We start from the raw sequence: 57,671 nt of genomic DNA on the forward strand, positions 1-57,671 counted from the left end.
TGCTGGTTTCTTCGTTATAGGCCGCAATCACCACCGTCAGGCGGTCTGCTGCCACCGGCAATTGTGCGGGCCCGGACGTCTGCACGCTCACGGCGCCTGCAGATACGCAGGGCCACCCAGCTGGCGCGCCTGCCGCTGGATCCATGCCGTCCGCCGTTGCACATAGGCGCCGGGACGACGCGCGTCATAACGGCGTGGCGAGGGCAGCACCGCCGCCAGGCGCGCCGACTCGGTCGGTGACAACCCAGCCGCATCCTTGTTCCAGAATTGCCGGGCAGCGGCCTGCGCGCCATACACCCCGTCACCGAACTCGGCCACGTTGAGATACATCTCCAGAATGCGCTGCTTCGGCCACAGCAACTCGATCAGCACCGTGTACCAGGCCTCCAGGCCCTTGCGTACCCAACTGCGGCCCTGCCACAGGAACATGTTCTTGGCGACCTGCTGACTGATCGTGCTGGCCCCGCGCACGCGTCCACCGCGCGCATTGTGATCGCGCGCCTTTTCGATCGCCTGCAGGTCGAAGCCGTGATGCACCGGAAACTGCTGATCCTCCGCAGCCACCACCGAAATCGGCAGGCTGGCGGCGATCCTGTCGTAGTCGCGCCATTGCTGGTGCAGCGAAAAATCCCAGTCGCCTTCGCCCCAGGCTTCCAGATAGCGCCCCACCATCATGCTGCTGATCGGCGTATCGATCACCCGCAGCACCAGCACCTGCAGCACGCTCGCGGCGGCAAACAGCAGTGGTGCTGCCAACAGCCAACGTAGCCAGCGCCGCGCGCGCCGCGGTGGCGCCACCTGCTTGCCATCCAATGCATCCGTCCCCATTGTTCGCTACGACCTTTCATCCCGATGCTCGTTGCATTATCCGGCAACCGGCGTCCCTTACGTCCGATGTTCCCATGACCGATCACGATCAGCTTTCCCGTTTCCTGCTGCCTGCTGCCGGCGTGCGCGGCGTCCATGTCCGCCTGACCCAGGCCTGGCACGACATCCAGGGAGCCGCCGACTACCCGCCCGCCGCGCGCCAGTTGCTTGGCGAGGCGGCCGTGGCCGCCGCCCTGTTCACCGGCCACACCAAGGTCGATGGGCGCCTGTCGGTGCAACTGCGCGGCAACCAGACGCTGCGCACCCTGTTTGCCGAATGCACCGCGGCCGGCACCTTGCGCGGCATCGTGCAACTGGCCGACGGTGCCGATGCGCCCACCGACCTGCGCGAACTGGGCGAGGCCGCGCTGCTGGCGATCACCATCGAGAACCCCGGCCTGGACCCGCGCGAACCGCAGCGCTACCAGAGCCTGGTCGGCATGCAGGCGCCGGATCTGGCCGAGGCCTTCGAGACCTATTTCCACCAGTCCGAGCAGCTGCCGACCCGCCTGCTGCTGGCCGCGGGTCCGGACCAGGCCGCCGGCCTGTTGCTGCAAAAGCTGCCCGGCGACGAGGGCGACACCGATGGCTGGACCCGCATCGGCGCGTTGTTCGACACCCTGGGCGCACCGGAATTGCTCTCGGTCGCCAGCGAGGACCTGCTGCACCGGTTGTTCCACGAGGAAGACACCCAATTGCTGGGCAGCAAGCCGCTCAGCTTCGGCTGCTCCTGCTCACGCGAGCGGGTCGCCTCGATGCTGCAGTCCCTGGGCGAAGACGAAGCCCGCGCCGCTGCCGAGGCGACCGGCGAGGTCGAGGTCCGCTGCGAGTTCTGCGGGCGCGAGTATCACTTTCCGTTGACCGCGCTGGACGTACTTTTCAGCGAGGCGCAGCCGTCGCTGGACGCGCCGGAAAGGTTGCAATAGATAGCGTTGACGCCGCGTTCTGGGGAACTCGGCCACTTGTTAAATAATCATAAACGCCCTAGCATTCTCATTGCCCGCTCTCGGGAACTTAACAACTGCCCCTGGGTCTGAACTCTGGTATGCGCCACCTTCTTCGCCTTCCGCTCGCTTTGCTGGTTGCCCTCGCGGCAGCCACGGGTGTGCATGCGCAGTCGGCGTCCCAGCAGTTGCGTGAGAGCACCATCCTGCCGGTGTGGAACAAGGGCAGCGGCAAGGTCGAAGCCTTTCTGTACCTGGAGCCCACTGGTGAGCAGAAGGCCGGCGCACGCTGGCACTTCGGTCGCAACTCGCTGGACGCAGCCTTCGGCCTGACGTCCGGCGATTCGCTGGGCCTGATCTGCAACAGCAGCCGCGGCACCAACATCAACGGGCTCGCCAGCCACTGCCTGCTCGCAGGCATCGGCGATGACGAAGAAGACAGCGCCGCTGCGTCGCGCCGCGTCTCGGCGACCCTGGGTTTCAACCGCGCTGGCACCCGCGCCGGCGTCACTGCCGGCACCGGCCGCGACACCCTGCCGGCCTGGTTGATCGGCGCCGGCAAGGCACCGCTGACCCGCGTCGAACAGAACGACCTGACCGTGTTCGGGCAGAAGAACATCGGCCGCGAAGGCTTCGTCTCGATCGGTGGCACCTATGCGCGCGCCCGCCTGGTGCCGCTTGCCGACGTTTCGCCAGCGATCGCCGACCAGTGGGACAGCAAGACCTTGAGCGTCGGCGGCGGCTATGGCGCCTTCAGCGCCAACGTCATCGGCCGCGTCGTCGATGTCCCCGGCCAGCCGGAAAAGTGGGAAGGCCTGGGCCTGGGCCTGACCTGGCGCACCCCCTGGAGCGGCCAGCTGACGGTCGGCGCAGAGAACGTCATCTCCCGCGGCAAGAACCCGTTTGCGCCAAGCAACGAGAGCAACAGCGACGGTACGATTCCCTACGTCCGGTACGAGCAAGACCTCTAAGTCGTTGATTCAAAAATAATTTGATAGGACGCCACCGGTTTGCAGCCGGTGGCGTTTTTCGTTTTGGGCCCGCGCCCGAGGCTGCCTTTCACGTCTTTCTTCTTTTTCGTTAACGGGACTTTAATTTCTCGCATAACGCATATACCATCGGTTCACCCTGACGTTTTGGATCCGCTTCTTTCGGACCCCCCGACAGGCAAACAACCCTTGGCAGTACCCAAGATCACTTGGAGAGAGAGCTAATGAATTGCAAGTCCAACAAGCTGCGCGATGCAGTTGTCCTCGCGCTTGTCGTGGGCGTGGCCGGTACCGGTACCGCCGTCGCGCAGGAAGCCGGCACCACCAACCTCGACAAGATCGAAGTGACCGGCTCGCGCATCAAGCGCGCCGACGTTGAAACGTCGCAGCCAGTCTTCACCATGAGCCGCCAGCAGATCGAATCGCAGGGTCTGACCTCGATCGGCGACGTGATCCAGAACATCAGCTCGGGTGGTTCGGCGCTTAACAGCAACGTCAACAATGGCGGCAACGGCGAAACCCGCGTCAACCTCCGTAACCTCGGTTCCAACCGCACCCTGGTGCTGGTTAACGGTCGTCGTTGGGTCGGCGGTACCGGCCTGGGCGGCGCAGTCGACCTCAACACGATTCCGACTGCTGCCGTTGAGCGCATCGAAGTCCTGAAGGATGGCGCCTCCACGATTTACGGCTCCGACGCCATCTCTGGCGTGGTCAACATTATTCTGCGTCAGAACTTCGATGGCGCCGAAGCGAACGCGTACTTCGGTCAGTACGACAAGGGCGACGGCAGCCGTGAGTCCTACGACTTCACGATCGGCTCCACTGGCGATCGTTGGCACGCCACGTTGGGCGTTGGCTACGTCAAAGAAGAGCCAGTCTGGGCAGGTGATCGCGAAATTTCGTCGGTCCCGGTGTTCGGCGCCGTTGCCGGCACCGGCAACAGCACCACGATTCCTGGCGGTCGCTTCGGCATCTTCGGGCCGACCGGCACCAGCGCCACCGGCACACCCACCTTTGGCGCAACGCGCTTCAACGGAACGCCTGGGTTCTCCATCACCAATAACGGTGGTACGACCTCGCGCAACTACACTGCAGCCGACAGCTACAACTTTGCGCCGGCTAACTATCTGGTGACCCCGCAGGAGCGCAAGTCGGTATTCGCCGACGCTGGCCTGTCGATCACGGACAATGTGCGCTTCAAGACCACGGTGACCTACAACGAGCGCGAGTCGAGCCAGATCCTGGCACCGATGCCGGTCGTTCTTGGCCGCTCCGCGCCCGGCACCAACGGCGCAGATATCGTTATTTCGGCAAACAACATTTACAACAACACCGGCCGCGATATCGACTACATTCAGTACCGCGCCGAAGAGACCGGCGGTCGCATCTTCACCCAGAACGTCAAGACGTTCGGGTTTAGCGGCGCATTCGAGGGTGATTTCGAAGTTGGCCAGCGTTTCTTCAGCTGGGAAGCCGGGATGTTCTACGGCAAGAATGACCAGACCGATCGCACCACCGGCCTGTTCAATATTTCTGCACTGCGTAACGCGCTTGGCCCGTCGTTTGTCGACGCTGGCGGCGTAGCACGCTGCGGTACCGCTGCCAGCACGATCGACGGCTGCGTGCCGATGAACATGTTGAGCGGCCCGGGCTCGTTGACCCCGGAAATGCTGGGTTACGCTGGCTTCAATGCACATGACCTCTATGGGTACGAGCAGAAGACCTATTTCGGCAACATCGGCGGCGAGCTGTTCGACCTGCAGGGAGGTGCATTTGCATTCTCCTTTGGCGCTGAACACCGTGAAGAGTCGGGCTTTGACGATCCGGACGCGCTGATCAACTCCGGTGACACCACCGGCAACGCACGTACCGCGACCAATGGCGGCTACAAGCTGGACGAAGCCTACCTCGAACTCGCCGTGCCGCTGCTGGCTGACCTGCCGGGCGCACAGTTGCTGGACTTCAGTCTGGCCACGCGTTATTCGGACTACAGCAACTTCGGCGACACCACCAACAGCAAGTTTGGTTTCCGCTGGAAGCCGATCACCGACTTGATGATCCGTGGTAACTGGTCGCAAGGCTTCCGCGCACCATCGATCAACGAGCTGTTCCAGGGCGTAAGCGATACCTTCGAAGACGTGCGTGATCCTTGCGCAGGCTCCTTCAGCGATGGCTCCGTCAACGGAACGCGTCCGGGTTCGTGCGGCGCAGTCCCAGCCTATGCACAGGCCAACCCGCAGGTACGTACCGCCACTGGCGGCAACCCCAACCTGCAGCCGGAAACGTCGACGTCCAAGACTTTGGGCTTTGTATTTAGCCCGAGCTGGGTCACCGGCCTGGATATCTCGCTGGACTGGTGGAACATCGAGATCGAAGATGCAATCGACACGCAGACCGTGCAGGAAACCCTGGACAGCTGCTATTTGGCAGGCATCGCCAATGCTTGCTCGCTGATTCAGCGCGAACCTACTGGCGAAGTGTCGAATCTGCTGGCAGTGCCGAACAACATTGCGAAGATCGAGGCTGAAGGTTACGACTTGACCGTAGGCTATCGTTTGCCGGACACCGCATGGGGCAGCTTCAGCCTGGTGTGGGACTCGACCTATATGAGCAAGTTCGTGGTCGAGAAGCCGCTGCAGGATCCCGAAAACCGCGTTGGTTTGTATCGTGGCGGCTCGGCACAGGACAACAACTGGCGCATCCGCTCCAACCTGATGCTCAATTGGGAATTGGGCGATGTCGGCGGCTCGGCATCCATGCGCTACTACAGCTCGCAGGTCGAAAACTGCACCGGCGCCAACGTGGCGACTCCGGCGAACGTGGCGCTGCTGTGCTCGGATCCGGATCGTGTGACCGCTGCAGGTGCAGCGCCGCGTAATCATGTTCCCAGCGTGACTTACACCGATCTGGCCGCGTACTGGAAGGCACCTTGGAACGCGCGCGTTACTGTTGGCGTGAATAATGCCTTTGACCGCGATCCGCCGCAGGCTGCTACTGCGTTTGCCAATAGCTTTGACCCGCAGTACGAAATCCCAGGTCGCTTCTACTACATGCGTTACACCCAGAAGTTCTGATATTCGTCTGCTTAAGTAATACGTAAATTAAAAACCGCGACTCGGAAGAGTCGCGGTTTTTTTTGCTCAACGATCGAACATCAGCTTATGCCGGACGACTGAAGCCTATCCCGGAATCAACGTCTGGATCACATGCTCAACGTAGGCCTCAAAGTCTTCGCGTGCTTGCTTGGGTTGCTGCAGTTGTAGCGAGAGCTGCAGGAAGCCGACGTAGGCGGCGTAGGCCAGGCGGGCGCGGTGTTGGGCGTCGGTGCGGCTCAAGCCGGCCTGGCGGAACGAGGCGATCAGGTAGTCGAGGCGGCGCTGCGAGACACGGTCGATGACCGGGCGCACGGCCGGGTGGTCGAGTGCCTTGAGCAGTTCGCTGTAGATGACGTGCGGTTTGACTTCGTGCGCGACCAGTTGGAACAGCGCGCGCAGGCGTGCGCTGGGGTCCGGGACGTCTTCCAGGCTGCCGAACACTTCCTTCTGTTCGAAGATCTCCCAGCGTTCCAAGGCTGCCTGCAGCAATGCATCGCGCGAGGGGAAATGCCAGTAGAAGCTGCCCTTGGTCACCCCGAGCCGGCGTGCCAGTGGCTCCACCGCGACGGCGCCCACCCCTTGTTCTGCGATCAGGTCCAGTGCGGCCTGCGCCCAATCGTCCGCGCTGAGGCGGTTGCCGCGACCGGATGTGGCGCGGGGCGTGGTGAGGCTTGGGTCGGTGATGTCATTCATTGCCGCGATTTAACCATACGCTTGAGTCAGTTGCAGTATGCATCACAAAAAGGACACACAACTGCCACGATTCAATGGCTTAACCGTCCATACCAAGGAGTATTGACAGCGACCCAGGCAGGTCCATACCATGAGGTATGGTCACCTCTTCTCCTAGCCTCGCCCATCGTGCGTCCACCATGCGCATCGACGCTGGCGAGACATCGCTTGCGGTGTCGGTGCGGGGCACGGACCACGCGCCGACGGTGCTGCTGGCGCACGGGTTTGGACAAACCCGGCATGCATGGGAAGGCACTGCGGCCCGACTGGCCGACGCCGGCTACCGGACGCTGGCCTACGATGCCCGCGGTCATGGCGATTCCGGTTTCAACGACGCAGACCTGCCCTACTCGGCCACGCAGTTCACCGATGACCTGATCGTGCTGGCAGGCGAGCAGGCCGAGCCGCCGGTGCTGGTTGCCGCTTCGATGGGCGGCTTGTTCGGCCTGCTTGCCGAGGCGCGCTGGCCAGGCCTGTTTCGCGCGATCGTGCTGGTCGACATCACGCCGCGCTGGGATACCGCGGGCGTGGAGCGCATCCTGCGTTTCATGACCGCGCATCCGGATGGCTTCGCATCGCTGGATGCCGCCGCCGATGCGATTGCCGCCTATTTGCCGCAGCGCCCGCGCAAGACGGCCGAGCAGTTGCAGGCCTTGCTGAGGCAGCGCGCAGACGGGCGCTGGCACTGGCACTGGGATTCGCGGCTGGTCGATGAACTGGCAGGACAGGATCCGCACGCACAGCAGCAGACCTTGCTGGACGCCGCCGCGCGGGTACGTTGCCCGATGTTGCTGATCAGCGGCGGGCGCAGCGACCTGGTCACGCCGGACAATATCAACGAATTCCTGTCGATCGCCCCGCATGTTCAGCATGTGCATCTGCCCGATGCCACGCACATGCTGGCCGGCGACGACAACACCACGTTTACCGCAACCGTGTTGCATTATCTGGACGCACTGCCCCCGGTTGGCACCATCGCAGCGTCCAACATTACCGAGCATGTCACTGGAGCAAGACCATGAGCATCGTTGCACCGTTCCTCCTCGTCATCCTGGCGGCGGGCATCGCTGCCTATCACCGCATGCGCCTTGCCACCTGGGTCGCGCTGAGCGCCTGTGTGCTGGTGGCCTGCTGGTTGCTGGGTGCCAATCTCACCGCAACCATCGTCGCTGCCGTGCTGGTGGTGCTGGTTTCCGCGCCGGTGCTGTTGCCGTTCCTGCGCAAGCCGCTGCTGACCACACCGCTGATGGGCTTCTTCCGCAAGGTGCTGCCGCCACTGTCGCAGACCGAACGCATCGCGCTGGAAACCGGCTCGGTGGGCTTTGAAGGCGAACTGTTCACCGGCGACCCGGACTGGCAGAAGCTGCTCAACTATCCCAAGCCGCAACTGAGTGCCGAAGAGCAGGCCTTCCTGGATGGCCCGGTCGAAGAGCTGTGCAAGATGGTCAACGACTGGGAGATCACCCACGTCCACGCCGACCTGCCGCCGGAGCTGTGGGAGTACATCAAGAAGAACAAGTTCTTCGGCATGATCATTCCTAAGCAGTATGGCGGCCTGGGCTTCAGCGCGCTGGCGCATCACAAGGTGATTCAGAAGCTGTCCTCGATCTCCAGCGTGGTCAGCTCCACCGTCGGCGTGCCCAACTCGCTCGGGCCGGGTGAGCTGCTGCTGCATTACGGCACGCCGGAACAGAAGGATTACTACCTGCCGCGTCTGGCGGTCGGTGCCGAGGTGCCTTGTTTCGGTCTGACCGGCCCGTTTGCTGGCTCCGATGCGACCTCGATCCCCGACTACGGCATCGTCTGCAAGGGCGAGTGGAATGGCGCCAACGTGCTCGGCGTCAAGCTCACCTTCGACAAGCGCTACATCACGCTGGCGCCGGTGGCCTCGCTGATCGGCCTGGCGTTCCGCGCCTACGATCCGGATGGCCTGATCGGCGACAAGAAGGACATCGGCATCACCCTGGCGCTGTTGCCGCGCGAGACCCCGGGCGTGGAAATCGGCCGTCGCCATTTCCCGCTCAACTCGCCGTTCCAGAATGGCCCGATCCATGGCGAGGAAGTGTTCATCCCGCTGAGCCAGCTGATCGGTGGCGTGGAGATGGTCGGCAAGGGCTGGAACATGCTCAACGAGTGCCTGGCGGTGGGCCGCTCGATCACCCTGCCCTCCACGGCCAGCGGCGGCGGCAAGTACGCCGCCGTGGTCACCGGCGCATATGCGCGTATTCGCAAGCAGTTCGGCCTGTCGATCGGTCGTTTCGAGGGCGTGGAAGAAGCGCTCGCGCGGATCGGCGGCAAGGCGTATGCGATCAGTGCGTTGTCGCAGGCCACCGCCGCGGCGGTGGACCGTGGCGATGTGCCGTCGGTGCCGTCGGCGATCGCCAAGTATCACTGCACCACCATGGGTCGCGAAGTGGTCAGCGACATGATGGATGTGATCGGCGGCAAGGGCATCATCCTGGGGCCGCGCAACTTTGCCGGCCGTGCCTGGCAGGCGGCACCGATCGGCGTGACTGTTGAAGGCGCCAACATCATGACCCGCAGCCTGCTGATCTTCGGCCAGGGCGCAATCCTGTGCCATCCGTGGGTGATGAAGGAAATGCAGGCGGCGCAGGATCCGGATACGCGTCGTGGTCTGGAAGAGTTCGACCAGAGCCTGTTCGGGCATATTCGCTTCGGCATCTCCAACGCGGTGCGTTCGTTCTGGTTCGGTCTGACCGGTGCGCGCATCGGTGCAGCGCCGGGCGATGCGTATACGCGGCGTTTCTTCCGCAAGCTGGATCGTTATTCCGCCAACCTGGCGCTGATGGCCGACGTGTCGATGCTGATGCTCGGCGGCAAGCTCAAGTTCAAGGAATCGCTGTCCGGCCGTCTGGGCGATGTGCTGAGCCACATCTACCTGACCAGCGCGATGCTCAAGCGCTATCACGACGAAGGCGCGCCGGCGACCGATCAGCCACTGTTGGCCTGGGCGTTCCATGACAGCGTGCACAAGATCGAAACCGCACTGTCCGCCGCGCTGCGCAACTTCCCGATCCGTCCGGTGGGCTGGTTGATGTGGGTGCTGATCTTCCCGCTGGGTCGTCGTGCCGAAGCACCGGGCGACCGCCTGGGACATCGCGTGGCATCGATCCTGATGACGCCGAACGAAGCGCGCGACCGTCTGGGCCAGGGCGTGTTCCTGACCCCGTGCGCCAACAATCCTGGCGGACGTATCGCCAGCTACCTGGCCAAGGCCGTGCTGGCCGAGCCGGTGGAGCGCAAGTTCCTCAAGGCGCTCAAGACCAAGGGCATCGAAGCGCTGGACTTCACCGCCCAGCTGGACGAAGCCGTGGCAGAGGGCGTGATCACCAATGACGAGCGCAGGCAGCTGGAAGAGTTGCGCGAGATCATGATGGACACCATCGCCGTCGACGACTTCGACCCCCACGAGCTCCGCGCGGCCAGCTACTACGACAGGCCGCAGGCCCAGCAACCGCGCGAAGCGGCGTAAGGCTCAGGCCGAGGTGACAGCAGACAGCGGCGGGCTTCGGCCCGCCGTTGTCGTTTGTGGAGATTGGCTACTGTGGAAACCGACCATCTCGAAGTTGCATTGCCTGCCGCCGTCACCTTCGACCAGTTCGCGACAATTGCAATTCCAGCGAGCCGCTTGGTAGGAGCGGGCTTGCCCGCGATGAGGCTCCACCGGTAACGCTTCATCGCGGGCAGGCCCGCTCCTACAGACAGCAAGCACACCGCCTCAGCGTGGCAACCACAGCAACGCCAGGGCAATCAACGCGGGCAAGGCCTGCACGAAAAAAATGCGGCGGTTGACACTGTAGGCGCCGTAGCAACCTGCCACGACGACACAGCCCAGAAAAAAGCTCAGCACATCCGCGCGTGCCCGCAGCGCGCCCCAGAACAGGCCTGCCGCCAGGAAGCCGTTGTACAGGCCCTGATTGGCCGCCAGCACGCGCGTGGCCTGCGCCTTCTCGAGGGTATTGCGGAAGGTCTTCAGGCCCAGCGGCCGCGTCCACAGCACCATCTCCAAGACCAGGATGTAGACGTGCAACAGAGCGACGCACAGGCCGGCAACGATGGCGAACAGGGACATGGCAGATCGGCGTGATGGATGTGGCGGCCAGCATAGCGGTGATTGCGGCCCTGCTGTTCAGAGCAGACGATGGAACCCGACGCGCCGGCGAGACATGGGAGATGTGCAGGACCTGCATGCACGATCGGAGCGTCGCGATTGCGGACATCGGCGGCATGTCCTGCGATGGTTATTGCGCGGGCACAGGTGCTGCAGCCAAGTTGCAGATCAAGCGCTCTACACCTGAGTCTATCGGCTCGCCACGCTCGTCCAAAGGCAAATGCGGCTAGTTCAAACAGCGGCACCACTAATGCATGTCATGCCCTGCTTACCTGTGCACACCGACCATCTCGACCGGTCCTTGCCCGCTCACCGTCGCGGGATCTTACGCGGCATGGATGCAGCGTAGGAGCCTACAAGGACGTACCTGCGGCGTGTCCTGCGATGGTGGGCGGGCAAGGATCCTGCAACCAAGCCACTTGTTGACCGCTCCTAGTCGGAGACCTGATTGCCAGTCTCCGCATCGCGCTCTGCGGGCAATTTGCGCGCCTCGCGCAGCAGGCCGAACGCCCCCAGGGTCATGCCCGATGCCACCAGCAGACCGACGCCGAACACTGCGCTGGAGCCGAATGCCGACACCAGCTTGTGCACCCAGACAAAGGTGAGGTCGCCACCGCGGTAGATCACCGTGTCGATCGCCGCGCCGGCCTTGTAACGCCATTCCCGATCCACCCGCGTGTACAAGGTCTCGCGCGCCGGCTTGGCCAGTGCGAACTCGCTGGAGCGGGTGATCACCTGCACGATCGCAAGCATCATCGGCAGCGGCGAGGCCGTCAGCACCGCATAGCCCAGCGTGATCGCCACGCCCGGAATCAGCAGCGCCGGTGCGATGCCGAAACGCGACAGCAGCGCGCGCGTCACCAGCAGCTGCAACACCAGGGTAAGCGCGTTGATCGCCAGGTCGATGCTGGCGTAATAGGCGGTGGCCGCCGCTGCGTCCGTGTAGAGCCGGCGTACCAGCGCTGCCTGCTCGTTGTAGAGCAAGGTGCCGACGCCCACGCCGAACAGCACCATGAAAGCCAGCCAGCGCAGCAACGGCTCGCGCACGATCAGCTTGAGCCCGCCCAGCACATCGCCGCCCATCGGCACCTCGCCGGAGCCCAGCTGTCGTTCCTGCTCGCGCGCAACCGCCCACAGGCGCAGGCGCAGCACGCACACCACGCACACGGTCAGAAACCCGGCCGACACCAGCATCAGATGCGCGATGCCGATGCGCTCGACCAGCGTGCGGGTGAGGATCGGCCCGAGAAACGCGCCCAGCGTGCCGGCCGCACCGATGTAACCGTAGTAATTGCGCGCTTCGGCATTGCTGAAAACGTCGGCCATGAAGCTCCAGAACACCGCCACCGCGAACAGGTTGAAGACGGTCACCCACAGGAAGAACGCCATGCCGCGCCCGGGCACGCCGCTGTCGAACAACACGTAGAACAGCAACAGGGTCGCGATGAAGAAGCCATACACCGCCGGCAGGAACACCCGGCGCGGGTAGCGGCTGACCAGCGCACCGTAGACCGGCTGCAGCAACACCATGATCAGGAAAGTGCAGGTAAACAGCACCTGCAGGGTGAAGTCTTTAAGCGGCACGCCATGCGCGGCGAAGAAGGCGGTCATGCCGGTGGGGAAGATCGCTTCCACATCCGCCGACGCGCTCATCGCCTCGCGCACCGGGCGCAGTACGTAGTAGCCGCTGAGCAGGCAAAAGAAGTACAGGAACGACCATGCCAGCGGCGGCGAGCTGCGCAATGCCGCGCTCAGACGGCCAGCCGCAGAGCGCGGCGGAGAGGGGCTGGTCATCGGGTAAGGCTCGCTCGCATCAACGGGCGCGACAGCAGGGACATGGCAGCGGCAACACCCGCGAAACAAGCGCGCAAGTTAGCCGATGCCGCGCTGCATCACCAGCAGCAGCGGGCGGCACGCACCATATCGATCGCGTGCGGCTGCGGCATGCTGCTTGCAGCTGCCTCTGCACAGGCTCCGGGTGGCGCTGAAAAGGCCCCGCGCAGGTCGATTTATGAACCTAAAATCATCAATAGGATCAATATGATGCCCATTCATCTTCCGGCAGTTTGTGCTATTGCGAAGCGCGGCGCTAGAATCGCCGGAGGCAGTGGAACAGGCGGGACAACCATGACTCAAATGCGCAGGCGCCGACGGTTCCGACCGTTGGCCATCGGGCTGCTCGGGGCGTTATTGCCTCTGGCCCTCTCTTCCACCGCGCAGACACCTGCGCCGGCTGCTTCTGCGCTGCAGCCGGCCACCGTCGTGCAGTCGCCCACCGCTCCGCTGCAGTACCGCGCGTCGCTCCCGGCCAGCCAAGTGCTGGCCCCGGCTGCCGGATTCGATGTGGCCGCGTTCGAATCGATGGCCAACCAGTTGACCTACGGCAATCGCCTGCCCGGCATGGCGATGGCGATCGTGCAGGGCGGCAAGGTGCTGAGCGCGCGCGGCTATGGCGTCACCGACGTCAACCACCCGCAGCCGGTCGACGCGCATACCGTGTTCCGTCTGGCATCGCTGTCCAAGGCCTTCGCCGGCACCATGGCCGGGTTGCTGGTCAACGACGGCGTGTTGCGTTGGGACAGCAAGGTAGTGGACTACGTGCCGGGCTTCCAGCTCAGTAATAACGTCGCCACCCGGCAGCTCACCGTCGCCGAGGTGCTCAGCCACCGCGTCGGGCTGACCCGCAATGCCTACGACAACGATATCGAATCCAACGTCGACTACTACTCGCTCAGCCACAAGCTTGCCGCCGCGCCGTTGCGCTGCGCGCCCGGCGATTGCTATGCGTACCAGAACGTCGCCTTCAGCCTGGTCGGCGATGTGGTGTTTGCTGCGTCGGGCAGCTTCTACGAGCAGTCGGTGGAGCGCCGCATCTTCAAGCCGCTGGGCATGAACGATGCGAGCATGGGTCTGGCCGGTATCCAGGCCAGCCCGCGCTGGGCGCGCCCGCACGTGCGCAGCCGCAATGGCTGGGTGTCGCTGACGCCCAAGCCGACCTACTACCGTCTAGCCCCCGCTGCCGGCGTCAACGCCAGCGCCAGCGACATGGCGCAGTGGCTGCTCGCGCACACCGGCCACCGCACCGACGTGCTGCCTGCGCCGCTGCTGGCGACGCTGCACGCGCCGCTGATCTCCACGCCTGGGGAGATGCGCTCGGGCTGGCGCCACGAGCGTGTGGACGCTGCCAGCTACGCGCTGGGCTGGCGCGTGTTCGACTACGCCGGCCATCAGGTCGTCTTCCATGCCGGCGCAGTGCAAGGCTATCGCGGCCTGGTCGCGTTGCTGCCCGAACGTGATCTCGGCATCGCGATCATGTGGAACGGCGAGAGCGGCCTGCCTTCCGGCATGCTGCCGACCATTCTGGATCGTGCGCTGGGCCTGCCCGCCAAGCGTTGGCTGGATATCGATGTGGATGGCGACTTCGGCAGCGAGAACATGCTGGCCGAGCGCCCCGACCCTGCCGGCAAGGGTGCCTCGTCGGGCAAGTCGGTGGCATCGCCGCGCTGAGTTGGCGTTGCTGCGACCTCGCACACAGGCGGCTTCGGCCGCCTGTGTCGTTTCCGGCCTGCAGGATCGAGTCGGGCGTGTCGACATCGGTGGCCGGAAGCCGGGCATTGCTCCATGGCCATGCGATGACGATCCTGGCAGGCGCAGGTCTGAGTCAGCTTGCAGAGTGCGTGCGTAAGACCTGACCGAACAGCGGACGGGTGGCCCGCCCCATGATGCGGCCCAATGCATTCCCCTCGCTTGGCACGACCAACACATTGCACCGCTACGCCAATCGAGGGCGGCACTAACGATCGGAACAGGCGATGGTCAGTTGGGTGGGGGGCGCAGCGGCCCAGCACACCAACAGGATTGGATCGGAGAAACCGGGGGGCGGGGGGCGGGTGGCAAGCGGCGATAGTGCGGCGATAGCCACAACGTCCGTGCCTGACATCCCGTCACGCACAGCGCAGCGCATCCAGCGGCGATCGCTTCAGCTGCCAGCGTGCGACCGGCACTCCCCGATCATCGACGTCCTTGGCCCACCTATAAAAAAGCTCCCTCCCCGCTGGGCGTCGGGGAGAGAGCTCGATGTTTACGGCGATCGGGTAGTGCGGATCAGATCAGCGGCGCCGGGGTTGCGGGCAGCGCGACCGGAGCGGCCTTCTTCTTGCGAACGGCCGGCTTCTTCTTGGCGACCTTCTTCACAGCAGGCTTCTTGGCGGCAGTCTTCTTGGTGGCGGACTTCTTGGTCGCCTTCTTGGCAACTGCCTTCTTCGCGGTCTTCTTTACTGCCTTCTTGGCGGTCTTCTTGACGGCCTTCTTGGCGGCAGTCTTCTTGGTCGCCTTCTTTGCAGTCTTCTTCACTGCCTTCTTGGCGGTAGTCTTCTTGGTTGCCTTCTTTGCAGTCTTCTTCACTGCCTTCTTGGCGGTTGCCTTCTTTGCAGTCTTCTTGACGGCCTTCTTGGCAGCAGTCTTCTTCACTGCCTTCTTGGCGGTTGCCTTTTTGGCGACCTTCTTGACTGCCTTCTTGGCGGCAGTCTTCTTCACTGCCTTCTTGGCAGTGGGTTTCTTTTTCGCAGCTTTTGCAGTGGCCATGTAATTGGCTCCTCGTCAGTGAACTATGGAGGTGAAACGCCCAGTTGAAGCAAACCCCGCAACGGCATGCCGTCGTCGGGAACCGTCCGCAGGTAATGCGCGACGGGACGGATACAGAAACACCCGCATCGAACAGCGACGCGGGTGCGTGATCGGAGCGACTGCTGCTTTTTCGGAGAGAAGCGGACCCAACTCCACCGTGGATAGCGCTTCGGTGGACATCGGGAACAAGCGTGTCGGCTTGATGTCGATTCTGCTCACTCTCTTTCGCAGCAACGTCTGCTGGGCGAAACCTAATCACGCTTTTTTTTACTGTCAACACTCTTTTGCATTTTTTTTTCAACGCCTCGTCGCGATGCGTCCCGTCGAGCGGGCCCAAAGACGCCGTGCGATGGCGCGCGTCGCTGCCCTTGGCATGCAGCGGCGCAACGACGTTTTCAAAAAAGCACTTCTTTTGTGCTGTTTTTTTTTTTGCGATGCAGACATGCACGCTGTTGCCCACTGCACCGACGTAGCAGCGCACGCCTGCTCGCCGCAGTGCGCGCCGCCTGTCCGCCAGCTGAAAATTTTTTATCGACCAAGCTTGCCTGAGGCCTCGCACAAGCAAAAATGCGCAAACTTATTGCGCGGTTTTCGACCCTTGCGTGCATCCGCATGCGCTGCCAACGGCATGCGTTGCGCACCGTGTGCGAGGTTGGATGCAGGCGACGCTGCAAATATTTTTCACCGGCTGCACGCCATCTCCTCACGACCGGCTCACGCCAGAAATCCGACACCGCGACAGTCGCGTCGTGTTCGACGATGTCGCGCGCGCATGCCGCTGGCGAGTGCATGGTCGTCGAACATCGGCAAAGGCTTCGACTGCGAGCGACAGCCGGCACCGGTCGGTCGCGCGCAGATCGGCAGGACGCACGCCATCGGCAGGCGGGATCGACGTGCGGCCACCACCACACAGGCAAAAAAATGGCCGCTCCAACGAGCGGCCATCCGGGTGTGCGACTGGCGAGGCGCGGTCAGTGCGCTTCGTCTTCCAGCAGCTCGGCGTAGTCGTCCGGCGACAGCAGGTCGTTGAGCTCTTCCTTGTCGTCGAGTTCGACCACGAAGATCCAGCCTTCGCCGTAGGCGTCTTCGTTGATGGTCTCCGGCTTGTCGCTGAGTGCGCTGTTGACCTCGACGACGGTGCCGCTGACCGGGCTGTAGACGTCGGAGGCGGCCTTGACCGACTCCACCACCGCCGCGCCGTTGCCGACCTGCACGGTGTCGCCGACGCCGGGCAGTTCGACGTAGACCAAGTCGCCCAGCAAGCCCTGCGCGTGGTCGGAGATGCCGACGGTCACGCGGCCGCTGCTTTCGACGCGGGCCCACTCGTGGGATTTGAGGAACTTGAGGTCGCCAGGGATCTCGCTCATGGGTGTGCTCCGGGGAAACTGATGGGTTGGGGACAGGTGACTAGTTTAGACCGCACGACAAGACAGGTGCACGCGCGTGTCGGCCGGTGGGTGGCGATGGATGTTGCACGCTGCCGGACGTTTGCACGCCCGGCAGAGGTCTGACTCATTCGCCAAGGACGCCGGGCTGTGCCTGGCCGTCGCGCACAAACGGAAACTTCACCGCGCGCAACGGCACCTGCTTGCCACGGATGTCCACGCGCAGCGCGTCGATGCTGCCGGCCGGCACGCGCGCGAACGCGATCGCCTTGCCGAGCGTGGGCGAGAAGGTGCCGGACAGGATCTCGCCCTCGCCGCTGGCGCTGAGCACGGTCTGGCCATGCCGCAGCACGCCCTTCTCGTCCATCACCACACCGATCAGCTGACGCGGTGCGCCCTGCGCCTTTTGCGACTCGAGCACGGCGCGACCGATGAAGTCGCGGCCGTCGTCCAGGGCGATCGTCCAGGCCAGCGCAGCCTCGTACGGACTGACGGTGTCGTCCATGTCCTGGCCGTAGAGATTCATGCCGGCCTCCAGACGCAAGGTGTCGCGTGCGCCCAGGCCGGCCGGCTTGACGCCCTGCGCGAGCAGCGCGCTCCAGAACGCCACTGCTGCCTCTTGCGGCAACACGATTTCGAAACCGTCTTCGCCGGTGTAGCCGGTGCGCGCAAGGAACAGCTCCACACCATCGCGCGAACGCGTCTGCAGCGCAGCGAAACGGCCGAGCTTGCTCGCCGCTGCGGTATCAGCAGGATCCACCAGTTCGATCACCTTGGCGCGCGCGTTGGGACCTTGCACGGCGATCATCGCAAAGTCGCCGCGCTCTTCCACGCGCACCTGGAAAGCTGCGGCCTGTTCGCTGATCCACTGCAGGTCCTTTTCGCGGGTGGCGGCGTTGACCACCAGGCGGAAGAAGTCCTCGCGCAGGAAGTAGACGATCAGATCGTCGATCACCCCGCCCTGCGGATTGAGCATGCAGGTGTACAGCGCCTTGCCGGAGACCTTGAGCTTGTCCACCGAGTTGGCGAGCAGGTAGCGCAGAAACTCGCGCACGCGCGGACCGTGCAGGTCGACCACGGTCATGTGGCTGACATCGAACATGCCGGCGTCGCGACGCACCTGGTGGTGCTCGTCCAGCTGCGAGCCGTAATGGATCGGCATGTCCCAACCGCCGAAGTCGACCATCTTGGCGCCGAGCGCACGATGGGTGTCATTGAGGATGGTCTTCTGGGTCATGCGCACCGGTCCAAGGGAAAGAGGACCATTATCGCCGCCCGGCCGTGCTTGGGGGAAACGGCGCAGGCGATGCGGCAGCGCGCCGCCGACCGCCGGACCTGGCCGCGCTCTATCGCGCCGCGCTGCAGCATCGCTGCATGGGCACGACGCGCGTGCCCTGCCCGATCAACCGGCCGCTTGCACCTGCAAGGTCATGCCATCGACGCCGACGATGCGCACCGGTGTGCCGGCCGGAAGATCCGGGCCGCTGACCACCCAGAACGCGTCGTCGACCTTGGCACGGCCGCGTCCCTCGTGAATTGCCTGGTCGAGCACCACGCAACGGCCGATCAACTGCTCGGCACGTCGGTTGAGCAGGGGCCGATCGCTCTGCCGGCCCTTGCCGCGAAACCAGCTGCGATACACCTGCACCGATAAGAAACTCAGCAGCACGAAGGCAACGATCTGCAGCAGCAGCGACATGCCCGGCAACGCGAGCACCAGCACGCACACCGCTGCGGCGGCAATGCCCATCCACAGCAGGAACGCGCCGGGCACCAGCGTCTCGGCAGCAATCAACAGCAACGCCAACACCGCCCAGGCCACCACGTCCCAACGCATGGCTCAGCCTCCCACACGCGGCGGCATCGGCGGCACGCGCACATTGCTCGCCTCGGGTTTGTTCAGCGCCTCCTTGGCCAGCTCGGCGATGCCGGCGATCGAGCCGATGACGCCGCTGGATTCCATCGGCATCAGCACGAACTTCTGGTTGGGCGCGGTGGCCAGTGCCTTGAACGCCTCCACATACTTCTGTGCGACGAAGTAATTAATCGCCTGCACGCTGCCATTGGCGATCGCATCGGAGACCATCTGGGTGGCCTTGGCTTCGGCCTCGGCCAGACGCTCGCGCGCCTCGGCGTCGCGGAACGCGGCTTCCTTGCGGCCTTCGGCTTCGAGCACGGCGGCCTGCTTCTCGCCTTCGGCGCGCAGGATTTCCGACTGGCGCGAGCCCTCGGCTTCGAGGATCTGCGCGCGTTTCTCGCGCTCGGCCTTCATCTGCCGCGCCATCGAGTCGATCAGGTCACGCGGCGGCTGGATGTCGCGGATCTCGATGCGGGTGACCTTGATGCCCCAGGGATTGGTGGCCTGGTCGACCACGCTGAGCAGCTGCGCATTGATGGTCTCGCGCTGGCTCAGCGATTCGTCCAGATCCATCGAGCCGATCACGGTGCGGATGTTGGTCTGCACCAGCGCAATCGAGGCGATCTCCAGGTTGGAAACCTCATAGGCGGCCTTGGCGGCATCGAGCACCTGGAAGAACACCACGCCATCCACGCGCACCACCGCGTTGTCCTTGGTGATGACGTCCTGGCTGGGGACGTCGAGCACCTGCTCCATCATGTTGATCTTGCGCCCCACGCCGTAGACCACCGGCACCAGAAAGTGCAGACCCGGACTCATGGTGTGGGTGTAGCGGCCGAAGCGCTCCACTGTCCACTGGAAGCCCTGCGGCACCATGCGCACGGTCTTGAACAACACGATGACGCCAGCGACCAGAACGGCGATGGCCAAGAAAGAAGTCGGAAACATGAGCAGCCCCTTGCGATGACGAGTCGATCCTTGGCTTGAGTATGCCCTAGCGCCACCTGTCCCCACTGCGCGCCCAACCTTCGGCAACGGCGGTCGCAACCCTGCATGCGGCGCTGTGGCTGACTACCTCGGGCAGCGTGTCGGCGTTGCGCAGCTCGCCGCACCGCGCAGGCGACCGCGCTTTGCAAAGCGCAGACGTCGCTGCGAACGCGCGCTCAGGCGCCGCGCGGCGAAAACATGATGATCACCATGCCGAGCAGGCAGCAGGCTGCGCCAAGCAGATCCCAACGCGTCGGCGTCACCCCGTCCACCCACCACAGCCACAGCAGCGCACTGGCGATATAGACCCCGCCATAGGCGGCATACACGCGGCCGCTGGCATCGGGATGCAGGCTCAACAACCAGACGAAGACGGCCAGACTCAGCGCCGTCGGCAGCAACAACCAGATGCTGCCGCCCTTGCGCAGCCACAGATACGGCAGGTAGCAACCGACCAGCTCGGCGACGGCAGTGGCCGCGAACAGCAACAGCGTGGTCGGTGCAGCATTCATGCGCGGCCTGGCTTGTCGACGCCTTGCTTGCCAACGTCGACCTGCTGCAGCTCCGCAGTGTCGCGCGCCTGCTCACCGGCCGCGGGCGCGCCAGTGACAGGCGTCGCGGCAGCCTGACCGAGAGCGGACGGATCACCGCCGCGTTCGCCGCGCTTGACCTGTTGCCACAACTCCTCCTGCTGCTGCAGCGACAGCGCGGCCAGGGAGGTGCCGTCCGCCTGTGCCTGCGCCTCCATCGCGCGAAAGCGGCGCTCGAACTTGAGATTGGCATGGCGCAGCGCCGCACCCACGTCGACCCTGGCGTGGCGCGCCAGGTTGGCGCAGACGAACAACACATCGCCGAGTTCGTCTTCCAGCCGCGCCTGGTTGTCGGCGACCGGGCCACGCGCGAACTCCACGCGCAGCTCCTCGATTTCTTCCTGCAGCTTTTCCAGCACCGGGGCCGGGCCGGGCCAATCGAAGCCGACCCGCGCCGCACGCGCCTGCAGCTTGGTGGAGCGTTGCCATTCCGGCAGGCCGCGTGCGATGCCGGCAAGTGCGGAGTCGTCCTGGTGGCCGGCCGCGCGACGTTCGTCGCGCTTGATCTGCTCCCAGTTGGCGCTTACCGCCTGCGCATCGTCGGCGCGTTGCTCGGCAAACACGTGCGGGTGGCGACGCACCAGCTTGTCGCTGAGCGTGGCGACCACGTCGGCGAATCCGAACGCGCCCTGCTCGGCGGCCATCTGCGCGTGGAAGACCACCTGCAGGAGAAGGTCGCCCAGCTCGTCGCGCAGAGCCGGCAGGTCATTGCGATCGATGGCGTCGGCGACTTCGTAGGCTTCTTCGATGGTGTACGGCGCGATGCTGGCGAAGGTCTGCTCCACATCCCACGGACAGCCGTGCTCACGATCGCGCAGGCGCGCCATCAGCTGCAGCAGGCGCTGGAGGTCGCCGGTCGGCGGGGACTGAGACATGGTGTGTTCCTGGCAGGTGTGGTGCAGTGGAGTGGCGTGCCCGGGCGATGCCGCAGGCACGTGCCGCGTCACCTGGCGGCAGGCGATGGGCAGGGACCGCATTGAACATGACTGCATCGGGAGTGCGCGCAACTGCCGGATCCAACCGGCGAGCGCGTAAGCGGCGGTCGGCAGTGTTCACACCAGCCAGCTGCGCCACGGCAGATTGGGATCGCCCAGCGCGATGAAATCGCCATTGAGCAAGGTGTCGCGGCGGTTGTAACGGAACGGTTTGCCGGTGCCGCCGGCCAGCAGCACACCGCCGGCGGCGTGCAGCACGCACTGGCCGGCTGCGGTGTCCCACTCGGAGGTGGGGCCGAAGCGCGGATACACGTCCAGGTCGCCTTCGGCGATGCGGCAGAACTTCAACGACGAGCCTTGCGCGACCACATCGATCTCGCCCATGCGCTCCAGCGCGGCGGCGGTGCGCGCGTCGCGATGCGAGCGACTGGCGGCGACCCGCAGCGGCGTGGCCGCCGGCGTGCGCGTGTGCAGCATCTCGTCGCGGTCGCCATCGCGGCGGTAGGCGTTCTCGCCCCGTGCGGCGTACCAGACCCGGCCATCGACCGGCGCCTGCACCACGCCGAGCACCGGTGCGCCCATATGGATCAGTGCGATGTTGACGCTGAACTCGCCGTTGCGCTTGACGAACTCGCGGGTGCCGTCGAGCGGGTCGACCAGCCAGTAGCTGGTCCAGAACTGGCGGTCTTCCCAGGCCACGTGCGCGGATTCTTCCGACAGCACCGGCACGTCCGGGGTGACCCGGCGCAAGCCTTCGACGATGACACGGTTGGCGGCAAGGTCGGCCTGGGTCAGCGGGCTGGCGTCGTCCTTGATCTCGACCGCGAAATCCTGCGCATAGACATCCATGATCGCCGCCCCCGCCTCGCGGGCGATGGCGATCACGGTTTCGCGCAGTTCCATCGGGATGCGGATCATGGGTTGCGCTCCAGCCACTCGCGCGCAATGAACAAGGCGGCCAGCGAACGGCCTTCGGAAAAATCTTCGCGCAGCATCAATTCGTCCAGACGGGCGATCGGCCAGGGCACCACCTCCATCTCTTCCGGCTCGTCGCCCACCAGGCGCTCGGGATAGAGGTCGCGTGCCAGCACCAACCAGGATTGGTGACTCATATAAGTAGGAGCGAGCGTCATCGCACGCAGCACCTGCACCTGGCGCGCGCCGTAACCGGCTTCTTCCTTGAGCTCGCGGTCGGCGGCCTGCTCCGGCGTCTCGCCGGCATCGATGCGGCCCTTGACCAGACCCAGCTCGTAGCGATGCACGCCGGCGGCGTATTCGCGCACCAGCAGCACGGTCTGCGCGTCGAGCATCGGCACCACCACCACCGCGCCGTGGCCCTGACTGAGCTGGCGCTCGTAAAGGCGACGCTCGCCATTGGAAAATTCCAGATCCAGCTGCTGGCGACGGAACGGCCCGTCACCCAGATCGGTGATCTTGTGGATGGTTGGCAGGCGCGGGCTCATGCGTAGCACGCAGCGGCGGAGCCGACCGATAGAATAGGCGTATGCATCGACATGTTCATGAGCCCGAAATCCTAGCAGACCCGGCAGCCTCTCAAGCTGACGAACATTGGCGGCAACGCGATCTTGAGGTGCTGTGGCACCCCTGCACACAGATGCGCGAGCACCCGCACACACTTCCGCTGGTGCCGATCGCGCGTGGCGACGGTGCGTGGCTGATCGGCCACGACGGTCGCCACTACCTGGATGCGGTCAGCAGTTGGTGGACCAACCTGTTCGGCCATAGCGAACCGCGCATCGGCGCGGCCATCGCGCGCCAGGCTGGCGAACTGGAGCAGGTGATGCTGGCCGGCTTTACCCATGCGCCCGCCGTGCAGCTGGCCGAGCGCCTGTTGGCGATCGCGCCGCGCCAGGCTGGCCGCGCGCCGTTATCCAAGGTGTTCTATGCCGACAATGGTTCGGCCGGCGTGGAAGTGGCCTTGAAGATGGCCTTCCACTACTTCCATAACCGCGGCGAGCACCGCCGCACGCGTTTCGTCGCGCTGGAAAACGGCTACCACGGCGAGACCATCGGCGCGCTGTCGGTCGGCGACATTCCGCTGTATCGGCGCGTGTATGCGCCGTTGCTGCTGGAGTCGATCTTTGCGCCCTCGCCCGATGCCTACCTGGCCGAGCCCGGACAGAGCGCGGAAGACTACGCATTGCAGGCGGCCGATGCGCTGCAGGCGGTGTTCGAACACTCGCCCGACGAAATCTGCGCGCTGATCCTGGAGCCGCGCGTGCAGTGCGCAGGCGGCATGCGCATGTATCACCCGGCCTATCTGCGCCGCGCACGCGAACTGTGCGACGCGCATGGCGCGTTCCTGATCGCCGACGAGATCGCCACCGGCTTCGGTCGCACCGGCAGCCTGTTCGCCTGCGAACAGGCCGGGATCATGCCCGACCTGTTGTGCCTGTCCAAGGGGCTGACCGGCGGATTCCTACCGCTGTCGGCGGTGCTGGCCACGCAGCAGTTGTACGACGCGTTCCTGGACGACTCGCGCGAACGTGCGTTCCTGCATTCGCATAGCTACACCGGCAATCCGCTGGCATGCGCCGCCGCGCTGGCAACGCTGCAGATCTTTGCAGACGACGATGTCATTGCGCGCAACCAGCGCACCGCCGCGCACATGACCACGCTGGCTGCGCAGATCGGCGAACACCCCGCGGTGGCCGACGTGCGCCAGGCCGGCATGATCGTGGCGTTCGAACTCACGCAGGGCGGCGACAAGCGCACGCCATTCCCGTCTGCGGCGCGGGTGGGCCTGAAGGCCTATCGCGCCGCACTCGACAAGGGCGTGGTGCTGCGCCCGCTCGGCGACGTGCTGTACTGGATGCCGCCGTATTGCGTGGACGACGCGCAACTTGCGCTGCTGGCTGCGACCACCCGCCACGCCATCGAGGAGGCCGTTGCATGCGCCTGACCCGCTCCCATGTCGCACTGCCGCTGCACTGCGACCAGGAGGTGACGCTGCCGGAGGAGTCGGCCAATCACCTGCTGCGTGTGCTGCGACTGCGCGAGGGCGATGCCTGCGTGCTGTTCAACGGCGACGGCAGCGACTACCACGCGCGCATCACCCTGGCCGGCAAACGCGAGGCGCGCGCACTGGTGGAACGTGCCGAGCCGCTGCGCAACGAGTCGCCGTTGTCGATCACCCTGATCCAGGGCATTGCGCGCGGCGAGAAGATGGATCTGATCCTGCAGAAGGCCACCGAGCTGGGGGTGACGGCGGTCGTGCCGGTCAACGCCGAGCGCACCGAGGTCAAGCTGGATGCGGCGCGCATGGAAAAACGCCTGGCGCATTGGCGCAGCGTGGTGGTGTCGGCCTGCGAGCAGTCCGGGCGTGCGCGCATTCCCACGGTCGCTGCGCCGCACGGGCTGCAGGATGCGGCGCAGGCCAGCAACCCGCAGGCGCTACGGCTGACACTGGACCCGCACGGCGAGCATCGCCTGGGCAGCCTGGCGCTGAGCGCGCAACCGCATGTGATCGTGGCGATCGGCCCGGAAGGCGGCTGGTCGCCGCGTGATCGCGCAACCCTCGCCGAGGCGGGTTTCAGCGGCCTGCAACTGGGGCCACGCATTCTGCGCACCGAAACCGCGGGGCTGGCGGCGATTGCGGCACTGCAGTCGCGGTTCGGAGACTTATAGCCCCATGACATCGTAGGAGCGCACCTGGGCGCGACCTGGCGTTATCGGGAATGCCTCGTCGCGCCCGGGTGCGCTCCTACGGGGATGTGGAATTGCCCGGCGTTGCGTCGTCCGCTGCATGTTGATGGCTCCGTCCACTGCGTCCCGGCCCTAAACCCGCGCCGACTCGTAGGAGCGCACCTGGGCGCGACCTAGCGTTATCGGGAACGCCCCGTCGCGCCCGGGTGCGCTCCTACGGAGATGGGAAGTTGATCGGTTTGGTGCAGCCAGACTGCTGCACCTGGCGATGCGCGGGCGCTCAGCGGCCGTGCTGCAGGAACCAGCTGGCCGCGCCGATCACACCGAGCTGGCCGTGCTCGACGATGCTCACCGGCACCTGCTCCAGCGCCGGACGCAATGCGCCCTTGTCGAGCAGACGTGCGACGAAGTCGCTTGCGGCCACGAATGCGGCGATCTGCGGCAGGAATCCACCCGCCAGATAGACACCGCTGCGCACGCCATAGAGCAGCATCATGTCGCCGACCACGCTACCCATGAAGCCGCAGAACGCCTGTAGCGCATCGCGTGCCAGCACGTCCTCGCCAGCCAGCGCGGCGGCGGTGACATCGGCCGGGCTGGCGTGCAGCGCCGGCACGCCACGCAGCGCGGCCAGTGCGGTATAGAGATTCAACAGGCCCGGGCCGGAGAGCAGGTGCTCGGTGGCCACATGCGTGCGGGTGCGGCGCAGCTCCTGCAGCAAGGCCACTTCCAGATCGCTGGCGGCAGCAAGCGCGGCGTGGCCGGCCTCGGTCGGCAACACCACCGGATTGGCGCCGTTGGGAATCCACAACGCCGCACCCAGGCCGGTGCCCGGGCCCAGGATCAGCGCCGGACCCGGCGCGCCCTGCGGCGGGCCGGACAACTGCAGGACCTGATTCCCGGCCATGTAATTGGCCGCATGCGCCACCGCTTCGAAATCGTTGACCAGATGCAATGCCTGCATGCCGAGCTGGCGGCGGATCTGCTCAGGCGCCAGCACCCACGGCAAGTTGGCGGTGATCACGCTGCCGTCTTCCAGCGCATACCCGGCGCTGGCGATGACCCCACGCTGCACCGGCGCGCAGCCCAGCTCCGCAAAGAACGCGGCCATGATCTCGGCCAGGCCCGGGTAGTCGGCACACCGGTACTTGCGGTAGTCCAGCACCGTGACCGGTTGGCGTGGATCGGGGCTTTCGCACACCAGCGCCAGACGCACATGCGTCCCCCCCACGTCTGCGGCAACGAAGGTGTCGGGGCGCGGAAAGGCCACCGCTTCCATTGGACTGCTTGCGCTCACGCATTCTCCTGATAAGTGGCCGCGGGCTGGCGTCATGCCCGTTGTCCGACGAACGGTAACGGGGTAGACAACGTTGTCAGTAATCGCTTTGTAACGCAACCGCGGCGATCACGATTTAAACAGGATGCCGCCAATTTCATCATCCACTAAAAATCCGCATCCATGACAGCGATTTCAGCACAAATCAGGGCCCGCCATCTGCATATGCGTAATTCCCTATAGAAACAGCTGATCGCGACGCGGCGCCACTCTTGATGCGCTGCGCAGCGGGATCGGCGCAGTGCGCGGCATCACCAACAAATGCTGCATTGCAGCGCAATCGCAGCCGCTTCAGAGATCTGTGACGATGTGTTGACAACGCTGTCAACGCTACGCGAGACTCGATCCAAATCGGGGTTCTGGCAGGAGGGGCCATGGACTGTTCGGTACTCAGGAACGGGCTACTCCCTCGCCGGTGCATTCCAGATTCGTGAGCGGGACATCACCCGATGTTCGACTCACTGAAGTCGCATTCGCTCTACCGCTTCACCACACGGGGGACACCTCCTCTACCACGCGAATCACCCGGGCCCGCCTCTTGCGACGCGTGCCAGTGCGATCACCGCGATCGGTCAGGGCGTGTTGTTTTGCCGGCCACGCCGAGCGCGTGACGCCTTCCAGAGGCGGCGCGCTCACAGCACTAACCAACGAGGTTTAGCCATGCACAGCCGCACCACGACGTTAGCACTCTGTATTACCGCCGCTCTGTACTGCTCCGGCTCTGCAATGGCTGCCGGACAAGAACAACAGGCTCCTGCCGCCACGCCGTCGGCGACCACCGAGCTGGATACCATCACCGTCACCGGTTATCGCGCATCGCTAGAGAAGAGCCAGTCAGTCAAGCGCTCGGCCAATTCGATCGTCGATGCGATCAGCGCCGAAGATATCGGCAAGTTCCCGGACATCAATGCTGCCGAATCGCTGTCGCACCTACCAGGCATCAGCGTCGACCGCCAGTTCGGCGAAGGCGAAAAGGTCAGCATCAACGGTACCGACCCGGCCTTGAACCGCGTGCTGCTCAACGGCCAGACCATTGCCTCGGGCGATTGGGGCGGCAACCCGACCGACACCAGCGGCCGTACCTTCAACTACACCCTGCTGTCGCCGGAAATCATCGGCCTGATGGAGGTCTACAAGACCCCGGAAGCGCGCATCGACGAAGGCTCGATCGGCGGTACCGTGATCGTGCACACCCGCAAGCCGCTGGATCTGCCCAAGAACACCATCCGCGGCTCGGTCGGCTACAACTACAACGACCGTTCGGAAGAAGGCAATCCGCGCGGCTCGGCGCTGTGGAGCTGGAAGAACGACGACGAAACCTTCGGTGCATTGATCTCCGCCACGCATGACAAGCAGGACCTGGCACGCGCGGGTATCGAATACTTCGGCTACACCACCGGCGCCAACATTCCCGCCAGCGCCACCATCACCGGCGACGGCAGCGATGTGGCCACCGCCCGTGTGCCGGCCGGCATCAACAGCGCATTCTTCCAGCAGACCCGCGAACGCAGCGGCCTGCAGGGTGCGTTGCAGTGGAAGCCGAACGAGCAGAACGAATTCAACCTGACCGGCCTGTACATCAAGGGCAAGTACAACAACTTCAGCGAATCGCGTTACGTCTGCCCGGCGTGCAACAACGACCTGCAGAAGGTCACCAGCGCCAATGTGCAGAACGGCGTGGTCACCTCGGCGACCTTCGGCGATGGCGCCGCGGGGCAGCCGTACGCTCAGCTGGACGCGAACTACCGCGAGAGCACCGTCACCACCAAGAGCCTGAACCTGCGTCACGACTGGTCGGGCGAGAAGTGGGTGTTCACCACCCAGGTCGGCGACACCAAGGCCACCGGCGGCAAGAACCCCGAGTACCTGATGAAGTTCCTGATGACCGACGGCGGCTATAACTACGCCTTCGATGGTCAGAACACCGCGGTGAACTACGACAACGGCGGCGCCTCGAACTGGACGCTGCCCGGTTCGCCGGCCGGCCTGCCCGCCGGTTCGCAGGACTCCAGCGCGATGCAGGCCGGCGGCATCTTCTATCAGAAGAGCACCGACGAAGAGAAATACTTCCAGTGGGATGCGGCCCGCGATCTGGAGCTGGGACCGTTCACCAAACTGCTGTTCGGCTACAAGTACATCAACCACAACAACGGCGTGGACGCACGCGGCAATCGCATCAATACCACCGATGCGATCTCGCTGACCCAGTTCAACCCGGGCACCACCCCGAGCGGTCTGTACGACGGCCTGGGCGCCAGCGGCGACCTGACCACCTGGCCGACCGCCAGCCTGAACTCGATCCGCAGCTATCTGCTGTCGCAGCCGCAGGGTCCGTACCGTCCCGATTACGGCTCCTCGTTCGAAGTGAAGGAGATTACCCAGAACTTCTACACCCAGTTGAACTACGAAACCGGCAAGTGGCGCGGCAACGTCGGCGTGCGTCTGGTCGACACCACCGACAAGTCGCTGTACTGGCAGACCGCAGATGGCGGCACCAACTACTCGCGCGTGGCCGAGAACAACGACTACCGCAAGGCGCTGCCGAGCTTCAACATCGCCTACGACATCACCGACGACGCCGTGCTGCGTTTCTCGGCCGCCAAGGTAATCGCACGTCCACGCTATGGTGATCTGGCCGGCACGTTCAGCATCAACAGCGCGAACGGCAACCTGACCGCCGGTGGCGGTAACCCGGATCTGAAGCCGTACGAGTCCACCAACTACGACCTTGCTGCGGAGTGGTATTTCGCGCCGTCCAGCATGCTGTCCGGTGAAGTGTTCTATCGCGACATCAGCTCCTACATCGTCAACACCACCAGCCAGCAGCAGCTGACCGATCCGATCAGCGGCAACTCCGGCATCTACACGGTGACCTCGCCGATCAACGTCTCCGATGCCAAGGTCAAGGGCGTGTCGGTGAACTACCAGCAGTCGCTGGGTCTGGGCTTCGGTGTGCAGGCCAACTATACCTTTGCCGAATCCGATTCGAGCTCGGGCCTGAACCTGCCTTACCTGTCGCGTGACACCTACAACATCATCCCGTACTGGGAGCATGGCGACTGGATGGTACGTGTGAACTACAGCTTCCGTTCCAAGTACTTCACCCAGATCGGCCGCCTGGCCTCGCAGGACTTCGCAGACAGCTACAAGCAGCTCGACCTGACCGCCTCGTATCAGATCACCGATTACATGGGCATCACCTTCGGCGCGACCAACCTGCTGGATTCCACCTACCGGCTGTTCAGCAACACCCGCTCGACCCCCACGGCGTTCTATAAGAACGGCCGCGGTTATCAGGCCCAGCTGAACTTCAAGTTCTGATGTAGCACCGGCGCGCCACCGACCCTCCACGGTGGCGCGCTTTTTTTTGAGCGGTGCGTTGCATGCAGCGCACGGCTCGATGTTGTACCAAGGAGTGGTACTGGCCACGCCCCTTCGCGGTTGAGGGAGCATGGCCAGGCCCGCTTTTGCCATCCACGTGCCGGCTGCGCTGCAACCGACATGTCTCGCTTGAAGGAGTGCAGTTCCCATGACGACCGATAGCCGCCCTGCGGCTCCATCCCGCCGCCACGCCGGAGCTGCACCCAGAACGCGAATGCTCGCGCTCGGTCTGCTGCTCGCGTTGCCTGCTGCCACGCTCAGCGCGCAATCGCCTACCGCGCCCACCGCCACCACGCTCAGCCCGGAACAGATCGACCAGCAGTGGCTCAGCGCCACCGCCAAGTACGCACCCGAACGCGAGCGCCTGGTGCGCGAAGCCGAAGCCGGCGCACGCAAGGGTCCGTTCCGCCCCGACTGGGCTGCACTCAAGGCCTATCAATCGCCGGCGTGGTACGACAACGCCAAGTTCGGCATCTTCATCCATTGGGGCGTGTTCTCGGTGCCGGCGTTCGGCAGCGAGTGGTATTCGCGCAACATGTACCTGGAGGGATCCAAGGAATTCGCCCATCACGTGGCGACCTACGGGCAGCAGGCGAGCTCCGGCTACAAGGATCTGATTCCCAGGTTCACCGCGCCCAAGTTCGATCCGAATGGCTGGGCAAAGCTGTTCCGGCAATCCGGCGCGCGCTATGTGGTGCCGGTGGCCGAGCATCATGACGGCTTTGCGCTGTACGACTCCAAGCTCTCCGACTGGACCGCGGTGAAGATGGGACCCAGGCGCGATCTGCTGGGCGAGTTGTCCAAGTCGATCCGCGCGCAGGGGTTGCACTTCGGGTTGTCCTCACATCGCGCCGAACACAACTGGTTCTTCGACGGCGGGCGCAAGTTCGATTCGGACGTCAACGACCCACGCTATGCCGCGCTGTACGGCCCGGCGCAGGTGCGCCTGCCTGGCAAGGACGATGCCGATGTGGCCAACGACTGGACGCCGGTGTCGCAGGCCTGGCTGGACGACTGGCTGGCGCGTACCACCGAGCTGATCGACACCTATCAACCGGACCTGATCTATTTCGATTGGTGGATTGCCCACCCCACCTTCCGCAGCAGCCTGCCGACCATGCTGGCCTACTACTACAACCAGGGCGCGGCGCGTACCGAAGCCGATCGCGGCGTGGTGGTGAACTACAAGCTGGGCGCGTTTCCGGAAGGGGCCGGCACGCTGGACATCGAGCGCGGCCAGCTCACCGGCATCCATCCCACCCATTGGCAGACCGACACTTCGGTGAGCAATGCGTCGTGGGGCTACATCGAAAACGACACCTACAAGTCGCCGACCTTCATCATCCACATGCTGGCCGATGTGGTGGCCAAGAACGGCAACCTGATGCTCAACATCGGCCCGCGTGCCGATGGCTCGATCCCGGATACCGAGCGCGGCATCCTGCTGGCGATCGGCAAGTGGCTCAAGACCAACGGCGGCGCGATCTACGACAGCAAGCCGTGGCGCGTGTATGGCGAAGGCCCGACCGAGGTGGTCGGCGGCACCTTCCAGGACGTCAAGACCAAGCCCTACACCGCCGAAGATTTCCGCTTCACCACGCGCGATGGCGCGCTGTATGCAATCGAACTCGGCTGGCCGGCCGGCGGCAAGGCGGTGATCCGCTCGCTCACACCGGCCGACGGCGTGCGCGGCGTGACGCTGCTGGCCAACGGCAAGAAGGTGCCGTTCGAGCAGCAGGCCGACGGCCTGCATATGAGCCTGCCTGCCAAGCCGGTCGGCGAGCACGCCTACGTGCTGCGCATCGATCTTTCTTCTTCCCCCACTCCCTGACGGATGCTGTTTTCATGAGCAAGCGATTGACCTGGATCCTGCTGGCGCTGGCGCTGGTATGCGCGCCGGCCCTGGCCAAAACCCCCACGGCGTTGTTCTATCTGATGAACACGCAGAAATCGACCAACTCGTTCCTGGCCAATGTCGACAAGATCGACGTGGTGGTGCCGACCTGGTACGGCGTCGACCAGAACGGCCTGGTCAACGGCACACCCAACATGTACCTGTACGACATCGCCAAGCAGAAGAACCTGCGGGTGATGCCGATCCTGTCGATGACCACCGGGCGCGACGGCTTCCACAAGCTGATGCACGACGAAGCCGCCAAGAAGCGCATGATCGAATCGCTGCTGATCCACGGCAAGCAGCACAAGTACTACGGCTTCCAGTTCGATTTCGAGAACATCGCCTGGACCGACCGCGACGCCTACACGCTGATGGTCAAGCAGACCGCCGATGCGCTGCACAAGGCCGGCTTCAAGATGTCGGTGGCGGTGGTGCCCAATGCCCCGGGCCATGCCGAAGGCGGCCAGTTCTCCAAGTGGATGTGGGAATACTGGCGCGGCGCGTACGACCTCAAGGCGCTTGGCCAGGCCGCGGATCTGGTCAGCATCATGACCTACGACCAGCACACCCGCTGGACCACGCCGGGCCCGGTCGACGGCATGGTGTGGATGAAGAAGCACCTGGATTACGCGATCACCCAGGTGCCGAAGGACAAGCTCTCGCTCGGCATCGCCACCTACGGCTACCGCTGGTACACCGGTAATCCGGTCAAGGAAGACGGCACCGAGGCGTCGAACATCTCCGCCACCTATATCGATGCCGACGAATCGTTTCCGCTGGCGATCGAGCAGAACGCCACCGTGCAATGGGATCCGGTCGAGCAGGAATCGTGGTTCTACTTCTACCGCGACGACATGCGCGAGTGGGTGTTCCGCCCGGATGCGCGCAGCTTCAAGGCACGCTACGACCTGGTGAAGCAGTACGGCCTGGAAGGTTTCAGCTGCTGGGTGCTGGGCGCCGAGGACCCGAAGGTGTGGGACGAGTTGCCGACCGCGCAGCGCTGACCGCGTCATCGCACTGCTGCACGACAGGACGGGCGCGGTCGGTGTTCGCATCGGAATGCATCCACTGCAAGCCGATGCGTGCACTGCCCGCGCCCGTTCTGTAACACGCCATGCGGAGCGCGGGCGCTGCGCGACACCACACACCGCGCACCCCGACGAAGCGTGCGCCAGTCCCTGCGCCATCCGGCACGGCTTTGCTACTGTGCGTGGCTGCCGTATCTCCCCCGCCATACCGGGATGTGATTGCATGATGTCGAACTCCGCACCGAGCCTGCGCTCACCGTTATCCGGGCCGCCGTCGCCGCGCAGCCTGTCGTCGCGCCTGCTGTCATCGCACCGACGTTCCTCGTGCCTGCTTGCGATGGCGCTGACGGCGATGGTGCTGGCGGGCTGCGGCCAACGCGATGCAGCGACCGCACCTGCAGCCAATCCCGGCAATACCGCAACACTGCCTGCGACCACCACACCGCTGCCCCTGATTCCCGCCCCGGCCGAAGCCAGGCGCGGCACCGGCAGTTTCCGCGTCGGCACCGGCACGGTGATCTCCATCCCCACCGGCAATGCCGAGGTGCGCCGCAGCGCCGAGTCGCTGGCCAGCCTGTTGCAACGCACCCGCGGCCTGACCCTGGAAGTGCGCACCGAAACCAGCGCCTCGCCGCACAGCATCCGCCTGGAGCGCACCCCGCAGGCGCCGGTGGCTCACAAGGAAGGCTATAGCCTGGATGTGGACGGCAACGGCATCCGCATCACCGCACGCGATGGTGCCGGACTGTTCTATGGCGCAATCAGCGCCTGGCAATTGATGACGCCGGATGCGGGCAAGGGCGATGTCACCGTACCGGCGGTGGCGATCCGCGACTGGCCGCGCTTTGGCTGGCGCGGCCAGCATCTGGATGTGGCCCGCCACTTCCACGACGTGGACACGGTCAAGCATGTGCTGGACGCGATGGCCGCGCACAAGCTCAATGTGCTGCATTGGCATCTCACCGACGACCAGGGCTGGCGCATCGAGATCAAGCGTTACCCCAAACTCACCGAGGTCGGTGCCTGGCGCACCCCGCCCGGCGCCGGCCAGCACGGCACGCCCGAGCGCTATGGCGGTTTCTATACGCAGCAGCAGATCAGCGAGATCGTCGCCTATGCGGCGCGCCTGCACATCACCGTGCTGCCCGAGCTGGACATGCCCGGGCATGCGCAGGCCGCGGTGGCCGCGTATCCGGAAGAAGTCGGCGTGCCCGGCCAGCGCACGCAGGTGGGCGTGGACTGGGGCGTCAACCCGTACCTGTTCAACACCAGCGAACGCAGCCTGAGCTTCATCACCAACGTGCTGGACGAGGTGCTGACCTTGTTCCCGTCGGCGTATATCCATATCGGTGGCGACGAGGCGGTCAAGGATCAGTGGGAAGCCTCGCCCGCGGTGCGCGCGCAGATGCGCAAGTTGGGCGTCAAGGATGCGCACGCGATGCAAGGCTGGTTCAACGAACAGCTTGCGGCCTACCTCACCCAGCACGGCCGGCGCATGATCGGCTGGGACGAAATCCTCGAAGGCGGCGTGCCGGCCAGTGCCTCGGTGATGTCGTGGCGCGGCACCGACGGTGCGGTGACCGCCGCCAGGCAGGGCCACGATGTGGTGCTGGCGCCAGGCGACTGGCTGTACCTGGACAACCTGCAGACCACCCGCAGCGACGAACCCAACGGCCGCCTGACCGTACTGCCGTTGTCCAAGGTCTACGCTTTCGACCCGGTACCTGGTGAACTCAGCGCCGCGCAGTCCACGCATGTACTCGGCGCGCAAGGCGCGTTGTGGTCTGAATACATTCCTTCGCGCTGGCATGTGGATCACGCGCTGTTCCCGCGGCTGTCCGCCATCGCCGAAGTGACCTGGTCGCCGGTGGCTGCTCGCAACTGGAAGGATTTCCTGGCGCGCCTGCCGGCGCAGCTGCAGCGCTACAAGGCGCTGGGCATCGACTACAGCGACGGCGCCTTCGCCGCCGATATCGCACTGGAAGGCGGCCCCAACCCGGTGCTCGCTGGCGGCCCGGCCAAGGTGGTACTCGGCACCCAGGCCGGTGCGGGCACGCTGCACTACACCATCGACGGTAGCGATCCCACACCGGCATCGCCACGTTATGCGGCGCCGTTTACGATCCAGCTGCCGACCACGGTCAAGGCCACCGCCTTCGATGCCGGCGGCAGCGCGCTGGCGGCCACGCGCAGCCGTACTTTCGATCGTGCCGGCTTGTTGCACGTGGACACCCAGGGCCTGCGCGATTGCGTGGACACCGGTGCGCTCGGCCTGCGCCTGCCGCTGCTGCCGGAACTGACCGCTGCCGACACGCCGGTCTACAACGTCGACCTGTTCCATGCCTGCCGGCTGTATCCGCAGGCGCGCCTGGATGGCGTCGGCGCGATCCGGATCGAGTCCGCACGCCTGCCGAACAACTTCGGCCTGGCCCACGAACAATCCAAGGTGGTGCAGTACCCCGCCAAGACGCGCCGCGGCGAGCTGGAAGTGCGCCTGGGCTGCGAGGGCGAGCTGATCGCCAGCGTGCAATTGCCCAACAGCGCCACGCTGGGCGAACAATTCACGCTGGAAACCGCACTGCCTGCACGCACCGGCATCCACGATCTATGCCTGCGCTTCACCGCGCCGATTCGCGGCCCGCTGTATGCCATCGGCGCCGTCCAGTTGATTGAAACCACCGCGCAGGCGCCCCCCGCCGCCACGCGCTGATCCATCCAAGGAGAGTCATCCATGCCCCTATCCCGTCATCGTTGCGTTCCCGCCCCCGCCCGCCTAGGGCTTGCCCTGGCCGTTGCCATCTCGCAGGCCTGGGCCGCGCCGCCCACGGCAACGCCCCTGGACAGCGGCTGGCAGGTGCGGCTGGTGCCGGGCCAGGAACAGGCCAAGACCTATCCGAAAGCGGCGGCGTGGTTGCCGGCGCAGGTGCCGGGCGCGGTGCAGACCGATCTGATCGCCGCCAAGATCGTGCCGGACCCGTTCTATCGCGACAACGAAGGCAAGATCCAGTGGGCGGGCCTGAGCGACTGGCAATACCAGACCCGCTTCAACGTGGATGCGGCCACGCTCAAGCGCGAGCACGTCGAGCTGGTATTCGACGGCCTGGATACGTTTGCCGAGGTCACCCTCAACGGCAAGCCGCTGCTCAGCGCCGACAACATGTTCCGGCAGTGGCGCGTGGATGCCAAACCCCTGCTCAAGCGCGGCGACAACGTGCTCGAGGTCAAGCTGTTCTCGCCGATCAAGAAGATCCAGCCGTGGCTGGCCAAGCAGCCGTACGCGCTGCCGGGCGCCTACGATTCCGCCTTCGGCGACGAACCCGAATCGCGCCACAGCTCCACCTACGTGCGCAAGGCGCCGTACAACTTCGGTTGGGATTGGGGCCCGCGCATGGTCAACGCCGGCATCTGGAAAGACGTGCGCCTGGAAGCCTGGGATGCGGTGCGCGTAGACGGGCTGCATATCGCCCAGCAACGCGTGGATGCCGACAGCGCGCAATTGCAGGCGCAGCTGGAACTGCAGGCCGGCCGCAGCGGCCCGGTGCAGGTGACGCTGGACGTGCTGGGCCCGGATGGGCAGAAAGTCGGGCAATTCACCCAGCAGGCGGTGGTCGACCCGGGGCAGAACCGCATCGATGTGCCGGTGCGCATCGCCAAGCCCAAGCGCTGGTTCCCGGCCGGCTACGGCGCGCAGGACCGCTACACCTTCGTGGCCAGCGTGCGTGATGCCGATGGCGACAGCCAGCAGATCAAGCGGGTCACCGGCCTGCGCTCGGTGGAGCTGCGGCGCGAGAAAGACAAGTACGGCAAGAGCATGGAGATCGTGATCAACGGCATCCCGATCTTCGCCAAGGGGGCCAACCTGATCCCGCTGGATGCGTTCCCCGCACGTGTGAGCCCCGAGCGCATGCGCAGCACCTTGCAGGATGCGCGCGATGCCAACATGAACATGCTGCGCATGTGGGGCGGCGGGCATTATCAGGACGACCGCTTCTACGAGGTGGCCGACGAGCTGGGCATCATGATCTGGCAGGACTTCATGTTCGGTGGCGCGGTGCCGCCGTACGACGTGGAGTTCCGCGAGAACACCCGGCAGGAGGCGATCGAACAGGTCAAGCGCCTGCGCGACCATCCCAGCATCGTGCTGTGGTGCGGCAACAACGAAGTGCAGACCGGTTGGGAAAACTGGGGCGACCGGGTCAAGTTCAAGCAGTCGGTGGACCCGGAAGAACGCAGCCGCATCGAGCGCGGCATGACCACCTTGTTCGGCACCGTGTTCCGCGAAGTGGTGGCCACCTACGACAGCGACGTGCCGTACTGGTCCACCTCGCCTGGCACCAACTTCGACGGCGCCGCCGACCAGGCCAACGATGGCGACATGCATTACTGGAAGGTCTGGGGCGGCCCCGCGCTGCCGGTGACCGAATACCTCAACGTCACCCCGCGCTTCATGTCCGAATACGGCCTGCAGTCGTTCCCCGACATGCGCACCGTGCGTGCCTTCGCCGAACCCGGCGACATGGATCCGGAATCGCCGGTGATGCGCGTGCATCAGAAGTTCGACAAGGGCAACGGCAACAAGCGGCTGATGCTGTACATCCGGCGCGAATTCGGCGAGCCCAAGGACTTCGAGAGCTTCGTCTATTTGAGCCAGCTGATGCAGGCCGAAGGCATCAACCTGGCCGCCTCGCATCTGCGTGCCTCGCGCCCGCAATCGATGGGCTCGTTGTACTGGCAGCTCAACGATGTGTGGCCGGGTGCGTCGTGGTCCAGCGTGGACTACTACGGCCGCTGGAAGGCGCTGCATTACCACGCCCGCCGCTTCTACGCGCCGGAGCTGATCGCCGCACTGCGTAATGACAAGGGCCAGACCGAGGTGTCGCTGGTCTCCGACCGCACCACCCCGCTGGCCGCGCGTTGGCGCATGCGGGTAATGAGCATGGACGGCAAGCTGCTGAGCAAGCGCGAGGAAAAGACCACCGTCAAACCGCTCAGCAGCCTGCAGGTGGGCAACTTCAGCGACAAGCAGTTGCTGGGCAGCGCCGACCCCAAGCGCAGCTACGCGGTGTTCGAGTTGTTCGACAGCGACAAGCTGCTGTCGCGCGAGGTGGTGTTCTTCGCGCCGGCCAAGCAGCTGGTGTTGCCGGCCGCCAAGATCGACAGCCAATGGCGCGCCGATGACGATGGCTACGCGCTGACGCTGTCCAGCAACACGCTGGCACGCGAGGTCTGGCTATCGTTCGGCGATGTGGATGCCACGCTGTCGGACAACGCGTTCGACCTGTTGCCGGGCGAGCCGTTGACCGTGCATGTGAGCAGCAAGGCCGCGCTGGCACAGTTGCAGTCCACGCTGCAGGTGCGCGATCTGGCGAGCACGCTGGCCGGTGCACCGCCGGAGCCGGCCGAGACGAAGTAAGCCGCGCCGGGAACAGACGTCGGCCGATGGCGCAGCGCTCGTCTCAGGGCGCTGCGCCATCCGCTAAGACTGCGCGTGGCGCAGTGACGGCAGTGCCGGGCGCAGGTCTCGTATCCGATCCGGCGTCCGATCAGTAACCACTACTGCGCCAAGTGTCACCAACCGCTGCCCGCGGTGTCGCTGCGGGCAATCCAAGAACAACGCGTGACGGCCAGTCGCCGCCCCGCAGGAGTGAGCAGATGTCGTTGTCCGTGTTTCCATGCCGCCTGGCGGTCGCGCTGAGTCTGGGTCTGGGCCTGCCGCTGGTCGGCGCGCCGGCGTTGGCCGCAACACAACCCGATGCGACGCCGGAGCAACGCGCCGCCGCGCTGGTCGCGCAGATGAGCCGCGAGGAAAAAGTCGCGCAGGCGATGAACGATGCACCGGCGATTCCACGCCTGCGCATCCCCGCCTACGAGTGGTGGAGCGAAGGCCTGCACGGCATCGCACGCAATGGCTACGCCACGGTGTTTCCGCAGTCGATCGGTCTTGCTGCCAGCTGGAATACCGCGTTGATGCAGCAGGTGGGCACGGTGGTGTCGACCGAGGCGCGTGCCAAGTTCAATCAGGCCGGCGCCCCGGGCAAGGATCACAAGCGCTACGCGGGCCTGACCATCTGGTCGCCCAACATCAATATCTTTCGCGACCCGCGCTGGGGCCGTGGCATGGAAACCTACGGCGAGGATCCCTTCCTCACCGGGCAATTGGCGGTGGGCTTCATCCGCGGCTTGCAGGGCGACGATCTGGATCACCCGCGCACCATCGCCACGCCCAAGCACATCGCCGTGCACAGCGGTCCGGAGCCGGGCCGGCACAGCTTCGATGTGGACGTGTCGCCGCGCGATGTGGAGGCGACCTATACGCCCGCCTTCCGCGCCGCCCTGATCGACGGCCAGGCCGGCTCGGTGATGTGCGCGTACAACTCGCTGCACGGCACGCCGGCCTGCGCCGCCGACTGGTTGCTCAACGGCCGCGTGCGTGGCGACTGGGGCTTCAAGGGCTTTGTGGTGTCCGACTGCGATGCGGTGGACGACATGACCCAGTTCCATTACTTCCGCCCGGACAATGCCGGCTCGTCGGCTGCAGCGCTCAAGGCCGGGCACGATCTCAATTGCGGGCATGCCTATCGCGAACTCGGTACGGAGATCGAACGTGGCGAAGTGGATGAAGCCCTGCTCGACCAATCGCTGGTGCGCCTGTTCGCCGCGCGCTATCGCCTGGGCGAACTGGAGGCGCCGCGCAAGGATCCGTATGCAAAGCTCGGTGCCAGGGATATCGATAACGCCGCCAACCGTGCGCTGGCGCTGAAAGCCGCTGCCGAATCGATCGTATTGCTCAAGAACGAGGCCGGCACACTACCGTTGAAGGCCGGCACGCGGCTGGCGGTGATCGGGCCGAATGCCGATGCGCTGGCAGCGTTGGAAGCCAACTACCAGGGCACCTCGTCCACGCCGGTCACCCCGCTGCTCGGCCTGCGCCAGCGCTTCGGCGCGCAGCAGGTGAGTTATGCGCAAGGTGCGCCGCTGGCCGCGGGCGTACCCGGCATGATTCCGGAAACCGCGCTGCGCAGCGACGGCAAGCCGGGCTTGCGTGGCGAATATTTCGACACTGTCGATCTGGACGGTGCGCCGCGCACGGTGCGGCAGGACCGCACGGTGAGTTTCAACTGGGACCAGGTCGCCCCCGCAAAGGGCGTGCCGGCCGATCGCTACGCGGTGCGCTGGAGCGGCGAACTGCTGCCGCCGAGCGCGGGCGATTACACGCTGGCGGTGCGGGTGGCGCGCTGCTTCGACTGCGCCGGCCACGACCCGGTGCGGCTGTACATCGACGACAAGCTGGTGGTCGCCGGCAATGCCGAAGACAAGCACGTGCCGGCCGGCATGCACAACGCCGACGGCCGCAGCGTGGAAACCGTGCTGCACTTCGACGACACCCGCCCGCGCAAGATTCGCCTGGAGATGGAACACCGCGGCCAGGACCAGGGCGTGCGCCTGGAGTGGCTGGCACCGGCGGCCGCGCAACTGGCCGAGGCCGAGCAGGCGGTGGCGCAGGCCGATGCGGTGGTGGCCTTCGTCGGCCTGTCGCCGGATGTGGAAGGTGAGGAACTGCGCATCGATGTGCCCGGCTTCGACGGCGGCGACCGCAACGACATCGCCCTGCCCGCCCCGCAGCAGGCGCTGCTGGAACGGACCAAGGCCTCCGGCAAGCCGCTGGTCGTGGTGCTGATGAGCGGCAGCGCAGTGGCCTTGAACTGGGCCAAGACGCATGCCGATGCGATCGTGGCGGCGTGGTATCCGGGCCAGTCCGGCGGCACCGCGGTCGCGCGCATGCTGGCCGGCGACGACAACCCAGGCGGGCGCCTGCCGGTGACGTTCTATCGCTCCACCAAGGACCTGCCGCCCTACGTCAGCTACGACATGAAGGGCCGCACCTACCGCTACTTCAAGGGCGAGCCGCTGTTTCCGTTCGGCTACGGCTTGAGCTACACCAGCTTTGCCTACGCCGCGCCGCAGCTGTCCACTGCAACCCTGCAAGCCGGCAGTCCGTTGCAGGTGACCACCACCGTGCGCAATACCGGCACGCGTGCCGGCGACGAAGTGGCGCAGGTGTATCTGCAGTATCCGGATCGCCCGCAGTCTCCGTTGCGCAGCCTGGTCGGCTTTCAGCGTGTGCACCTGAAGCCCGGCGAGCAGCGTACGCTGCGCTTCACCCTGGATGCGCGCGCGTTGAGCGATGTGGATCGCACCGGGCAGCGTGCGGTGGAAGCCGGCGACTACACGCTGTTTGTCGGCGGTGGCCAGCCCGGCACCGGCGCGGCTGGCGAGGCCGCAGCGTTCTCGATCTCGGGGCGTTCGCCGTTGCCGAAATAAGCGACGCATCCGCGTGCCCCACAACAGGCGTCGGCTGTCATGGCCGGCGCCTGTTGCATGATCTGCGCATGCTGCGTTGCATCGCAGGATGCAGGCACTGCGACTGCGCGAGACGGAATTGGTGATCTATCCGCAGGCAATACGAGGATCTCCGCACACACTTCACACCTACTTGACAGAGCCCAAAACGCGGTCTATCACTAGCCACAGTCGGCAACACGCGCCATCGGCGCTGCGCCCGACGCACATGACGGCAACAGCGTTTCCACGTAGCACCTGCACTGGGAGATGGTTGGATGCAGCATCGTCGTATCGACCAGCGCGTATCTGTCGCCGCTCATGCAGTGCATCGCATCGGCGCCTGCGGTGCTGTCGTCACGCTGGCGCAGCCGTCATGACCAAGCATTACAAGTTGAGCGCAATGCGCTCGCGTTCCAAGTGCATTGCCGGGTACTCCCCGCCCCGCCACTGACGCCTGCATGGCTGTCCCAGCTGGCAGACGCTCCGGCGCCACTCCCGTTCGGTAATTCGCACATGCGTTAATCGCGTGTTGCGCGATGCCGTGCGCGCGCATCGCCGTGCACCCGTCTGCCCAAGAGCAAGGCATCGGCAAGGCGTTGCCGTCGGCAACGCTGCCCAGCATCTGGCGAGGTGGCACGTGACAAAGCGTGAGCGTTCGAACGGCAAGCAGTGGGTCGTGGCAATCCTGACCGTGACCGGCATGGCGTCTGCCGCAGCCGCAGTGGCCGGCACTGTGGAGGGAGACCTCAAGGAAGGCAGCAGCGGCAAGCCCGCCGCCAATGCGAAGGTACGCATTGCCGGCACGTCCTACAGCGCGGTGGCCGATGCGCGCGGGCACTTCGTCATCCGCGATGTGCCTGCCGGGCAGTACGCGCTAGCTCTGGACTACCCCGGCTTCAGCGCGGCCGAGACCAGCGTGCAGGTCGGCGACAGCGGCACGGCCTCGGTGGCCATTGCGCTGGAGGAGGTCAAGCAACTGAAGGCGGTCAGCGTGGTGAGCAACCGCTACGACGCCAGCGACCTGAAGATCAACGCCGCCAACACGGTGGACGTGCTGTCGGCCAACGACCTGCAACGCACCGCCGTGCACAACGTGGCCGAAGCGCTCGGCCTGATCGCCGGCATCAACATCACCAGCACCGGCTCGGGCTATTTCGGCGGCATCGATGGCGCCGCGCGCGGCGAAGGCATGTTCGCCTCGGTGCGCGGGCTGCCGTCCGAATACAACGTCAACATGATCGACGGCGTCACCGTGGCGCAAGGCATGCCGTACAGCCGCAGCGTACAACTCAGCCTGTTGCCGCCGAGCGGCCTGCAGACCATCGTCGCCAACAAAACCTCCACCGCCGACATGGACGGCGATGCGATCGGCGGCACGCTGGATTTCCGCACGCCCACCGCCTACGACTTCAAGGACATCACCAGCGGCAGCGTCACCGGCAGCGGCCGGGTGGAAAGCCGTGCGCGCGATTACGGTGGCGATGGCCTGGGCGGCGGCTTCGGCGGCGAGTTCCAGCACAAGTTCGGTGAGGCGCAACAGTTCGGCGTGTACGCCAGCGCGTACTACGACTACCGCACCACCACCAACAGCGAGGTGGCTGCGGCCACCAGCGCACTCAACGATGGCTCCTGGGAATACCTGAATACCGATGCCGAAGGTCGCAACGCGGCCGGTTTCGACCCGCAACACAACCTCACCAGCACCGGCATGAACGTCGGTATCGCCGCCGGCTGGGAGCGCCGCTATGGTGGCAATGCCTCGTTCGACTGGCATGTGGACGACAGCCTGTCGCTGTATGCGCGCATGACCTACGCCTATGCCAAGACCGAGCAAGGCACCACCTTCGTGCAGTTGCTGCCGCAGGATGTGAGCTACGTGCCGACCGGCACGCCGGGCGTGTTCACCCCGAATATCGGCCGCATCGCCTCGCGCTTCTGGTACGAGACCAACCCGGAAGTCGCCGACCTGGCCACCTTCCAGATCGGCGCCAAAAAGACCGCCGGCGGCTGGACCTTCATGCCCAACCTATTCTACAGCTTCGGCAACAACGACCGACCCGACCATGTCGAAATCGACGGGCGCGAAGACAAGTTCAGCCAGGACAACTACGCCTACTCCGGCAACAGCTTCGTGCGCTATGGCGGCAGCGCGTTCCCCTACCCACAGCTCACGCCCGCGCTGCAGGCGCAGGTCAACAACATCCCGGCGTTGTACGCCAGCAGCTATGGCGAACAGACCAAGATCTACTCCGGCCAGAAGAAGGGCGGCGCGCGTTTCGACACCCGCTACGATTTCGAAGATGGCGCGCTGCGGTCAGTGCAGTTCGGAGTGAAGTACAGCAAGAGCAGCCGCCGCTACACCAATCGCGACTGGTATACCGGCGGCGTGGACGGCACCACCACGTTAGGCGATCTGGGCATCTTCACCGGCACCTATGCCTCGATCTTTCCCGGCAAATACGACTGGAATACGCCACGGGTGAGCGAAGAGGCGGTGGCCGGCGTCATCGCGCAACACCTCAGCGACGATGACCTGGACACCTGCGGCAGTGCGTTCTACGTCAACAACTACAACTGCAACACCATGCGCGGCACCGAGGCGGTCAGCGCCGCCTATGCCACTGCCACCTTCACGGTCGGCAACCTGGATATCGTGCCGGGCGTGCGCTTCGAGCACACCGGGATCGACAACACCTTCTGGGTGAGCCCGGTGGATGCGGACGGCAACGAGATCGTCGGCTACTTCGACCACAACCACACCTCCTACAACGAGCCGTTGCCCAGCGTGTTCCTGACCTGGCGGCCGGACCTGCGCACCGCCTATCGCGCCTCGCTGTGGACCAGCTATACGCGGCCGGCCTTCGTGCAGCTGGGTGGCGGCAGCCAGATCGACATCTCCAATGGCGTCACCACCATCACCCAAGGCAATCCCGATCTGAAGCCGATCGAATCCACCAACCTGGACCTGTCCGGAGAGTGGTCCACCGAGCGCGGCGGCTTCTTCTCGCTGGCCGGCTTCTACAAGCAACTGCGCAACTACATCTACGATGCCGGCTCGGCCCAGGCCAACGGCAACACCACCGGCAGCGGCACGGTGCTGTACCACATGCCCACCAACGGCGGCGACGGCAAGATCTACGGGGTGGAACTCAGCGCGCGGCAGAAGTTCCAGGACCTGCCGGCGCCCTTCGACGGCCTGGGCATCAGTGCCAACGCCACCCGCCAGCATGCGCGCGCCGACCTGGGCCTGGCTGGCTTCGACAACGAACACATGCAATCGGCGCCGTCGGCGATGGCCAACCTGGAGTTGTTCTACGAGCACAACGGGTTCTCGTTGAACCTGAGCTACCACTTCAGCAGTTCTTACCTGCTGGGCTACGACTTCCTGCACGAAGGCGCGCCCTGGAACGACCTGTGGGCACGCCCGACCCGGCGCGTGGATCTGCACACCGGCTACCGCTTCGACAACGGCGTGAGCATGGACCTGTCGATCTCCAACCTGACCAAGGAATACAGCTACTGGGCGCATGTGGGCCGCAACAACCTGGCGATCTCCGACATCGTCGATGCCGGCAGCACCGCCTTGTTCACGGTCAAGTACGCGTTCTAGCGGCGCGTGGCGCACTCACTGCGCGGCGCAACGCAGCGATTCCTTTCACTCCCTGGAGCAGCGATGAAACGCAGAAGCCTGTGCACGTTCGGCCTGCTCGCACCGCTCGGTCTGGCGGCCGCGCCGGCGCTGCTGTCGTCGCTGCATGCACCGCTGCCGGATGGGCGGCCGCATGCGTTCGGCTTCGAGCACGGCCAGTTCGTGCTGGATCAGCAGCCGTGGCAACTCCGCAGTGGCGAGATGCATCCGCTGCGCATCGCCCGGGCGGACTGGCTGCAGCGCATCCGCATGGCCAAGGCGCTGGGCTTGAACACCATCGCGCTATACCTGATGTGGAATGCGTACGAACGCGAGCCGGGGCAATTCGATTTCGACACCGGCGAACGCGATTTCGTTGCCTTCATCAAGCTCTGCCAACAGGAAGGACTATGGGTGTATCTGCGCCCCGGCCCGTACGTCTGCGCCGAGTGGACGCTGGGCGGGCTGCCGCCGTATCTGTTGCGCGAGCCGGGCATGCGCCTGCGCGATGCCGGCGACGCGCGCTACATGGCGGCGGTGCAGCGCTATATCGCCGCAGTGGCGCCGCGCATCGCCCCGTTGATGGCCAATGCCGGCGGGCCGGTGCTGATGCTGCAGATCGAGAACGAATACAGCATGCAGGGCAGCGACGTGGGCTATCTTCATGCAGTGGCTGCGCTGTGGCGCGCGCACGGCATCGATGGTCCGTTTTCATTGGCCGAAGGCATGAAGGATCTGCGCCGGCGCAAGGCCTATCTGCCAGGCGCCGCGCTGGGACTGGATGGGGCCGATCTGGATGAATTGCAGGAAGCGAAACAGTTTGCAGGCACTGCGCCGGTATGGGTGGCCGAAGGCTATCCGGGTTGGCTGACGCATTGGGGCGAAGACGACTTCGCAAAGCGCGATTACGCACCGACCCTGCAGCAACTGATGGCCGCCGGCTACTCCTTCAATCTCTACATGGTGCATGGCGGCAGCAACTTCGGCCTGAGCGCCGGTGCCAATGCCGAAGACGACGGCTCGCAGTTCCAGCCTGCACTGACCAGCTACGACTACGGCGCCCCGATCGACGAAGGCGGCCGCGCCACGCCTGCGTACATGGCGCTGCGCCGGATCATCGCCCGGCACAGCAGCACCGCGCTGCCGGCAATCCCGCAGGCACCGCCGCGCGCACGCTTTGCATCGGTCACCGCGCACCCGGTCGCCGCGCTCTGGGACACCCTGAGCCCCACGCCGGTGCACACCGAGCGGCCCACCGACAACCAACGCCTGCTCAAGCAGAACCTGGGGCTGGTGGTGTACCGGCGCCGTATTGCAGCCGGCACGCAGTTGGAGCTTGGCAAGGTGCACGACTATGCGGTGGTGCAACTGGACGGCGAGGAGATCGGGCATGTCTCGCGCATGCCGCACGCGCGCCTCAACAGCGCGCCGCAGCTCCCGCTCCCGCAGGCCGCATCCGATGAGCGCAGATTGGACGTCCTGGTCGACAGCTTTGGCCACATCAACTTCGGCCCGGCCTTGGGCGATGCGAAAGGCTTGCTCGGCCCGGTGCTGCTGGATGGAAAGGAGCTGCGCGGTTGGCAGGTCTACGGCTTGCCGCTGGATGACGACAAGGCGCCAGCGCTGCGCCCGCTACAAGGCCCACCCACACGGCCCGGCCTGTACTTCGCAGCCGCCATCGCGCTGGAGAGCGTCGGCGACGTCTACATCGACATGAGTCAGTGGCGCAAAGGCTATCTGTGGGTCAACGGCCGCCTGCTCGGGCGTTACTGGGGCATCGGCCCGCAGCAGTGCCTGTTCTGCCCTGGCGCGTGGTTGAAGCAAGGCGACAACGCAGTGCTGGTGCTTGATCTGCATCAGCTGCAGCCGGCCGCGATTCACTGCGCAGACGGGCTGACCTCGACACGCATCGCGCGCCCCACAGCGGCAGTCGCGCAGGCGGAGCCCAGCGCATGCTGACCGCACCCAGCGTCGTGCCGGCGACTCCACAGGCCTCGGCACCGCCGCGCACGCTCGGTTTCTGGAGCGCGCTGTCGGCCAACCTGCTCAACATGATCGGCATCGGGCCCTTCATCACCATCCCGCTGGCGCTGTCGGCACTGGCCGGGCCGGCGGTGCTGGCCGGTTGGGTCGCCGGCGCGCTGCTCTGCCTGTGCGATGGCCTGGTCTGGGCCGAACTGGGCGCGGCGATCCCGCGCTCGGGCGGGCCGTACCACTACCTGCGCGAGGCCTACGGCCGCGACCGCTGGGGGCGGCTGTTCGGTTTCCTGTATCTGTGGCAGACGCTGCTGACCGCACCGTTGTCGGTGGGCTCGGCGGCGGTCGGTTGCGTGCAGTACCTGGCCTTCCTGCTGCCGGGGCTGGGCCATACCCAGCTCACTGCGGTCGCGATGGCGTTGTGCGCGTTCAACACACTGCTGCTGTATCGCAAGGTGCGCTCGGTGCAGCTGCTATCGCTGCTGGTCAGTGCGGTGGTGATCGGTGCCTGCGTATGGATCATCGTCAGTGGCGTGCTGCATTTCGACGTCGGCATCGCCTCGGCGTTCTTGCATGCCCGCCCGACATCGCCGCACGGGTTCTGGCTGGGCTTTGGTGCAGTGGCACTGATCGCGGTCTACGACTACGGCGGCTACAACAACGTGTGCATGCTGGGCGGTGAAATCCGCAAGCCGCGCCGCACGATTCCGCGCGCGGTGCTGATCTCGATCCCGATCGTGGCGCTGCTCTACCTGGGCCTCAACATCACCCTGCTCGGTGTCCTGCCCTGGCAGCAGGCGGCGCACTCCAAGGCGGTGATGGCCGACTTCATGCAGGCCATCTACGGGCCCATCGGCAGCACCGTGGCGGTGGCACTGATCGTGCTGGCCAGCTGGGGCTCGGCGCTGGTGGTGCAGTTGGGCTATTCGCGGGTGCCGTATGCGGCCGCAGCGGCCGGGCAGTTCTTCGGCGTGTTCGCGCGGCTGCATCCGCGCGGCGGCTTCCCGACCGTGGCGCTGCTGTTCGTCGGTGCGACCTCGGCGCTGGCCTGCCTGCTGTCGCTGGACGATCTGATCGCCACCTTGATGATCATCCAGATCCTGTTCCAGTTTCTGGCGCAATGCCTGGCGGTGGTGCTGCTGCGACGCAGGCGACGTCGGCGCGCCTTTGCGATGCCGCTGTATCCATGGCCGTTGCTGATCAGCGTGTTCGGCTGGCTGTACCTGCTGGCGACCAGCCCGGGACGCCGCCTGCTCGCCGCCGTGGTGGCGCTGTGCGCGGGCAGCGCCTTGTATCTGATCCAGGCACGGAGGCAGCGCGCATGGCCGTTCCAGCAGTGAACACCGCGCAACTCGTGGTGGTCGGCGAGGTCTATCTGGACCATATCTTCAGCGGCTTCGCACGCTGGCCGGCACCGGGCGAAGAAGCGCTGGCGCGCCATTACACGCGTGAGCTGGGCGGCGGCACCGTCATCACCGCCTGCGCGCTGGCGCGCCTGGGCTGCAACGTGCGCGTACTCGGTGCGATCGGTGCGCAGGACCGCGCGGTGTTCGCCCAGCGTCTGGGCGAGTTCGGTGTCTCGGCCGACGGGCTGGTCGATTCGGAAGCCGGCACCGGCGTGACCACCAGCGTGTCGCTGCAGGAGGACCGCTCGTTCTTCACCTATATCGGCGCCAATGCCGAGTTGGGCACGCTGCTGCTGCGCGAGCAATCCATGGCCGCGATGTGCGCGGCCCGGCATGTGCACTTCGCAATGCCGTTGCCGGCCGCGCTGGCCGCCGTCGTGTTGCCGCTGCTGGCGCGCGCCGGCTGCACAACCTCGCTGGATGTGGGCTTCAGCCCGGCCTGGCTCACCGACCCGGCCAACCACGCCACCTGCCGCGCGGTGACCTGGTTCCTGCCCAACCAGAAAGAAGCCGCGCTGATGGGCTGCGACGACGGCGCCGATGCCTGCCTGGCCTGGGCGCGCGCGCTTGGCCTGCGGCAGGCGGTGATCAAGCGCGGCGCTGCGGGCGCCATGGTGATCGACAACAACGGCGCACGCCCGATCGCCGCGCCCAGCGTGCCGGTGCGCGATACCACCGGTGCCGGCGATGCCTTCGATGCCGGCTTTCTGGCCGCCCAGCTGCGCGGCCTGCCGCTGGACGAGAGCGCACAGCACGGCTGCCATGCCGGCGCTGCCTGTTGCAGCGCGCTCGGCGCGCTCGACGGCCTTTTTCTTTTATCTCACCCCACACACGAGGACGTTCCATGAGCAGTTCTGTCGACAATCGCAAGCTGACCCTGATCGGCGGCGGCGGCGTACGCACGCCGTTGGTGGTGTACGGCGTCAACGAGGCAGCCGAAGCGCTGGGCGCGCGCGAAATCGTGCTGTACGACCCCGACCAGGAGCGCCTGGCGCTGATGGTGGCGATGGGCCGCGCGATCGTCGCCGAGTCCGGCGGCGCGCTGCAGGTGCATGCCGCGCCTTCGCTGGAAGCGGCGATCGAGGGCGCGCACTTCGTGCTCAACAGCATCCGCGTCGGTGGCATCGCCCAGCGTGCTTCCGACGAGCAGACCATCATCCGCCATGGCTATTCCGGCCAGGAAACCACCGGCCCCGGCGGCGTGGCCAAGGCCTTGCGCACGGTGCCGGTGGCGATCGAACAGGCGCGCCTGATCGAGCGCCTGAGCCCGGACGCCTGGCTGGTCAGCTTCACCAATCCGGCCGGGCTGATCACCCAGGCCATCAGCGCGCACACCCGCGCGCGCGTGGTCGGCATCTGCGACACGCCGGTGGAGCTGTTCCACAACATCGCGCGCGCGCTCGGCGAGCCGGCCGAAGAGGTGGAATGCGACTACGTCGGCCTCAACCACCTGGGCTGGATCCGCGCAGTACGGCTGCGCGGCGTGGACATCATCGACCGCGTGCTCGCCGACGACGCCATCCTGCGGCAGCTGTACCTGGCGCCGTTGTTCGACTTCGACATGCTGCGTGCGCTGCGGCTGATCCCCACCGAGTACCTGTACTTCTTCTACGAGCGCCGCCGCGCCCTGGACAACCAGCGCGCCAGCGGCGCCAGCCGCGGTGGCGAGATCGAGCGGCTCAACCGCAGCCTGATCGGCGACCTGCGCAGCCGCCTGGAGGCCGGCGACACCACCGGCGCGGTGCAGACCTATGCCGCCTACCTGGCGCAACGCTCCGGCTCGTACATGAAGCTGGAGGCCGAGGCCGGCTCGGCCTTCGCGCCGGACCTGGCGCCGCAGCCGGACCCGTTCCGCGCCAGCACCGGTTATCACCGCATCGCGGTGGACGTGATGAGCGCATTGACCGGCGCCCGCCCCAGCCGGCACGTGGTCAACGTGCGCAACCAGGGCGCGCTGGCCGAGCTGGCCGACGACGACATCGTGGAAATCGCTTCGGACATCGACCGCGACCGCATCGTGCCGATCCCGGCCGCGCCGCTGCCGGCCGCGGTGCAAGGGCTGGTGCGCTCGTTCAAGGCCTACGAACACGCCGCAATCGAGGCCGCGCTCAGCGGCAGCCACCTGGACGCCTGCAAGGCGATGCTGATCCACCCGGCGATCGGCGAGTGGAGCCCGTCGCGGCGCATGCTGGACGAACTGTTCGGGCATGCACACGACGATGGCCACTGCGCGGGACCGGCGCACTGGCGCGGGCATGCGGCCGGTTGAAAGCCGGTGCCGCGCGACCGCCGAGGACGCGGACCAGCCACTGCCGCCATCGCCGCAGCCCATGCGTACGGCGCCGAATTGTGCGGGCGCACTATGCACATTCGGCGCACACGTTGTATGGTCATCGGGAATTGGTCATGCAGAGGTCTCATCATCGGCCCGGCACGTGATGCCGCCGCTGCAAGGATGTCCGCTGCGTCGACTGCTTGCTGAAATCCCAGGGAGCTCCAGGTCATGCACACCCGCCGCGACATCCTCCAGTTGCTGGGCGCCAGCGCGGGCGCCGGCCTGCTCGCCGGCGCACTGCCCGCCTTCGCCGCCCCCGTTGCCGGCACCTCCACGGCTGCCGGCAACTTCGTCAGCAAGCGCCCGCCCAAGGCGCAGCGCCGCTTCGTCAGCAAGGCGGTCGAGCAGCAGATCGTGCAGATCAAGGCGCGCATCGCCGATCCCGAGCTGGCCTGGCTGTTCGAGAACTGCTACCCCAACACGCTGGACACCACGGTGGAAACCGGCACCCGCAACGGCAAGCCGGACACCTTCGTCATCACCGGCGACATCCATGCGATGTGGCTGCGCGACTCCTCCGCCCAGGTGCACCCGTATGTGCCGCTGGCCAGGCGCGACCCTGCCTTGCGGCGCATGTTCCATGGCCTGATCCAGCGCCAGGCCGCCTGCATCCGGCTGGACCCGTACGCCAACGCCTTCCTGCCCGATGGCCAGACCCAGCGCCTGAAGTGGTCGCTCAACGACATCACCGAGATGAAGCCCGGCGTGGGCGAGCGCAAGTGGGAGATCGATTCGCTGTGCTACCCGATCCGCATCGCGCACGAATACTGGCGCGCCACCGGCGATGCCGCCCCGTTCGACGACGACTGGCGCGCGGCGATGCAGGTGGTGGTCAGAACCTTCCGCGAGCAGCAGCGCAAGGACAACCGCGGCCCCTACGTGTTCCAGCGCCCCTCGCCGTTGGCGACCGAGACCCTGGTGCTGGAAGGCTACGGCCAGCCGACCCGGCCCAACGGCATGATCCACTCGATGTTCCGCCCCTCCGACGATGCCTGCGTGTATCCGTTGTTCGTGCCGGCCAACCTGTTCGCGGTGGCCTCGCTGCGCCAGCTGGCAACGATGAGCACGGCCCTGCATCGTGATGCCGCGTTCGCCGCCGACTGCACCGCGCTGGCCGACGAAGTGGAAGCGGCGACACGCAAGTTCGGCCAGCAACGCGACGCCGATGGGCAGGCCTACTGGGCATTTGAAGTGGACGGTTACGGCAACCAGTTGTTCATCGACGACGCCAACACCCCCGGCCTGCTCAGCCTGGCCTACCTGGGCTGTTGCGACCGCGCCGACCCGGTGTTCCTGCGCACGCGCCAGCTGGCCTGGAGCGAACGCAACCCGTATTTCTCGCGCGGCAGCGCGGCCGAAGGCGTCGGCAGCCCGCACAGCGGCATGGGCACGATCTGGCCGATGTCGATCATCCAGTATGCCCTGGTCAGCGACGACGACGCACAACTGCGCCAATGCCTGCAGTGGCTCAAGACCACCCATGCCGGCACCGGTTTCATGCACGAGGCCTTCGACAAGGACAACCCGAGCAGCTTCACCCGCGACTGGTTCGCCTGGGCCAACACTTTGTTCGGCGAACTGATCATCGACCTGCACCAACGCAAACCCCAGCTGCTGCGCAGCGCCTGATTTTGCGAAGGGCCCGCCCACCCTTCCAACGCGGAACTGCAGAGCTTGATCTTCCCTTCTCCCGCCGGGAGAAGGTGCCCGAAGGGCGGATGAGGGTACGGCCCGCCCCACTTCGTGACATCCAAGAGCACATCACCATGGCAACACGACGCGGTTTTCTCCAAGGCGCCATCGCAGCGGCACTGTTCGGCAGCGCAGGCCTCTCCGGGCTTGCGCGCGCACGCGCCGGCAACTACGCACTGCCGGCCGATGCGCGCACCCGCGCCGAGCTCACCCGCCACGTCGATGTGTTCATCGGCACCGGCGGCCATGGCCACACCTTTCCCGGTGCGACCCTGCCGTTCGGCATGGTGCAGCTGAGTCCGGACACCTACAACGCGGTATGGGATTCGTGCTCCGGCTATCACGAGTCCGACGGCTCGATCATGGGCTTCTCGCACACGCACCTGTCCGGCACCGGCATCGGCGACATGCTGGACGTTCTGCTGGTGCCCGCCACCGGCGAAGTGAAGCTGGTGCCCGGCGCACTCGACGCACCGGACAGCGGTTACCGCTCGCGCTACGACCATGCCGACGAAGCCGCCTCGCCCGGTTACTACCGCGTGCGGCTCAAGGACAGCGGCGTACATGCCGAACTCACCGCCACCGCGCGCGCCGGCCTGCACCGCTACCACTTCCCGAAGGGCAAGCCGGCGCATGTGCTGCTGGACCTGTGCCACGGCATGCAGGACAAACCCGGCATCCCCACCCGCATCACCGACGCGCAACTGCGCGTGGTCGACGACCGCACCCTCACCGGTGGCCGGCGCGTCTACCAATGGGCGAAGGGGCGCTACATCTATTTCGCCATGCGGCTGTCGCGGCCGTTCAAGCAGGTGCAGCTGTACAACGAAGACCAGCCGCTGGCCGCAGGCACGCGCAACGTGGACGGCGTGCACCTCAAGGCCGCCCTGCACTACCCAGATGCCTCAGACGCACCGCTGCTGATCAAGGTCGGCATCTCCGCGGTCAGCGCCGACAATGCGCTGGCCAACCTGGATGCGGAACTGCCCGACTTCGACTTCGCCCGCGTGCATGCGCAAGCCGTGGCCGCCTGGGAAAAGGAACTGGCACGCGTACGCATCGACAGCGATGACGACGCGCAACGCCGCATCTTCTACACCGGCCTGTATCACAGCCTGCTCGCGCCCACCCTGTTCAGCGACGTGGATGGCCGCTACCGCGGCATGGACCTGCAGATCCACACCGCCCCCAAGGGCTATCACAACTACAGCACCTACTCGCTGTGGGACACCTACCGTGCCGCGCATCCACTGCTCACCCTGGTGCAACCCGAGCGCGTACCGGACCTGATGCAATGCCTGGTGCGCGGCGCCAACGAATGCCCGGACGGCGTGGGCATCTGGCCGCTGCAAGGCGTGGAAACCGGCTGCATGATCGGCTATCACTCGGCGGTGGTGCTGGCCGAAGCGCATGCCAAGGGTTTCACCGGCATCGACTACACCGCCGCCTGGCCGGCCTACCGCAAGCGCGCCATGGACGACACCACCCATGGCCTGGCGTACTACCGCAAGCTCGGCTACATCCCCGCCGACAAGGTGGACGAAGCGGTCAGCCGCACGCTGGAATACGCCTACGACGACTGGGCCTGCGCGCATCTGGCACAGGCCGCCGGTGCCACCGACGATGCACGCGCACTGCGCGAGCGCTCGCGCAACTACCGCAACGTCTTCAATCGCGACAGCGGCTTCGTGCAGGCGCGTCTGGAAGACGGCAGTTGGGCCACGCCGTTCGACCCGCGCGGCATGGGCCACATCAGCAAGTGGCGCGATTTCACCGAATCCAATGCCTGGCAGGCCAGCTTCCTCAACCAGCACGACCTGTACGGCTACATGGACCTGTACGGCGGTCGCGATGGCTTCGTCGCCAAGCTCGACGAGCTGTTTTCCACCAGCTCCGAACTGCCCGCCGATGCGCCACCGGATATCGACGGCCTGGTCGGCCAGTACGCGCACGGCAACGAGCCAAGCCACCACGTCGCGTATCTGTTTGCTTACGCCGGCCAACCGTACAAGACCCAGGCGATGGTGCGCCGGCTGCTGCGCGAGCAATACCACGACGCGCGCAATGGCCTGTCCGGCAACGAGGATTGCGGGCAGATGAGTGCCTGGTTCGTGCTCAGCGCGCTCGGGCTGTATGCGGTGGACCCGGTCAGCGGCAACTACGTCCTCGGCAGCCCGCTGTTCAAGCGCGCAGAACTCGATGTCGGCAACGGCCGCACGTTGCGCATCGTCGCCAACAACAGCAGCGCGCAGAACGTGTATGTGCAGTCGCTGAGCTGGAACGGCAAACCGACCAACCGCAGCTGGATGCGGCATGCCGACCTGGCCGCTGGCGGCACGCTGGAATTCACCATGGGCGCCAAACCGAATCCGGCCTTCGGCGCGAACAAGGAGGATCTGCCACCTTCGTTTGCTTGATGTTTGTCCTTACTCGTCACTCGTCACTCGTTACCGCCGAGAATCGCCCATGTTGCGCAGCACCCTCAGCCCCCTCGTCCTGGCCCTCGCGCTGGCGCTTCCCGTCGCCGCCAGTGCCGCCGACACCCACAGCTGGCCCAGCTTCGGCACCCAGGGCACGCAGTTCGTGCGCGACGGCAAGCCGTATCAACTGCTCTCCGGCGCCATCCATTTCCAGCGCATCCCGCGTGACTACTGGAAAGACCGCCTGCAGAAGGCGCGCGCACTGGGCTTGAACACGGTGGAGACCTACGTGTTCTGGAACCTGGTCGAGCCGCAGCAGGGCCGGTTCGACTTCACCGGCAACAACGACGTGGCCGCCTTCGTACGCGAGGCCGCCGCGCAAGGCCTCAACGTGATCCTGCGGCCCGGCCCCTACACCTGCGCCGAGTGGGAAGCCGGCGGCTACCCCGCCTGGTTGTTCGGCAAGGACAACATCCGCGTGCGCAGCCGCGACCCGCGCTTCCTCGCCGCCAGCCAGGCCTATCTGGATGCCGTGTCCCAACAGGTGCGTCCGCTGCTCAATCACAACGGCGGGCCGATCATCGCCGTGCAGGTCGAGAACGAATACGGCTCCTACGACGACGACCATGCCTACATGGCCGACAACCGCGCCATGTACGTCAAGGCCGGCTTCGACGACGCCTTGCTGTTCACCTCCGACGGCGCCGACATGCTCGCCAACGGCACCTTGCCGGACACCCTGGCAGTGGTGAACTTCGCCCCCGGCGAGGCCAAAAGCGCGTTCGACAAACTGATCAAGTTCCGTCCCGACCAACCGCGCATGGTCGGCGAATACTGGGCCGGCTGGTTCGACCACTGGGGCAAGCCGCACGCCAGCACCGACGCCAAACAACAGGCCGAAGAGCTGGAGTGGATCCTGCGCCAGGGGCATTCGGCCAACCTCTACATGTTCATCGGCGGCACCAGTTTCGGCTTCATGAATGGTGCCAACTTCCAGGGTAATCCCAGCGACCATTACGCCCCGCAGACCACCAGCTACGACTACGACGCCATCCTGGACGAAGCCGGCCACCCCACCCCCAAGTTCGCGCTGATGCGCGACGCCATCGCCCGCGTCACCGGCGTGCAGCCGCCCGCACTACCGAAACCGATCGCGATCACGGCGCTGCCGGAGGCGCCGCTGCGCGAATCCGCCTCGCTGTGGGACAACCTGCCCGCCCCGATCGCCATCGATACCCCGCAGCCGATGGAGCACTTCGGCCAGGATTACGGCTACATCCTCTACCGCACCACCGTTACCGGCCCGCGCAAGGGGCCGCTGTACCTGGGCGAGGTGCGCGATGTGGCGCGGGTGTATGTCGACCAGAAGCCGGCCGGCACTGTCGAGCGCCGGCTGCAGCAGGTCTCCACCGATGTGGATATTCCGGCCGGCCAGCACACGCTGGATGTGCTGGTCGAAAACAGCGGCCGCATCAACTACGGCCCGCGCATGGCCGACGGCCGCGCCGGGCTGGTCGACCCGGTGCTGCTGGACAACCAGCAGCTCACCGGCTGGCAGGCCTTCCCGCTGCCGATGCGCTCGCCCGACAGCATCCGCGGCTGGACCCGCAACCCGGTCGCAGGCCCGGCCTTCCACCGCGGCACGCTGCGCATCGGCACACCGACCGACACCTATCTGGACATGCGCGCCTTCGGCAAGGGCGTGGCCTGGGCCAACGGCGTCAACCTGGGCCGCCACTGGGCCATCGGCCCGCAGCGGGCGTTGTATTTCCCGGCCCCGTTCCAGCGCAAGGGCGACAACGCCGTGGTGGTGTTCGACCTGGACAGCACCGCCAAACCCGGCGTGCGCGGCCTGCAGCAGCAGGTGTGGATTACGCCGAAGGACTAACCGGCACGCGGGTGGCGGGCTGCTGGAGATCGCGCACCGGCCCGGGATGGCGATCGCAAGCCGCACGCCCATGCCCGCCGACGCCCAAACCAACTGCCAGGCAACCCGCCCCGGGCGCCCCCGAGCGACGCCCCTTCAGAGCGCCGTGCGCCCGCCGCTATCTGGAGGTCCGCCGCCCGCGCAGCGTCTGCTACCAATTGTGGTATCGGACCGATCGCATTCCAGGCAAGATCACCGGCTCACGCCGTTGTGGAAGGCAGTGGCACATTCCCGTCGTCCTATCGGGCGACGGTCAGATCGTGAGTTCCAGGAGCGTTTCATGTCGTCGTCCACCGTTACGCAAGACCCTGTCTCCGCGGTTCCGGAGCAGACTCAGCACGCCTTCGCCGAACACGTTCACAGCAAGCCCGCGCCCAGCCAGCCGATCGGCAGCACCGAAGCGGCGCACCTGATGACCTTCCTGTGCCAGACCCACTCGGCCAAGCAGCCGCAGATCCTGCTGCCGCCGCAGGCGCGCGACGACGACGCGGCCTGAGTGCGACGACACTCGCGTCAGCAATGGTAATAGCAACATTGGCGACAGCACTGGCGCTGTCGCCAGCCGCCATTATTTGCTGGTGTTGAACGCATTGAGCACGGTGAGCAGACTGGTCAGATTGTCGGCGACACCCGTCTGCGCGACCTTCTCGACATCCGCCGCCGAGGCGGTCGTATAAAGGCTGTAGATCTGCATCACGCCCTGGTTGCTGGCGGCCTGCGACAGCGTGTTTTGCTGCTGTTGCGCCGATACCGCGTTCTGAAACAGGATGCCGGTCGAATGCGCCATGCTCTGGTAGATCGTGCCCATCGCCATTGCAGGCGCCTCGCCAATGACCTTGACGTTGGACTGCGTGACAGCATCGGTGATCTGGTCGTTGACTGATGTTGGAAAAGCCATACGTGTGCTCCTGAGTGGACGGATACACGGCGCTGCGCGTTGTTGCACGCCAATCAATCGACACTGAAAGCCGGTCGCAGCTGTTTACCGCGTTGCGGTGCGCCGACCAAGCGCCAGGCACACCGCACACCGTGTCATCTCGATAACGGCCTGCTCGCGCACGACTGAATCCTCGCAACGCCGCTTCGCGATGGACGTCGCAGGCGCAGCAAAGTTCTGCGTCATGCCGGTGGGCATGGTCAACGCGGTCAGGCCGAGTGCGGCCAGCCAGCGCAATGGGGAAAGTGGGCGTGACGACATCGCGGGTCCTCGCCGTGGGGGCGACGACGGCACGTGGGATGACCAGAGCACATGGTATTTAATAGATAATAAATAGGTATCTTTAAAATCCGCACAGGACTTCACCACGATGCTCCCGTCACGCCTGCTGACCTGCCTTGTTGCGAGCCTTACCGCCTGCGCAGTTCAAGCCGAATCGCCCATGCCGACGCCCTCACCCATCTTGCTCAGCGAGTTCATCGCCGACCCGGCACCGACACCGCAGGCGCATGCTTCCACGCTGCTGGAAACCCGCGACGGCACGCTGCTGGCGGCGTG

The 57,671-nt window shown here is 65.6% G+C and carries 40 protein-coding genes, 1 tRNA gene and 1 pseudogene (2 of these 42 only partly in view); 26 read left to right on the plus strand and 16 right to left on the minus strand.

Annotation, left to right across the window (positions count from 1 at the left end; genetic code table 11):
* Both ABQY64_RS14940 and mtgA read right to left on the minus strand, forming a co-directional pair.
* On the minus strand, positions 1-145 hold the 5' portion of the coding sequence (locus tag ABQY64_RS14940; protein ID WP_374151301.1) for a glycosyltransferase family 2 protein. It extends 962 nt beyond the left edge of the window; 145 of the gene's 1,107 nt are visible here — the first part of the coding sequence; its start codon is at positions 143-145; its stop codon lies beyond the left edge, outside the window.
* Complete coding sequence (gene mtgA / locus ABQY64_RS14945; RefSeq protein WP_349779858.1) at positions 88-828, minus strand: monofunctional biosynthetic peptidoglycan transglycosylase; 741 nt, start codon at positions 826-828, stop codon at positions 88-90. Before mtgA ends, ABQY64_RS14940 begins: the two co-directional genes overlap by 58 nt.
* A gap of 74 nt (positions 829-902) precedes the next feature.
* Between mtgA and ABQY64_RS14950 the strand changes: the two genes are divergently transcribed.
* The 3 genes from ABQY64_RS14950 to ABQY64_RS14960 all read left to right on the plus strand — a co-directional run bounded on the left by ABQY64_RS14950 (position 903) and on the right by ABQY64_RS14960 (position 5,874).
* Positions 903-1,793: an Hsp33 family molecular chaperone HslO gene (locus ABQY64_RS14950; RefSeq protein WP_053045600.1), complete on the plus strand. Its 891-nt coding sequence runs from the start codon at positions 903-905 to the stop codon at positions 1,791-1,793.
* 152 nt (positions 1,794-1,945) lie between these two features.
* Entirely contained in the window at positions 1,946-2,782 is an 837-nt protein-coding gene (locus ABQY64_RS14955) for a hypothetical protein (protein ID WP_039529771.1), read from the plus strand.
* Positions 2,783-3,024: 242 nt separating this feature from the next.
* The gene (locus ABQY64_RS14960) at positions 3,025-5,874 is read left to right on the plus strand and encodes a TonB-dependent receptor domain-containing protein (RefSeq protein WP_016902763.1); all 2,850 of its coding nucleotides are present in this window, start codon (positions 3,025-3,027) and stop codon (positions 5,872-5,874) included.
* A gap of 105 nt (positions 5,875-5,979) precedes the next feature.
* Here the strand turns inward: ABQY64_RS14960 and ABQY64_RS14965 are convergent, their stop codons facing one another.
* Positions 5,980-6,588, minus strand: coding sequence for a TetR/AcrR family transcriptional regulator (locus ABQY64_RS14965; RefSeq protein ID WP_016902764.1), 609 nt, complete (start codon positions 6,586-6,588; stop codon positions 5,980-5,982).
* A gap of 137 nt (positions 6,589-6,725) precedes the next feature.
* Between ABQY64_RS14965 and ABQY64_RS14970 the strand changes: the two genes are divergently transcribed.
* Both ABQY64_RS14970 and ABQY64_RS14975 read left to right on the plus strand, forming a co-directional pair.
* Positions 6,726-7,649, plus strand: coding sequence for an alpha/beta hydrolase (locus ABQY64_RS14970; RefSeq protein ID WP_349779859.1), 924 nt, complete (start codon positions 6,726-6,728; stop codon positions 7,647-7,649).
* Positions 7,646-10,120 (plus strand): acyl-CoA dehydrogenase, encoded by a 2,475-nt coding sequence (locus ABQY64_RS14975; protein WP_104623019.1) that lies wholly within the window; start codon positions 7,646-7,648, stop codon positions 10,118-10,120. Before ABQY64_RS14970 ends, ABQY64_RS14975 begins: the two co-directional genes overlap by 4 nt.
* A gap of 246 nt (positions 10,121-10,366) precedes the next feature.
* On the opposite strand, the gene ABQY64_RS14980 is transcribed toward ABQY64_RS14975, so the two are convergent.
* Together ABQY64_RS14980 and ABQY64_RS14985 are read right to left on the minus strand one after the other, a co-directional pair.
* Entirely contained in the window at positions 10,367-10,720 is a 354-nt protein-coding gene (locus tag ABQY64_RS14980; RefSeq protein ID WP_349779860.1) for a DUF1304 domain-containing protein, read from the minus strand.
* Between the two features lie 471 nt (positions 10,721-11,191).
* A complete protein-coding gene (locus ABQY64_RS14985; protein WP_039813426.1) occupies positions 11,192-12,553 on the minus strand; it encodes an NTP/NDP exchange transporter in 1,362 nt (453 codons plus the stop codon).
* 369 nt (positions 12,554-12,922) lie between these two features.
* Here ABQY64_RS14985 and ABQY64_RS14990 point away from each other — a divergent pair, with 369 nt between their 5' ends.
* Complete coding sequence (locus ABQY64_RS14990; RefSeq protein WP_172454262.1) at positions 12,923-14,266, plus strand: serine hydrolase; 1,344 nt, start codon at positions 12,923-12,925, stop codon at positions 14,264-14,266.
* 597 nt (positions 14,267-14,863) lie between these two features.
* Here ABQY64_RS14990 and ABQY64_RS14995 read toward each other — a convergent pair.
* From ABQY64_RS14995 to nudE, 9 genes are all read right to left on the minus strand, one after another.
* Positions 14,864-15,343, minus strand: a complete 480-nt coding sequence (locus ABQY64_RS14995; RefSeq protein WP_349779861.1) for a hypothetical protein — start codon at positions 15,341-15,343, stop codon at positions 14,864-14,866.
* Positions 15,344-16,356: 1,013 nt separating this feature from the next.
* The gene (gene gcvH, locus ABQY64_RS15000) at positions 16,357-16,752 is read right to left on the minus strand and encodes a glycine cleavage system protein GcvH (RefSeq protein ID WP_016902771.1); all 396 of its coding nucleotides are present in this window, start codon (positions 16,750-16,752) and stop codon (positions 16,357-16,359) included.
* 145 nt (positions 16,753-16,897) lie between these two features.
* Positions 16,898-18,007, minus strand: coding sequence for a glycine cleavage system aminomethyltransferase GcvT (gene gcvT / locus ABQY64_RS15005; RefSeq protein WP_349779862.1), 1,110 nt, complete (start codon positions 18,005-18,007; stop codon positions 16,898-16,900).
* 165 nt (positions 18,008-18,172) lie between these two features.
* Positions 18,173-18,607 (minus strand): NfeD family protein, encoded by a 435-nt coding sequence (locus ABQY64_RS15010; RefSeq protein WP_167763879.1) that lies wholly within the window; start codon positions 18,605-18,607, stop codon positions 18,173-18,175.
* Positions 18,608-18,610: 3 nt separating this feature from the next.
* Entirely contained in the window at positions 18,611-19,576 is a 966-nt protein-coding gene (locus ABQY64_RS15015; RefSeq protein ID WP_039519637.1) for an SPFH domain-containing protein, read from the minus strand.
* Between the two features lie 215 nt (positions 19,577-19,791).
* Positions 19,792-20,127 (minus strand): YnfA family protein, encoded by a 336-nt coding sequence (locus ABQY64_RS15020; RefSeq protein WP_104589555.1) that lies wholly within the window; start codon positions 20,125-20,127, stop codon positions 19,792-19,794.
* A complete protein-coding gene (gene mazG / locus ABQY64_RS15025) occupies positions 20,124-21,080 on the minus strand; it encodes a nucleoside triphosphate pyrophosphohydrolase (RefSeq protein ID WP_349779863.1) in 957 nt (318 codons plus the stop codon). The genes ABQY64_RS15020 and mazG overlap by 4 nt, the downstream gene beginning before the upstream one ends.
* 177 nt (positions 21,081-21,257) lie before the next feature.
* Positions 21,258-22,058 (minus strand): 3'(2'),5'-bisphosphate nucleotidase CysQ, encoded by an 801-nt coding sequence (gene cysQ, locus ABQY64_RS15030; RefSeq protein ID WP_016905000.1) that lies wholly within the window; start codon positions 22,056-22,058, stop codon positions 21,258-21,260.
* On the minus strand, positions 22,055-22,603 hold the full coding sequence (gene nudE / locus ABQY64_RS15035) for an ADP compounds hydrolase NudE (RefSeq protein ID WP_016905001.1): 549 nt from the start codon (positions 22,601-22,603) through the stop codon (positions 22,055-22,057). The genes cysQ and nudE overlap by 4 nt, the downstream gene beginning before the upstream one ends.
* Before the next feature lie 41 nt (positions 22,604-22,644).
* Between nudE and bioA the strand changes: the two genes are divergently transcribed.
* Both bioA and ABQY64_RS15045 read left to right on the plus strand, forming a co-directional pair.
* The gene (gene bioA / locus ABQY64_RS15040; RefSeq protein ID WP_167706999.1) at positions 22,645-24,063 is read left to right on the plus strand and encodes an adenosylmethionine--8-amino-7-oxononanoate transaminase; all 1,419 of its coding nucleotides are present in this window, start codon (positions 22,645-22,647) and stop codon (positions 24,061-24,063) included.
* Complete coding sequence (locus ABQY64_RS15045; RefSeq protein ID WP_349779864.1) at positions 24,054-24,788, plus strand: 16S rRNA (uracil(1498)-N(3))-methyltransferase; 735 nt, start codon at positions 24,054-24,056, stop codon at positions 24,786-24,788. Before bioA ends, ABQY64_RS15045 begins: the two co-directional genes overlap by 10 nt.
* 298 nt (positions 24,789-25,086) lie before the next feature.
* Here the strand turns inward: ABQY64_RS15045 and ABQY64_RS15050 are convergent, their stop codons facing one another.
* The gene (locus ABQY64_RS15050; RefSeq protein ID WP_175430025.1) at positions 25,087-26,085 is read right to left on the minus strand and encodes a glucokinase family protein; all 999 of its coding nucleotides are present in this window, start codon (positions 26,083-26,085) and stop codon (positions 25,087-25,089) included.
* Positions 26,086-26,868: 783 nt separating this feature from the next.
* Between ABQY64_RS15050 and ABQY64_RS15055 the strand changes: the two are divergent.
* From ABQY64_RS15055 to ABQY64_RS15135, 17 genes and pseudogenes are all read left to right on the plus strand, one after another.
* Positions 26,869-27,261, plus strand: a pseudogene (locus tag ABQY64_RS15055) (TonB-dependent receptor plug domain-containing protein); the annotation flags it as partial.
* Positions 27,262-27,428: 167 nt separating this feature from the next.
* A tRNA-Val gene (locus tag ABQY64_RS15060) sits at positions 27,429-27,568 on the plus strand.
* 20 nt (positions 27,569-27,588) lie between these two features.
* Positions 27,589-29,463 carry a TonB-dependent receptor gene (locus ABQY64_RS15065; protein WP_349779865.1) on the plus strand — a complete coding sequence of 625 codons (1,875 nt, stop codon included), beginning with the start codon at positions 27,589-27,591 and terminating at the stop codon, positions 29,461-29,463.
* Between the two features lie 208 nt (positions 29,464-29,671).
* Entirely contained in the window at positions 29,672-31,354 is a 1,683-nt protein-coding gene (locus tag ABQY64_RS15070) for an alpha-L-fucosidase (protein WP_349779866.1), read from the plus strand.
* A gap of 14 nt (positions 31,355-31,368) precedes the next feature.
* Positions 31,369-32,424, plus strand: coding sequence for a glycosyl hydrolase family 18 protein (locus ABQY64_RS15075; protein ID WP_039516090.1), 1,056 nt, complete (start codon positions 31,369-31,371; stop codon positions 32,422-32,424).
* A gap of 247 nt (positions 32,425-32,671) precedes the next feature.
* Positions 32,672-35,158: a family 20 glycosylhydrolase gene (locus tag ABQY64_RS15080; protein WP_374151302.1), complete on the plus strand. Its 2,487-nt coding sequence runs from the start codon at positions 32,672-32,674 to the stop codon at positions 35,156-35,158.
* 21 nt (positions 35,159-35,179) lie between these two features.
* Positions 35,180-37,861, plus strand: coding sequence for a glycoside hydrolase family 2 protein (locus ABQY64_RS15085; RefSeq protein WP_349779867.1), 2,682 nt, complete (start codon positions 35,180-35,182; stop codon positions 37,859-37,861).
* A gap of 239 nt (positions 37,862-38,100) precedes the next feature.
* Positions 38,101-40,770, plus strand: a complete 2,670-nt coding sequence (locus ABQY64_RS15090; protein ID WP_349779868.1) for a glycoside hydrolase family 3 C-terminal domain-containing protein — start codon at positions 38,101-38,103, stop codon at positions 40,768-40,770.
* Between the two features lie 721 nt (positions 40,771-41,491).
* Positions 41,492-44,401 carry a TonB-dependent receptor gene (locus ABQY64_RS15095; protein WP_374151368.1) on the plus strand — a complete coding sequence of 970 codons (2,910 nt, stop codon included), beginning with the start codon at positions 41,492-41,494 and terminating at the stop codon, positions 44,399-44,401.
* Between the two features lie 63 nt (positions 44,402-44,464).
* Positions 44,465-46,378 (plus strand): beta-galactosidase, encoded by a 1,914-nt coding sequence (locus ABQY64_RS15100; RefSeq protein ID WP_349779870.1) that lies wholly within the window; start codon positions 44,465-44,467, stop codon positions 46,376-46,378.
* Positions 46,372-47,736 (plus strand): APC family permease, encoded by a 1,365-nt coding sequence (locus ABQY64_RS15105; protein ID WP_349779871.1) that lies wholly within the window; start codon positions 46,372-46,374, stop codon positions 47,734-47,736. Before ABQY64_RS15100 ends, ABQY64_RS15105 begins: the two co-directional genes overlap by 7 nt.
* The gene (locus ABQY64_RS15110; protein WP_349779872.1) at positions 47,718-48,650 is read left to right on the plus strand and encodes a PfkB family carbohydrate kinase; all 933 of its coding nucleotides are present in this window, start codon (positions 47,718-47,720) and stop codon (positions 48,648-48,650) included. The genes ABQY64_RS15105 and ABQY64_RS15110 overlap by 19 nt, the downstream gene beginning before the upstream one ends.
* Positions 48,647-50,071, plus strand: coding sequence for a 6-phospho-beta-glucosidase (locus ABQY64_RS15115; RefSeq protein ID WP_104623034.1), 1,425 nt, complete (start codon positions 48,647-48,649; stop codon positions 50,069-50,071). Before ABQY64_RS15110 ends, ABQY64_RS15115 begins: the two co-directional genes overlap by 4 nt.
* Before the next feature lie 234 nt (positions 50,072-50,305).
* The gene (locus ABQY64_RS15120; RefSeq protein ID WP_349779873.1) at positions 50,306-51,766 is read left to right on the plus strand and encodes a glycoside hydrolase family 125 protein; all 1,461 of its coding nucleotides are present in this window, start codon (positions 50,306-50,308) and stop codon (positions 51,764-51,766) included.
* A gap of 137 nt (positions 51,767-51,903) precedes the next feature.
* Positions 51,904-54,246 (plus strand): GH92 family glycosyl hydrolase, encoded by a 2,343-nt coding sequence (locus ABQY64_RS15125; RefSeq protein ID WP_349779874.1) that lies wholly within the window; start codon positions 51,904-51,906, stop codon positions 54,244-54,246.
* A 49-nt stretch (positions 54,247-54,295) separates the two neighbouring features.
* Positions 54,296-56,137 carry a beta-galactosidase family protein gene (locus ABQY64_RS15130; protein WP_349779875.1) on the plus strand — a complete coding sequence of 614 codons (1,842 nt, stop codon included), beginning with the start codon at positions 54,296-54,298 and terminating at the stop codon, positions 56,135-56,137.
* A 319-nt stretch (positions 56,138-56,456) separates the two neighbouring features.
* The gene (locus ABQY64_RS15135) at positions 56,457-56,672 is read left to right on the plus strand and encodes a hypothetical protein (RefSeq protein WP_016904393.1); all 216 of its coding nucleotides are present in this window, start codon (positions 56,457-56,459) and stop codon (positions 56,670-56,672) included.
* A gap of 72 nt (positions 56,673-56,744) precedes the next feature.
* Here ABQY64_RS15135 and ABQY64_RS15140 read toward each other — a convergent pair whose 3' ends face one another.
* Positions 56,745-57,074: a RebB family R body protein gene (locus ABQY64_RS15140; RefSeq protein ID WP_349779876.1), complete on the minus strand. Its 330-nt coding sequence runs from the start codon at positions 57,072-57,074 to the stop codon at positions 56,745-56,747.
* A gap of 409 nt (positions 57,075-57,483) precedes the next feature.
* Between ABQY64_RS15140 and ABQY64_RS15145 the strand changes: the two genes are divergently transcribed.
* Positions 57,484-57,671, plus strand: the beginning of a protein-coding gene (locus ABQY64_RS15145; protein WP_349779877.1) for a sialidase family protein. Its footprint extends 898 nt past the window's final position; the window shows 188 of its 1,086 coding nt (coding positions 1-188); its start codon is at positions 57,484-57,486; its stop codon lies off the right edge, out of view.

This window comes from Xanthomonas sp. WHRI 7065 (assembly GCF_040203115.2).
GTDB classification, from domain to species: Bacteria; Pseudomonadota; Gammaproteobacteria; order Xanthomonadales; family Xanthomonadaceae; genus Xanthomonas; species Xanthomonas arboricola.

Excerpts from the sequence above, each read along its gene's own strand:
- mtgA (WP_349779858.1), bottom strand. The coding sequence starts at position 828 with ATGGGGACGGATGCATTGGATGGCAAGCAGGTGGCGCCACCGCGGCGC.
- ABQY64_RS14950 (WP_053045600.1), top strand. The coding sequence starts at position 903 with ATGACCGATCACGATCAGCTTTCCCGTTTCCTGCTGCCTGCTGCCGGC.
- ABQY64_RS14960 (WP_016902763.1), top strand. The coding sequence starts at position 3,025 with ATGAATTGCAAGTCCAACAAGCTGCGCGATGCAGTTGTCCTCGCGCTT.
- ABQY64_RS14965 (WP_016902764.1), bottom strand. The coding sequence starts at position 6,588 with ATGAATGACATCACCGACCCAAGCCTCACCACGCCCCGCGCCACATCC.
- ABQY64_RS14970 (WP_349779859.1), top strand. The coding sequence starts at position 6,726 with ATGGTCACCTCTTCTCCTAGCCTCGCCCATCGTGCGTCCACCATGCGC.
- ABQY64_RS14975 (WP_104623019.1), top strand. The coding sequence starts at position 7,646 with ATGAGCATCGTTGCACCGTTCCTCCTCGTCATCCTGGCGGCGGGCATC.
- ABQY64_RS14980 (WP_349779860.1), bottom strand. The coding sequence starts at position 10,720 with ATGTCCCTGTTCGCCATCGTTGCCGGCCTGTGCGTCGCTCTGTTGCAC.
- ABQY64_RS14985 (WP_039813426.1), bottom strand. The coding sequence starts at position 12,553 with ATGACCAGCCCCTCTCCGCCGCGCTCTGCGGCTGGCCGTCTGAGCGCG.
- ABQY64_RS14995 (WP_349779861.1), bottom strand. The coding sequence starts at position 15,343 with ATGGCCACTGCAAAAGCTGCGAAAAAGAAACCCACTGCCAAGAAGGCA.
- gcvH (WP_016902771.1), bottom strand. The coding sequence starts at position 16,752 with ATGAGCGAGATCCCTGGCGACCTCAAGTTCCTCAAATCCCACGAGTGG.
- gcvT (WP_349779862.1), bottom strand. The coding sequence starts at position 18,007 with ATGACCCAGAAGACCATCCTCAATGACACCCATCGTGCGCTCGGCGCC.
- ABQY64_RS15010 (WP_167763879.1), bottom strand. The coding sequence starts at position 18,607 with ATGCGTTGGGACGTGGTGGCCTGGGCGGTGTTGGCGTTGCTGTTGATT.
- ABQY64_RS15015 (WP_039519637.1), bottom strand. The coding sequence starts at position 19,576 with ATGTTTCCGACTTCTTTCTTGGCCATCGCCGTTCTGGTCGCTGGCGTC.
- ABQY64_RS15020 (WP_104589555.1), bottom strand. The coding sequence starts at position 20,127 with ATGAATGCTGCACCGACCACGCTGTTGCTGTTCGCGGCCACTGCCGTC.
- mazG (WP_349779863.1), bottom strand. The coding sequence starts at position 21,080 with ATGTCTCAGTCCCCGCCGACCGGCGACCTCCAGCGCCTGCTGCAGCTG.
- cysQ (WP_016905000.1), bottom strand. The coding sequence starts at position 22,058 with ATGATCCGCATCCCGATGGAACTGCGCGAAACCGTGATCGCCATCGCC.
- nudE (WP_016905001.1), bottom strand. The coding sequence starts at position 22,603 with ATGAGCCCGCGCCTGCCAACCATCCACAAGATCACCGATCTGGGTGAC.
- bioA (WP_167706999.1), top strand. The coding sequence starts at position 22,645 with ATGCATCGACATGTTCATGAGCCCGAAATCCTAGCAGACCCGGCAGCC.
- ABQY64_RS15045 (WP_349779864.1), top strand. The coding sequence starts at position 24,054 with ATGCGCCTGACCCGCTCCCATGTCGCACTGCCGCTGCACTGCGACCAG.
- ABQY64_RS15050 (WP_175430025.1), bottom strand. The coding sequence starts at position 26,085 with ATGGAAGCGGTGGCCTTTCCGCGCCCCGACACCTTCGTTGCCGCAGAC.
- ABQY64_RS15070 (WP_349779866.1), top strand. The coding sequence starts at position 29,672 with ATGACGACCGATAGCCGCCCTGCGGCTCCATCCCGCCGCCACGCCGGA.
- ABQY64_RS15075 (WP_039516090.1), top strand. The coding sequence starts at position 31,369 with ATGAGCAAGCGATTGACCTGGATCCTGCTGGCGCTGGCGCTGGTATGC.
- ABQY64_RS15080 (WP_374151302.1), top strand. The coding sequence starts at position 32,672 with ATGATGTCGAACTCCGCACCGAGCCTGCGCTCACCGTTATCCGGGCCG.
- ABQY64_RS15085 (WP_349779867.1), top strand. The coding sequence starts at position 35,180 with ATGCCCCTATCCCGTCATCGTTGCGTTCCCGCCCCCGCCCGCCTAGGG.
- ABQY64_RS15090 (WP_349779868.1), top strand. The coding sequence starts at position 38,101 with ATGTCGTTGTCCGTGTTTCCATGCCGCCTGGCGGTCGCGCTGAGTCTG.
- ABQY64_RS15095 (WP_374151368.1), top strand. The coding sequence starts at position 41,492 with ATGGCGTCTGCCGCAGCCGCAGTGGCCGGCACTGTGGAGGGAGACCTC.
- ABQY64_RS15100 (WP_349779870.1), top strand. The coding sequence starts at position 44,465 with ATGAAACGCAGAAGCCTGTGCACGTTCGGCCTGCTCGCACCGCTCGGT.
- ABQY64_RS15105 (WP_349779871.1), top strand. The coding sequence starts at position 46,372 with ATGCTGACCGCACCCAGCGTCGTGCCGGCGACTCCACAGGCCTCGGCA.
- ABQY64_RS15110 (WP_349779872.1), top strand. The coding sequence starts at position 47,718 with ATGGCCGTTCCAGCAGTGAACACCGCGCAACTCGTGGTGGTCGGCGAG.
- ABQY64_RS15115 (WP_104623034.1), top strand. The coding sequence starts at position 48,647 with ATGAGCAGTTCTGTCGACAATCGCAAGCTGACCCTGATCGGCGGCGGC.
- ABQY64_RS15120 (WP_349779873.1), top strand. The coding sequence starts at position 50,306 with ATGCACACCCGCCGCGACATCCTCCAGTTGCTGGGCGCCAGCGCGGGC.
- ABQY64_RS15125 (WP_349779874.1), top strand. The coding sequence starts at position 51,904 with ATGGCAACACGACGCGGTTTTCTCCAAGGCGCCATCGCAGCGGCACTG.
- ABQY64_RS15130 (WP_349779875.1), top strand. The coding sequence starts at position 54,296 with ATGTTGCGCAGCACCCTCAGCCCCCTCGTCCTGGCCCTCGCGCTGGCG.
- ABQY64_RS15135 (WP_016904393.1), top strand. The coding sequence starts at position 56,457 with ATGTCGTCGTCCACCGTTACGCAAGACCCTGTCTCCGCGGTTCCGGAG.
- ABQY64_RS15140 (WP_349779876.1), bottom strand. The coding sequence starts at position 57,074 with ATGGCTTTTCCAACATCAGTCAACGACCAGATCACCGATGCTGTCACG.